We start from the raw sequence: 55486 nt of genomic DNA, 5'->3' as shown, positions 1-55486 counted from the left end.
GCGCCGCGCGGTGCTCGTCGCTGCGACGGACGGACGCCCGGTGCAGGACGCGGACCTGGCGGAGGCACTCGACGAGCTGCTGTCGGACGCCGAGCAGCTCACGCGCTCGCTCCTGGGCAGCGGCGGCCCCGGTACGCCCGACGAGGGGCCGTCGCCCGGCGCAGACCACTGACGCCTGCACGGGCGGGCGATGCCGGCCCGCCGCGTCGGCCGCTCAGATGTGCGCGTGCCACACGTGCGCGTGCCACATGTGCGCGTGTCACACGTGCGCGTGCCGCTCCGTGCCCGTCGTCGCCGGCGGCTCGAGCTGGAAGGTGCAGTGGTCGACGTCGAAGTGGCCGACGAGGCACCCGCGCAGGTCGGCGAGGACCTGCGCGGCCCGGCCGGAGCGGAACGTCTCGTCGGACACCTCCACGTGCGCCGACAGCACGGGTACGCCCGACGTGATGGTCCACGCGTGCAGGTCGTGCACGCCCGTCACCCCCGGCACGCCGGCCATGTGGCGTCGCACCTGCTCCAGGTCGACGCCCTGAGGCGTGCTCTCCAGCAGCACCGCGCCGACCTCCCGCAGCAGCACGACGGCCCGCGGCAGCACCAGCAGCCCGACGAGGACCGACGCGACGCCGTCGGCGCGCACGAACCCCGTGACGGCGACGACGAGCGCGGCGGCGACCACGGCCGCCGAGCCGACGAGGTCGCCCAGCACCTCCAGGTAGGCCCCACGGAGGTTGAGCGACTCGCGCTGCCCCCGGTGCAGCACGGCCAGCCCGATCGCGTTGGCGACGAGGCCGACCACCGCGAAGGCCAGCATGAGCCGCGCGTCCAGCGGCTGCGGCTCGACGAGGCGCCGCACGCCGCCGACCAGCACGAGCACCCCCACGACCGCGACGACGAGACCGTTGGCCAGCGCCGCGAGGATCTCCGCCCGCTGCCAGCCGAACGTGCGCGCGGCGCTGGCCGGCCGGGCGGCCAGCGCCGTCGCGAAGAGGGCCAGGGCGACGCCGGCCGAGTCCGTGAGCATGTGCCCCGCGTCCGCGAGCAGCGCGAAGGACCCCGACAGCACGCCGCCGACGACCTCCGCCACCATGACGACGAGCGTGAGGACGAGCACGCCGACGAGCCGCCCGCGGTGTGCCTGCGCCGCGGTCGCGCCGTGCGCGTGGCCGGATCCGTGGCCGGGTCCGTGCGCGTGGCAGTGACCGCGCCCGTGGGAGTGGCCGCGCCCCTGGGTGTGCGCGTGCGTCCCCGGCCCGTGCGCCTCGTCGGGCACCGGGTGCGGTCCGGGGTCCCCGCACCCGGGCGGCGGCGCGACGGTCGTCACGCGACCAGGGTAGCGACGGGCACCCGCACGCCCGCTGCGTCCCGCACGGCTGCCCTCAGGACCGGCGCGGGACCCGTCAGCCCCAGCCCAGGGCGTGCAGCCGCTCGTCGTCGATGCCGAAGTGGTGGGCGATCTCGTGCACCACGGTGATCGCCACCTCCTCGACGACCTCGTCGCGGTCCTCGCACATCCGCAGGGTCGGGCCGCGGAAGACGGTGATGCGGTCCGGCAGCGACCCGGCGGCCCACCAGCCGTCGCGCTCGGTGAGGGGCGTGCCCTCGTAGAGCCCGAGCAGGTCCGGGTCCTCGGCGTCCGCCGGCGGCTCGTCCTCCACGAGCACCACGACGTTGTCCATCAGCCGCGCGAGCTCCGCCGGCACCTGGTCGAGCCCGTCGCGGACGGCGTCGTCGAACTCCTCGTCGGACATCTCCACCACCGACCCATCCTCCCCCGTCGTCGCCATCCGCACGCCGGTCGTCGGGCCGTGGTCGGCCCCCGTCACCCTGCTGCCGGAGGCCGGTTTGGGGATCCGGCCCGGGCGTGCGTATGCTCATCCCCGGTTCCGACGCCTCGTCGTGCGGGGCGGTGATCCCGCCCTCATCGTCTAGCGGCCTAGGACCCCGCCCTTTCACGGCGGTAGCACGGGTTCGAATCCCGTTGGGGGTACGAGCAGCACCAGCAGTTCCGCAGGTCAGCACCACCAGTACCAGGTCTCACCACGAGGCCCCGTAGCGCAGTTGGTTAGCGCGCCGCCCTGTCACGGCGGAGGTCGCGGGTTCAAGTCCCGTCGGGGTCGCTCCACCACCCGGTCCCCTGGACCAGGTGACCACGGCTCTGTAGCTCAGTTGGTAGAGCGCACGACTGAAAATCGTGAGGTCACCGGATCGACACCGGTCGGAGCCACATCGAGACCCCCCGGGCCACGCCCGGGGGGTCTCCTGCATCACAGGGTGTGCAGCAGCACCGCGACGAGGCGGACCCGGTCCAGCAGCGACGTCACCCGCAGGTGCTCGGTCACCGCGTGCGCGCCGCCGCCGGCCGGGCCGAGGCCGTCCAGGGTCGGCAGCCCGAGGGCGCCCGTGCCGTTCGTGTCCGCGGCTCCCGGCGCCGGCCGCGCCTCCACCGCCACCCCGACCGCCGCGCCCGCCGCGCGCACCGCCGCGAGCAGCCCCGCCGACGCGGCCCCGGGCGCCCACGTCGGCCGATGGGACAGCACCTCGGCGGCGACCGTGGCCCCCTCGCGCACCGGCACGAGCGCCTCGAGGTACCCGAGCACCTCCCGCTCGACGTCCGCGTCCCCGAACCGCAGCCCCAGCAGCGCCTCGGCCCGGGCGGGCACCACATTGGCGCGCCCCCCGCCGGACACGCCACCGGCGTTCACCAGCAGGGTCCCGGGATGCTCCGTCGCGACGGCCGCGAGCCGCTGCCGGACGGCCAGGAGCTGGTCGACGAGCTCGTCGACCGCGTTCACGCCCTTCTCCGGGTCGACGGCCGCGTGCGCCTCCCGCCCGGTGACCACCAGGCGCACCCGCGTGCTGCCCAGGCGCGCGTCCTTGAGGGCGCCGTCGGCGTGCGGCGCCTCGAACCCCAGCACCGCGGCGCAGCCCTCCGCCGCCTCCGTGACGACGGCGGCGCCCGTCGACGACCCCACCTCCTCGTCGGCGACGACGACGAGCCGTGCCGGCCGCCGGTCGAGCCCCGCCTCGGCGAGCACCGCGAGCGCGGTGAGGGCCACGACGAGCCCGCTCTTCATGTCGAAGGCACCCGGCCCGGCGAGCACGTCCCCCTCCTCACGCCAGGGGACGTCGCCGTCCAGCGTCCCGACGGGCCACACGGTGTCGGCGTGGCCGACCAGCAGCACGGGCGGCAGCGCACCCGCGGCCCCGTGGCCGGGGACGTCGACGACGAGGTGCGGGCCGCCGGCGGACGGCACGGTCCGGCACCGGGCGCCGGGCAGCGTGGCGGCGGTCGCGGTCAGCAGGGCGACGACCTCGCCGACTGCGGTGGCGTCGCCCGTGGGGGACTCGAGGTGGACCAGCGCGCGCAGCAGCGCGACGGCCTCGTCCGCCCGCGCGAGGACCCCGGCGTCCACGGCGGCGACGGCGCCCCGGGCAGGCGGTCGCGGGCCGGGCAGGCCTCCTGGCGACCCACCACTCGCGCCGTGGGCCGGACCCCCGGCAGGGCCCTCGCCCGGACGGTCCCCCGGACGCTCGAGCGGACGGTCGGACGCGGTGCCGTCGTCGGTCATGCGGCGAGCATACGCGGCAGGTCCCGCTCGGAACGGGGACGCCAGACGGGCGTCCGCGTGCAGCACCGATCCCCGCCCACGATGGTGACACCGCAAGATACGTTCCCTATGATCGCGGCGTGACCCAGTCCCCGGTCGGCACCCCCGACGTCGTCGTCGACCACCTGCGCACCGCCGCGGAGCTCGACGAGGCCTCGCACCTGTACCGGGCGGTGTTCGGCTACGACGGGTCCGAGAGCGGCCTCAACCGCCGCCTGCTCCTGGCCCTCGCCGCCAACGGGGGCGCGGCGCTCGGCGCCCGGACGACGGACGGCCGCCTCGTCGCCTTCGGGTACGGGTTCCCCGGGTGGGACGGCTCCCGCGCCTGGTTCTACTCGCAGGCCGTCGTCGTCGCCGCGGACGCGCAGGGCCTCGGGCTGGGCCGCCGGCTGAAGCACGCGCAGCGGCTGGCGGCGCTCGAGCGGGGCTTCACGACGATGCGGTGGTCCTTCGACCCGCTCTACGCCCGCAACGCGCACCTCAACCTCGACGTGCTCGGCGCCGTCGGCCGCTGGCTGCACCGCGACCTGTACGCCGACGGCGACTCCGACCGCCTCGTCGTCGAGTGGGACCTGACGCGGGACCTGCAGCGGGACCCGGGGCAGGACCCCGCGGACCGCCCCGCGCCCCCCGCCCCCTGGGAGCCCAGCGGCCCCGCGGACTGGGGCCGCGTCCTGCGGCACCCGACGCTGCCGGGCGTGGCGGCGGTCCCGTTCCCGGCGACGCTCCAGGTGGGCTCCGGCGACCGGGCGGCCGCCCGCGCGACGGGCGCCCGCGTGGAGGACGCGCTGGCCGGGCTGCTCGACGAGGGCCTGGCCGCCGTCTCCTGCGTGCGGCTCGACGCGGGGACCGCCGTGTACGTCTGCGAGGCGGGACGGTGACGGGCGCGGCCGACGCGCACGCCGAGCACCGACGGCTCAGCAGCCCGTCCGCGCGCTTCGGGGCGCGCGCGCAGGGCCGCGCCTCGGCGGCCGTGCTCCAGGCCCGCCTCGTCGAGCAGGAGTCGCGCACGCTCGCGGCGACCCTCGCGCGGCACACCGCGTCGGGCGAGGTGCTGCGCGCGGCGGCCCTCGTCGTCGGCGCCCGGCGCCGGTTCGTCACGGGCGCCGGCAAGTCCTTCGCGTACGCGACGCTGCTGGCCGCGGACCTGTCGGCGGCGCTGTCGCAGGTGACGCTCGTCGACGACACCATCGTCGGCGCACTCGACGTGCTCACCGAGGTGCGGGACACCGACGTGCTCGTCGCCTTCTCGTTCCGGCGCTACCGGCGCACGACGCTCGGGATCGCGGAGCAGTTCGTCGCCGGCGGTGGCACGCTCGTCGCCGTGACGGACGACGAGAGGGCGCCGCTGGCACGGCACGCCGCCGTCACGGTGGTCGTCGGCACCGACTCCGCCTCCTGGGCCGACTCCCCCACCGCCGTCGCGGCCACCGTCCACCTGCTGGGGGCGCTCACCACCGCCAGCGCGAAGGGTGCCCGCCGTCGCCTGGCCGACCGCGACCGCATCAGCGGTGCCCTGGGCGTGTACGTCGCGGCCGACGAGCACACGGGGCGCACCCCGCAGCACGAGACGGACACCACCCGGAGGGGGACGCGATGAGGGTCGTCGAGGCGACGGCGACGGTGGTGCGCCTGCCCCTGGTGCACGCCTTCACGACGAGCTCGCACGCGAAGAGCTGGCTGCAGCACGTCCTCGTCGAGCTCGTCGCGGAGGACGGCACGGTCGGCTGGGGCGAGATCGCCTCCCCGTCGGGCCCGTTCTACTCCTCGGAGACGGTCGGCACGACGCTGCTCGTCGCGCGCGAGCACCTGCTGCCCGCGCTCCTGCGCGCGGAGTGGGAGCACCCGCGCGAGGCCACGGAGGCGTGGCGCAAGGTCCGCGGGCACGAGTTCGCCAAGGCCGGCGTCGACGCCGCGTGCTGGACGCTCTGGGCGCAGGCGCAGGGCGTCCCGCTCGCCACGGCGCTCGGCGGCACGCGCACGGAGGTGCCCGTGGGGGTCTCGCTGGGGATCGAGCCGACGGTCGACGCGCTGCTGGAGCAGGTGCAGCTCCAGGTCGACGCCGGCTACGGCCGCGTGAAGCTCAAGATCGCGCCGGGCTGGGACGCGGAGCCGGTGGCGGCCGTGCGCGCGGCCTTTCCCGACCACGACCTGCACGTCGACGCGAACGGCGCCTACCCGGCGACGGACGAGGCGTTCGCGGTGCTCGCGGGCCTCGACCGGTACGGGCTGACGATGGTCGAGCAGCCCTTCGGGCCGCGCGACTTCCTCTCGCACGCGGCCCTGGCCGAGCGGATGGACACGCCCGTCTGCCTCGACGAGTCCGTGGTGGCGCTCGACGACCTGCGCACCATGCTGGCGCTGCGGGCGGGGAGCATCCTCAACATCAAGGTCTCCCGGATGGGCGGGCTGACGCCGGCGCTGGCCGCTCACGACCTGGCGCGCGAGCACGACGTGCCCGTGTGGTGCGGCGGCATGCACGAGTTCGGCGTCGGACGTGCCGCGAACCTCGCGCTGTCGAGCCTGCCCGGGTTCTCGCTGCCGTCCGACGTCTCGGGCTCCGGCAAGTACTACGCACGGGACGTCGTCGTGCCGCCCGTCGTCTCCCGCGACGGGGTCACGGCGGTCCCCACCGGTCCCGGCCTCGGCTTCGACGTCGACCGCGACTGGGTCATCGCCAACGCCCAGTCCTCCACCACCTTCCGGCTCGACGGCGGCGACGTCGTCGAGGTCCCCTCCGGCACCCGCACCCAGGGAGCGTGACCGTGCCCGTCCTCCTCCTCGTCGACGCCCTGCCCCCGCTGGGCGGGGCGCCCGCCGGCACCCCGGCTCCCGGCGTCACGACTGCCACGACCGCGCCCGACGACGACGCCCGCATCCGCGCGGTCGACCCCGCGGCGCCGCACGTGACCGTGCTGGACCTCGGGGTCACCCGCGGCGACGGCATCTTCGAGTCCTTCGGCGTCGTCGAGGGCGCGGTGCAGGCGCTCGAGCCGCACCTGGTCCGGCTCGCCCGGTCCGCAACGCTGCTCGACCTGCCCGCACTCGACCTCGACGTGCTCCGCACCGCCGTCCTGCGCTCGGTCGAGCTGCACGAGCCCCTGCCGGAGCTGCTGTGCAAGCTCGTCGTCACCCGCGGGGTCGAGGGCGCCACGGACGCGCACGGCCGCCCGGCCGTCACGGCGTGGGTCTACACGGACCCGGGGGCGGACTTCCGGCGCGAGCGCACGGAGGGCGTCGACGTCGTCACGCTCGACCGCGGGTACCGGCACGACGTCGCGCAGACCTCGCCGTGGCTGCTGCAGGGTGCGAAGACGCTCAGCTACGCGGTCAACAAGGCGGTGTACCGCGAGGCGGCTCGGCGCGGCGCGCAGGACGTCGTGCTCGTGTCATCCGACGGGTTCGTCCTCGAGGGGCCGACGTCCACGCTCGTCGCCCGGTACGGCGACCGGGTCGTCACGCCGGCGACCGACCAGGGCATCCTCGCCGGGACGACGCAGGCGGCCGCCTTCGCGTGGTTCGCCGCGCAGGGGCTGACCACCGCGGAGGTGCAGCTCACCGTCGAGCGGCTGCGGGAGGCGGACGGCCTCTGGCTGCTGTCGAGCGGTCGGCAGTCCGTGCCGATCCGCTCGCTGGACGGCACGTCCGTGCCGGTCGACGACACGACGACCGCCGGCCTCCTGACCCACCTGCTGGGCCGGCGCTCCTGACGACCGCGGCCCGCGTCGCGTCCCCCGTCCCGGAGCCTCGCGCGTCCCCCGGCACCACGACACCGGTGTGACGTGCGCGGGACCAGCGGGTCCGGTCCGGGTTCGTCTCGCGTCGGGACCGGCGGACCGACAGACTGTGCCGATGCACCCCGTGGGGCCCCGCGCCCCACGGCCACTGCCGTCGACGAAGGGTCCTCCATGAGCACGAGCACGAGTGCGGGCACGAGCGCGGGCACGAGCGCCGGCACCACCGGGCGGTCGCTCGGCCAGCTGGTCAGCGACCTCAGCGAGCAGGGGGCGCGCCTCGTGCGCGCCGAGATCGACCTGGCCAAGGCCGAGCTCGTCGAGAAGACGAAGTCCCTGGGCCTCGGCGCCGGGCTGCTCATCGGCGCCGCGGTGGTGGCCGCCTACCTCGGCATCGCCGTGCTGGCGCTCGTGGTCATCGTGCTCGACCTGTTCCTGCCGCTGTGGCTTGCCGCGCTGATCGTCGTCGTCGTGCTCACCGTCGTCGTCGCCGTGCTCGCCCTGCTCGGCAAGAAGCGGCTGGACGCGGGGTCCCCGCCGAAGCCGACCCGTGCCACCGAGAACGTCCACGAGGACGTCACCGCCGTGAAGGAGGCCATCGGCTGATGAGCGACAAGAACGGGACCTTCGCCACGCCGCGCACGGTCGCGCTCGAGGCGGAGCTGGCCGCCACGCGTCGGCAGCTCGCCGAGACCGTCGACGAGCTGACGGACCGCCTCGACCCGAAGGCCAACGCCACGCGCGCGGTCGAGAGCGGCCGCAAGCTCGTCCAGGACGCCGTCGGCTCGGACGCGCCGCCGCAGGACCGCAACCGCGCCCGCATGGTGCTGGGGGGCGTCGTCGGCGCCCTCGCGCTCGTGGTGACGATCGCGGTCCGCCGCCGGCACTGACGGATGCGCTGACGGATGCGCTGACGGGTGCGCTGACACGACGACGCCGCCGTGGCCCGTGGGCTGCGGCGGCGTCCTCTACCTGCGCTCGGGTCGCTGCGGGCCGGATCAGCTCGTCTGGACCCGCGGCGAGGGCAGGCCGTCGAGCAGTCGACGGACCTCCGACTCGCGGTAGCGGCGGTGGCCGCCGAGCGTGCGGATCGAGGAGAGCTTGCCCGCCTTGGCCCAGCGCGTGACCGTCTTCGGGTCGACGCGGAACATGCTGGCCACCTCGGACGGTGTCAGCAGCGTCTCCGACTCTGACTGCAGTGCCATGACACACCTCCAGGCCCTCGTGCGGGACGACGACCTCCCCCTGCGGATGGCGTCCTCCGCCCCCTGACGGAGATCGTCCCAGTGCGGACAATCTACGCCGATGCCCCACGTCCGGCGATCGCCGGGGTCACGTGCTGGACGGGTCCGGATCAGGCGCACCACAGGTCCAGGTGAACGTCGGGTCATGCGACGACCACCCCTCGCCATGCCCGTCACCCGCCCGCGCCGGACGCCGGGGCGTGCGCGGTCGCGGCCCTCGACCAGCGACGACGTCGCAGGCGGCGGTCGTGACGTCACCGTCGGGCCGGCGGCAGGGGACGTGTCGCGGGCCACACCGCGGCGGGCGTCCCACTCCTCGTCCGCGGTGGTCGAGAGGGCGTCGCACCATGTAGCGTGTCGCTCCGACACAACGAACCGGCATCAGGGGCCGCCCGTGCACGACACGGAGCCGCCCCACACTCACGTAAGAGGGGGTCGATGCCATGGGGCGCGGCCGTCAGAAGGCGAAGCAGACCAAGGTCGCTCGCGAGCTCAAGTACTACAGCCCGGAGACGAACTACCGGGCGCTGGAGCAGGAGCTCGGGGCCGTCGGCCACCGTGACCCCGCTCCCGAGCGGAGCCGCGGGGCCGTGGACACCACGGATCGCCCCTCGGACTGGGACCGCTGGTCGGACGACGACGACGATCGCTGACCTCGTCGTCCGCCGTCGGCGCACCCGCTGACCGTCACCGGCCGGCCGCCCGCAGGGGTGGCCGGCCGGTGCGCGTCCGGGACCAGCGCGGCACGGGCTGCGCGCGGGGGACCAGCACGGACAGGGCGCCGGCGCCGGGGCGTCAGCAGCGGTAGGACCCGTGCAGCAGCACGGCCCCGCCGTCGACGCCCTTCGTCCCGGCGACGAGCCCGGGCCGGGTCGCGTCGTCGTCGGTCAGCGCCCGGACCGTGCCGAGCTCCCACGCCGTCAGGCCGAGCCGCCGCGCGTGCGCCGTGACGGCGTCGGCGGCCTCGGGCGCGACGACGGCGACCATGCCCACGCCGAGGTTGAGCGTCCGCTCGAGGTCCCTCCACGGCACGCCGCCGAGCTCCTGCACCAGCGAGAACACCGCCGGCACCGCCCAGCCGCCGCGGTCGACGTCCGCGACCAGCCCCGTCGGCAGCACGCGCGCGACGTTGGCCGCCAGGCCGCCGCCGGTCACGTGGCTGAAGGCGTGGACGGCGCCCGGGCCTGCCTCGGCGACGAGCGCGAGGCAGTCGGCGGCGTACACGCGCGTCGGCTCCAGCAGCTCCTCGCCCAGCGTCCGGCCCAGCTCGTCGACGTGCCGCTCGAGGCCCCAGCCGGATCGCGCGACGACCGCGCGCACGAGCGAGTACCCGTTGGCGTGCAGGCCGGACGACCCGAGGGCGACGAGGACGTCCCCCGCGCGGACCCGGTCCGGGCCCAGCAGCGCGTCGGCCTCCACCACCCCGGTGGCGGCGCCCGCGACGTCGTACTCGTCGGGCGCCATGAGGCCGGGGTGCTCCGCGGTCTCCCCGCCGACGAGGGCCGTGCCGGCCACCGCGCACGCGGCCGCGATGCCGCGCACGACGTCGGCGATGCGCTCGGGGACCACCCGTCCGCAGGCGATGTAGTCCGTCATGAACAGCGGCGCGGCGCCCACGACGACGATGTCGTCGACGACCATGCCGACGAGGTCGAAGCCGATGGTGTCGTGGCGGTCGAGCGCCTGCGCGATGGCCACCTTCGTCCCGACGCCGTCGGTGGAGGTCGCCAGCAGCGGGCGGCGGTACGCGGTGAGCGCGGAGGCGTCCCAGAGCCCTGCGAAACCGCCGACGCCGCCCAGCACCTGCGGCCCGTGCGTGGCGCGCACCGCCGCCTTCATCAGCTCGACGGCGGTGTCCCCCGCCTCGGTGTCGACGCCGGCGGCCGCGTAGGTCAGCCCGCCGCCCGTCGCCGCCGCGCCCGCGCTCACGGGTGCTCCAGCGCCGACGCGCCACCGGCGCCCGGCAGGATCGACAGCAGCCCGTCCTCGGGCGCACCGAGCGGCAGCGCGTCCTGCTCCAGCAGGTGCTTGCTGAGCCGGTCGGTGGGCGGCAGCTCGATGGGGTAGACCCCGGTGAAGCACGCGGCGCAGAGCTGGCTCGCAGGCTGCTCCGTCGCGGCCACCATGCCGTCGACGGAGATGTACCCCAGGGAGTCGGCGCCCAGCGAGGCACCGATCTCGGCCACGGCCAGCCCGTTGGCGATGAGCTCGGCGCGGGAGGCGAAGTCGATGCCGTAGAAGCACGGCCACTTCACGGGCGGCGACGAGATGCGCACGTGCACCTCCGCCGCCCCGGCCTCGCGCAGCATCCGGACCAGCGCGCGCTGCGTGTTGCCGCGGACGATGGAGTCGTCGACCACGACGAGCCGCTTGCCGCGGATGACGTCGCGCAGCGGGTTGAGCTTGAGGCGGATGCCGAGCTGACGCAGGGTCTGCGACGGCTGGATGAAGGTGCGGCCGACGTAGGAGTTCTTCGTCAGGCCCTGGCCGAAGGGGATGCCCGACTCCGTCGCGAAGCCGATGGCCGCCGGCGTGCCCGACTCCGGCACGGGGATGACGAGGTCCGCCTCGACGGGGTGCTCCTGCGCCAGGCGCCGGCCCATGGCGACGCGGGCGGCGTGCACGGACCGGCCCGCGATCGCCGTGTCGGGGCGGGCCAGGTACACGTACTCGAAGACGCACCCGGCACGGGCCGCGGGGGCGAACCGCGTCGACCGCAGCCCGTCGCCGTCGATCGCCAGGAACTCGCCCGGCTCCACCTCGCGGACGAAGGACGCGCCGACGATGTCGAGGGCCGGCGTCTCGGAGGCGACCACCCAGCCGCGCTCGAGCCGGCCCAGCACGAGCGGCCGCACCCCCTGCGGGTCCCGCGCCGCGTACAGCGTGTGCTCGTCCATGAACACGAGGCTGAACGCGCCGCGCAGCCGCGGCAGGACCTCGAGCGCCGTGGCCTCGAGCGTGTGGTCGGGGTCCCCGGCGAGCAGCGCGGTGATGAGCGCGGTGTCGGTGGTGTTGCCGCGCGCGAGCTCCCCGCGGCGCTGCTGGCCGTACCGCTCGGCGACGAGGTCGACGAGCTCGGCCGTGTTCGTGAGGTTGCCGTTGTGACCGAGGGCCACCGTGCCGCCGGCGGTCGCGCCGAGCGTGGGCTGCGCGTTCTCCCACGTGGAGCCGCCGGTCGTCGAGTACCGCGCGTGGCCGATCGCGATGTGGCCCTGCAGCGCGTTGAGTGCCGTCTCGTCGAAGACCTGCGAGACCAGGCCCATGTCCTTGTAGACCAGCAGGTGCTCGCCGTCGGAGGTGGCGATGCCCGCCGACTCCTGGCCGCGGTGCTGGATCGCGTAGATGCCGAAGTAGGCGAGCTTGGCGACCTCCTCCCCCGGCGCCCAGACCCCGAAGACGCCGCACGCGTCCTGGGGGCCCTTCTCACCGGGGAGCAGCTCGTGGTTCAGACGTCCGTCTGCGCGAAGGGCCACGACGCCATGGTGGCACAGGACCTCCGACCCTGGCCGCGCGGTCCGGCCCTGGTCGGGCCTGGTCTGGCCTGGTCGAACCAGGTCGTGCCCGGGTCCGGTCCCGCTGAGGCCTCAGCGCCGACGGCCGCCCCGCCGCGCCCCGGGACGTGACGGCCGGCTCGCCCGGCGGTCGGCGATCGTCGCGACGAGCATGCCGACGAGGAGCCCCAGCCCCGCCCCCGTGAGCACGAGGTAGGTCCGGGCGGCGTCGTCGCCCTCCAGCAGCGGGATGAAGCCGCTGCCCGCCGCGGCGCCGCCGCCGTCGCCGAACGCGGAGAGGACGAGCCCGAGCACCGCGCCGGCCAGGGTCCCGGCGACGAGGAACGCCGACAGCTTCGGGGCGCGTCGCACCCGGGCCGGCCGCGCGGTGCGCAGCAGCTCCTCCTCGCTCGGCACGCCGTCGGGATCGGCGGCCGCGGCGTCGGCGACCGTGGCGTCGGCGGCTGTGGCGTCGGCGGCCGTGGCGTCGGCAGCCGTGGCGTCGGCAGCCGTGACGTCGGCAGCCGTGACGTCGACGTCGTCGGGGCGGTCGGCGGGACGGTCGTCGGGGTCGGTCGGCACGCGGCGATCCTAGGAGGGGCGTCGACGCGTGGCCTGCAGGGGCAGCCAGGCGCTCAGGTCCGCCCGCTCCCCCGACGCCCGGACGCGGCCCGCACCGACGGCCTCGGCCCACGAGGTGATCCCCGTCGCGAGCTCGAGCCACGTGCGCGGGTCGGTCTCGACGACGTTGGGCGGCGTCCCGCGGGTGTGCCGCGGGCCCTCGACGGCCTGGACGGCGCCGTCCGGCGGCACGCGCACCTCGACGGCGTTCCCGGGAGCGACCTCGGCCAGCTCCTCCAGCGTGAAGCGGACCGCGGTGCGCCGGGCGGGGACGGGCACGTCGTCGGGGCCGGTGCGCCAGACGTCGAGCGCCGCGCGGCCGTCGACGGGAGCGGTCCGACGACGAGGGGGCACGGCACCCACTCTGCCCGAGCCCCGGACCGTCCGCGCACCGGGCGGTCCGCGCACCGGACGGCTCGCCGCGCTCAGGGCCGCTGCACGCCCCCGCCGCCGCGCACCGCCCGGTGGTACGCGACGGTCCTGGCCTTGAGCCGCGCCTTCTCCGCCGCGGCGGCGGCAGCGTCCGCGCGACGGGCCTGGTGCGCCGCCTCCCGCGCCAGACGTCGCCAGCTCTCGAGCCGGCGGGGGTCGAGCTCCCCGTCCGCCACGGCGGCCGCCACCGCGCACCCGGGCTCGCCCGCGTGCGCGCAGTCCCGGAAGCGGCACGCGCCGGCGAGGTCCGCCACGTCGGCGAAGGCCCGGTCGAGCGACGCCTCGTCGGCGACGAGGCCCACGCCCCGGATGCCGGGCGTGTCCACGAGGGCCGCGCCGCCCGGCAGCGGGACGAGCCGGCGGTGGGTCGTCGTGTGCCGGCCCCGCCCGTCGGCCCGGCGCTCGCCCGTCGTCATCACCTCGGCCCCCGCCAGCGCGTTGACCAGCGTCGACTTGCCCGCGCCCGACGGCCCGACGAGGACGACCGTCGTCCCCGGCCCCAGCAGCGCCCGCACGGGCCCGAGCCCCGTGCCGGTCGCGGCGCTCACCACGTGGAGGTCGACGCCGACGGCGACGCGCGCGACGTCCGCCGCCATGCCGTCGGGGTCGGGCACGAGGTCGGCCTTCGTCAGCACGACGACCGGCCTCGCCCCGGACCGCCAGGCGAGCGTCAGCAGCCGCTCCACGCGTCCGGGTGCCGGGTCGGGGTCGAGGTGCTCGACGACGAGGACGACGTCCACGCCGGCGGCGAGCACCTGCTCCCGCGAGGACCGGTCGGCGCCGTCGCGGACGAGCGCGGTCCGACGCGGCAGCAGGCCGCCGACCGCGAGGACGCCGCCCCGCTCGACGAGGACCACGCGGTCCCCGACCGCCGGCACGAGCCGCGCGGGCGCCTCGCTCCCGTCGGCCGCGTGCTCGGGCCCGTGGTCGGCCCCGTCGTCGGCCCCGTCGCCAGGTCCGCCGCCGACGAGCGCGGCCAGCCCGTCCCGGTCCAGCACCGCGCGCAGGGGCGGCGCGTCGAGCCTCTCGTCGGGCACGACGAGGAGCGCGCCGTGGTCGGCCCGCACGACGCGGTGGACACCGGGAGCGGCACCCGTGCCGGAGGAGGCGCCGGTGTCGGGGACCGCCGTCGCGGCGCCGGCGGGGAGGGGCGGGGTCATGACGGCGACGCTAGGAGCGCCGGCCGGTCCCGGGCCACGGGATTTTCCCCCGCCCCGGCGGGCCCGCGCCCGCCACGGCGGCGCCCGCTCCTGGCACACTGCGACCCACGGACGTCCGCCGGGAACGCAACCGACCGGGCCGTCGCGAGGGGAGGGCGGGGCGATGACGCCGACGCAGGGCGCGCAGCTGGTGCCGGACGAGGCGGCCCGGGTCCTGGCGCGCCACAACGTGCACGTGCACGGACCGGTGACCGCGCGCCCCATGGTGTTCGCGCACGGGTTCGGCTGCGACCAGAGCATGTGGCGGTTCGTGGCGCCGGCCTTCGAGGCCGACCACCGGGTCGTCCTGCTCGACCACGTCGGCGCCGGCGGGTCCGACCTGTCCGCCTACGACGAGGCGCGGTACGACAGCCTCGACGGCTACGCCGACGACCTCGTCGAGCTGTGCACGGCCCTCGACCTGCAGGACGCGGTGGTCGTGGCGCACTCCGTGTCGTCGATGATCGCCGTCATCGCCGCCGCGCGGACCACCCGGATCGGCGCCCTCGTGCTCGTCGGGCCGTCCCCGCGGTACGTCGACGACCCGTCCACCGGCTACACGGGCGGCTTCAGCCGCGCGGACATCGACGGCCTGCTCGAGACGATGTCCGGCAACTACCTCGGCTGGGCGGGGACGATGGGTCCGCTCGTCATGGGCAACCCCGACCGCCCGCAGCTCGCCCGCGAGCTGACCGAGAGCTTCTGCCGGACGGAGCCGACGATCGCCCGGCAGTTCGCCGAGGTGACCTTCCTGTCGGACAACCGCGACGACCTGGCGGCGGTGCGCGTGCCGACCCTCGTCGTGCAGGCGACGCGCGACGCCATCGCCCCGGTCGAGGTGGGCCGCTACGTGCACGAGCACGTCGTCGGCAGCCGGCTGGCGATGGTCGAGACGACGGGGCACTGCCCTCACCTCAGCGCGCCGGAGCAGACCGTCGCCGCCGTGCGGGGCTTCCTGGCCGAGCTGTGAGCGCACGCGCCGTGGGCGCCCCGTGACGGCCCGTGACGTCCCGGTCGAGGAGGACCTCGACGACCTGTACGAGCACGCGCCCTGCGCGTACGTCTCGACGGACCTGGCGGGCCGCGTCGTGCGCGTCAACGCGACGTTCCTCGCGTGGACGGGGCTGGACCGGGCGCAGGTGGTCGGGGAGCCGCTGGTCGACCTGCTGACGCCGGGCTCGCGCGCGTGGGCGGACACGCACCTCCTGCCGCTGGTGCAGGTGGGCGGCGCGGCGCCGGCTATGGCCCTCGACCTGCGCCGCGCGGACGGGGAGGCGCTGCCCGTCCTCGTCAGCACCCGGGTGGTCACCGACGGCGAGGGCGAGCCCGTCCTCGTCCGCAGCTCCATGTTCGACGCCTCCGAGCGCCGCTCCTACGAGCGCGACCTCGTGCGGGCGCGCTCCGCCGCCGAGGCCTCCGGGCGGCAGCTGCGCGTGCTCAACGCGGCCGTCAGCGCCTTCGCGGCGGCCGAGGACCACGACGCCGTCGCGGCCGCGCTGGTCGCGGCCGTGCGGGCCGTCGCGCCCGTCACGGCGGTGGCGGTGTGGCTGCACGACGAGGGCACCGGGAGGCTGCACCTGCGCAGGGTCGAGGGTCCCCACGTCCTGGCGCCCGCCGTGCTCACGCCCGACGACGACGTCCCCGCGGCCCTCGCGCTCGCCACGGCGAGCCCCGTCGTCCTCCTCGCCCCCGAGGACGTCGCCGACCGACCCGCCATGGCGGCGGCCCTCCGGCACGCGCGCCTCGCGTCGGCGGTCGCGCACCCCGTCCTCGTCGACGGGCGCGTGGCCGGGGTCTACCAGGCGGTGCACCGGCGCATGCGGTCCTTCCCCGAGCAGCAGGCGGAGACCCACCGCGGTCTCGTCGACCAGGCCGCGATCGCGCTGCACCGCGCCGAGCTCCGGGAGCGGCTGCGGCACGCCGCCCTGCACGACCCGCTGACCGGCGCCGGGAACCGCGCGCTCTTCGACGAGCGGCTGGCGTCCGGGCTCGACGACGCCCGCCGCACGGGCCGGCCCCTGGCGCTGCTCGTGCTGGACCTCGACGAGTTCAAGGCCGTCAACGACCGGCTCGGCCACCACGCCGGCGACGAGCTGCTCGTCCTCGTGGCGGGCCGGCTGCGGGCGCACGTCCGGCCGCAGGACGTGGTCGTCCGGCTCGGCGGCGACGAGTTCGCCGTCCTGTGCCCGGACGCCGACGAGGACCTGGCGTCCCGGCTGGCCCAGGGCCTCGTCGACCTCGTCGGCGCGCCCGCGATCCTCACGGGCGGCACGGTGCAGACCAGCTGCACGGTCGGCGCGGCGGTGTGCCGGCCCGACGCCACCACGGCACCGGACGCCCTGCAGCACGCGGCCGACGTCGCGCTCTACCGCGCGAAGGCCACCGGCCGGAACCGCCACCGGCTGCACGACGCCGCCCTGCAGGCCGAGCTCGCCGCGCGCGAGCACCGGGAGCGCCAGCTCCGCCGGGCGCTGGCCACGGGCGCCGTCGTGCCGTGGTTCCAGCCCGTCTACGACCTCGCGACCGGGCGGATGGTCGGCACGGAGGCCCTGTGCCGCCTGCACGACGACGACGGCACCGTCCTGCTGCCGGGCCAGTTCCTCGACGTGGCCGCCGAGCGCGGCCTCATGGTGCCGCTGGGCCAGCAGATGCTGCAGCGCGCGTGCGAGGAGGCGGTGGGCTGGGACGCGCTGGGGTTCGGGCACCTCACGGTGGCGGTGAACGTCGCTGCCGAGCAGACGACCCGGCCCGTCTTCGCCGAGCGCGTCCTGCGGGTGCTCGCGACGACGGGCCTGGCGCCCGCCCGCCTGCACCTCGAGCTGACCGAGTCCGCGCTGCTCGAGGCCTCCGGGACCACCCTCGACAACCTCCGGGCGCTGCGCGAGGCCGGGGTCGGGATCGCGCTCGACGACTTCGGCACGCAGTACGCGTCCCTGCGCTACGTGCAGCAGTTCCCGGTGACGGCCCTCAAGATCGACCGCAGCTTCGTCGCCGGGATCCCGGACAACGTCACCGAGACGGCGATCGTGCGCGCCGTGGTCACCCTGTCCCGGGAGCTCGGCGTCGGCTGCGTGGCCGAGGGCATCGAGACCGCCGGCCAGCAGGACGTGCTGCGGGACCTCGGGGTGCTCGGGCAGGGCTTCCGCCTCGCGCGGCCGCAGCCCGCCGCGGCGCTGCGCGAGCTGCTCCGCACGGCCCCGGACGTCGACCCGGCGGGCGGGCCGGCCGTCAGCGGCTGACGTCCCGGGGTCGCACCGCGAACCGCAGCGTGAACGGGTCCAGCGAGCCCGGCAGCGGCCCGTCCGGCGCCAGGCGCGGCCGCCCGAGCAGCTCGACGTCGTGCCCCTGGACGAGGCGCCCGAGGAACGTGCTCGTCGTCTCCAGCACGAGGTTGCGCCCGGGGCATGCGGCGGGCCCGGCGCTGAACGGGACGAGGGGCCACTCCCCGGCGACCGCGCCGCCGGCGCGCTCGTCCCACAGGCGGGGGTCGAAGGCGTCGGCCTGCGGCAGGTGCTCCGCGTCGCGGTGGAAGAACGGCGCGTAGGTGAGGATGCTCGTCGCCTCCGGCATGGGGCCGCCCTCCCACCGCGTCCGCTCGACCGACTCCCGCAGCACCGCGGGCGTCGTCGGCCACAGCCGCAGCGACTCCAGCAGCGTGGCGCGCAGCAGCGGCAGGTCCTGGGGCACGGCGAGGTCGCGGCCGGCCACCTCCCCCTGCACGCGGGCGGCGTGGGCGGGGTGCGTCGCGACCAGCGCCAGCGCGCGGATCCCCGACCACGCCGCGGCGTCGAACGCGAAGAGCCACTGGACGACCTGCTGCACCACGTCCGTGCCGGGCTCCACCGGCACGCGCGCCGCGTGGGCCGCGAGGCTCCCGGGCTCCGCGCGCTCGAGGTGCTCCCCCAGGCGCGACCAGAACCGGCGCTGCAGCGCCCGGCGGCGCGGCCGCAGGAACGCCCAGTTGCCGGCCGCGCGCAGGCGGCGCAGGTCGTCGGTCAGGTCGGTGTCGTCGGCCGCGCCCTCGCCCAGCACGAGCCGACGCACCGCGCGGTACCAGTGCGCGACGTAGGCGTCCCAGTCGAGCTCCCCCCGGGCGGCGGCGTCGGCCAGGAGCCCGTCCGCCTCGTCGACGACCGCGCGGACCAGCGGACCGGCCGCGTGGTGCACCGGGCTGGCGCTGTCGAGGACGGCGTCGTGGAACGGCCGGCGCCGGGCGCGCTCCTCGGCGGAGGAGATCAGCACGTTGTGCGGCTCGAGGTGCCCGAGCGCCGCGCGCTTCTCCTTCGTCGCCGCCGTGAACGGCACCGGGGTGCCGTCGAGCACGCGGTGCACGTGCTGGGGCGCGAGGAGCACGACCATCCGCCGCCCGGGCAGCCGCAGCCGGAGCGGGCCCTCGCCGTGCCGGTGCCGCAGCCGCTGCAGCAGCCGCACCGCGCGGGCGTCGGCGTCGAACCGCTCCGCGAGCGCCTCGGCCGCCGGCCGTCGGACGATCACGCCCCGTGCCAGCAGCGGCACCACGAGCCCGCCCAGCACCTGCAGGGTCTCGACCGGCGTGGCGCGGGGCAGCACCGGCGGTCGGCGATCACCGGACGTCGCGGTGGACGTCGCGGTGGTCGTCGGGGTCGCGGTCGGGTGCGCGGTGTCGGTCATGGTCCTCCTCGGCCGGGGCGGCATCACCACCCTGCGGCCCGGCGCCGCCGCGCGCGCGCCGGGACGGCGTTGACACCCCGGACACAACGCCGAGACCGGCCCGACACGCGCGACCCCTACCGTCGCCGTCGTCCTGCCGCCACCCGTCCCGCGTCGCCCCGTGCGCCGCCGGGGTGGCCGCCGCCCCCGTGCGCGATGCGCGCGCACGTCCGAGACGGAGTGCCGATGCCCCTCCCCCGCCCGACCCGCCGCCGTCACCGCCTCGCCGCTGCCGCCGCCGTCCTCGCGCTCGCCCTCACCGCCTGCTCGTCGTCCGACGAGGGGGACGGCGCGGCGCCGGCCGCCGACGGGTCGTCGGGGCCGGCCGACCTCGGGCCGCTGACCGTGCAGCTGTCGTGGATCAAGAACGCCGAGTTCGCCGGCGAGTTCTTCGCGGACAGCAAGGGCTACTACACCGACGCCGGGTTCAGCGAGGTGACCCTCAACGCCGGGCCGGGCGCGACCGAGTCGATCGTCCTGTCGGGCGGGGCGGACTTCGGGCTGTCCAACGCGGTCTCCGTCGGGCAGGTCGTCGCCGAGGAGGAGGCGCCGCTCAAGATCGTCGGCACCACCTTCCAGAAGAACCCCTTCACCATCCTGTCGCTGGCCGACGCGGGCGACATCGCGACGCCGGAGGACCTCGTCGGCAAGCGCATCGGCGTGCAGGCCGGCCCCAACGAGGCGCTGTTCGACGCGCTGCTGGCGGTCAACGACATCGACCCCGCGGACGTGACGAAGGTGCCGGTCGAGTACGACCCGTCGCCGCTGGTCAACGGCGAGGTCGACGGGTTCCTCGCCTACGTGACCAACGAGGCGATCACCGTGGAGTCCGAGGGGCACACGGTGACGAACCTGCTGTTCGCCGACAACGGCCTGCCGTTCGTCGCGGAGTCCGTCGTCACGACGGACCAGATGATTGCGGAGAGTCCCGAGAAGGTGAAGGCGTTCCTCGAGGCGGAGATCCGTGGCTGGAAGGACGCGGTCGCCGACCCGGAGGAGGGCGCGCGCCTGGCGGTCGAGGAGTACGGCACGGACCTGGACCTGGACCTCGCCAAGGAGGTCCAGCAGGCGACGATCCAGGCCGAGACGCTCATCGTCACGGAGGAAACGGACGCCAACGGGCTGTTCACCATCTCCGACGACCTGATCGAGCAGAACCTGGCGACGCTCGCGGCCGCGGGGATCGACGTCGAGGCGGACGACCTGTTCGACCTGAGCCTGCTGACCGAGCTGCTCGAGGAGCAGCCCGAGCTGGCGCAGTGACGGGGCCGGTCTCGGGGCCGGTCTCGGGGCCGGTCTCGGGGCCGGTCTCGGGGCCGGTCTCGGGGCCGGTCTCGGGCCCGGGCCTGACCCGGCCCTCCGAGGGCGAGGCCGGGGCCGGCTCCGGGCCGGCGGCCGGGGCCGGCGCGAGGGCCGGCGTCTCCCTGGGCACCGGCGTGCGGCTCGACGGCCTGGGCAAGACGTTCGGCACCGGCCGGCGACAGGTGACGGCGCTGGCGGACACGACGCTGTTCACCGACAAGGGCAGCTTCCTGTCGCTGCTCGGCCCCTCGGGCTGCGGCAAGTCGACGATCCTGCGCATCCTCGCCGGGCTCGAGACCCCGACCACCGGCACGGCGCTCGTCGAGGGTCGCACGCCGCTGGAGCTGCGGGGCGAGCACGCGCTGGGCATCGCGTTCCAGGACGCCGCGCTGCTGCCGTGGCGGAGCGTGGTGGCGAACATCCGGCTGCCCTTCGAGGTCGCGGGGACCCGTCCCGACGACGCCCTCGTCGCCGACCTCGTGCGGCTCGTCGGGCTGGAGGGTTTCGAGGCGGCCAAGCCTGCGCAGCTCTCCGGCGGGATGCGGCAGCGCGTGTCGATCGCGCGGGCGCTCGTCGTGCAGCCGTCGGTGCTCCTGCTCGACGAGCCGTTCGGCGCGCTGGACGACATGACCCGCCAGCGGCTGAACCTCGAGCTCCTGCGCATCTGGACCGAGAAGCCGGCGACGACGTTGATGGTCACGCACGGCATCTCCGAGGCGATCTTCCTCTCCGACCAGGTCGCGGTCATGAGCCCGCGGCCCGGCCGGGTGAAGGAGGTCATCGAGGTCGACCTGCCCCGTCCCCGCACGCCGGGGATGATGCGGACGCCGGAGTTCCACGCGCTGCACGACCACGCCTCGGAGCTGCTCTTCGGCGGCGGCGCGTGACCGCGGGTGCGCGGGCGGCGGCCGTCGCCCGGCGGTGGGCACCCGGCGCCGGCGGGGTCCTGGGGCTCGTCGCGGTGTGGTGGCTCGCGGCCGTGACCGTGCTGGCCGGCACGACGATGCCGACGCCGGCGGGCGTGCTCGCCGGGTTCGTCGACGACGGCCTCGGGTTCTACGTCGCGAACCTGTCCGTGACCGTGCAGGAGGCGGTGCGCGGCTTCCTCGTCGGGAACGGGGTCGCCCTGGCCCTCGCCTCCCTCGTGCTGCTGGTCCCCGCGCTCGAGCGGCTCGTCCTGCAGCTCGCGGTGCTGTCCTACTGCCTCCCGCTCGTGGCCATCACGCCCATCCTCTACATCGTCATCGGCCCCCCGCCCAGCGGCCAGCCGTCCGGGACGGCCGTGGTGCTCGCGGCGCTGTCGGTCTTCTTCACCACCGTGGTCGGCGCCGTGCTCGGCCTTCGCTCCGCCGACCCGGCCGCGCTCGACGTGGTCACCGTCCTCGGGGGCGGCCGGTGGCAGCAGCTCGTCCGCGTCCGGCTCGTCGCCGCCCTGCCGCACGTCCTCGGGGCGCTGCAGATCGCGGCGCCGGCGGCCCTGCTCGGGGCCATCCTGGGCGAGTACATCGGCGGCGTGGACCGCGGGGCCGGGCCGGCGCTGGTCAACGCCGGGCAGTCGCTGGACGCGGAGCGGGCGTGGGGCATCGCGCTGGCGTGCGCGCTGCTCGCCGGCGCCGGGTACGCGCTGTTCGCCGTGCTGGCGCGGTTCGCGACGCCGTGGTCCTCGGGCACCTCGGGCGGCTCCGTCGCCGCTGCCGCCACGACCGCCGCGTCGCCGGGGGGTGCCTCGTGACGGCGTCGCCCAGCTCGCCGCTGCACGCGTCGACCGCTGCGCCCCCCGCCCCGTCCACCACCACGTCCACGGCCGAGCCGGCGCCCCGTCGCCTCGCGCACCCCGCCCTGCGCCGGACGTCCCGCGTGGTCGTGGACGCGCTGGTCACGGCAGCGGTGGTGCTGCTGGCCTGGACCGGGCTGCTGGCCGCGTTCGACGTGTCGCCGTACGTCGGCAAGGGCCCGGCGCAGGTGTGGGAGTACCTCGCCACGGACGCCGACGCGGTGGCGAACCGCACCGAGGTGCTCGACCTGCTGGGGCGGACGCTCCTCGACGCCTCCATCGGCTTCGTCGTCGGGATGGGCGCGGCGCTGCTGCTCGCGGCGGCCATGGTGCTCTCCCGCGGGGCGGAGGGCGCGATCCTGCCCGTGGCGATGCTCTTCCGGTCGGTGCCGCTCATCGCGATGGCACCGGTGATCATCCTGCTCGTGGGCCGGGGCGTCGCGTCCGTGGCGGTCATGGGCGGCATCGTCGTGCTCTTCCCCGCGCTGGTGACGATCGTGCTGGGACTGCGCTCGTCGCCGGCGGGCGTCCAGGACGTCGTCACCGTGCTGGGCGGAGGGCCGCGGACCGTGCTGCGCCTGGTGCAGCTGCCGGCCGCGCTGCCGTCGGTGTTCGCCGCGGTGCGCATCTCCGTGCCGGGTGCCATCACCGGCGCCCTCATCGCCGAGTGGCTCGCCACGGGCGGCGGCATCGGCTACGGCGTCGTGTCCGCGGTCGGGCGGGCGCAGAACACGAAGGTCTGGGCGCTCGTCGTCGTCGTGACGCTGGCCTCGCTCGTCCTCTACACGCTCGCCCAGCTCGTCGAGCAGTGGGTGCTGTCGCGGTTCGGCCCGGCCGCCGGCCGGTCCTGACGGCGCCCGCCCGCGCCCCGGCCGGCGCGTCCTACAGCCCCTGCCAGGCCGGCTTGCCGGCCCACGTGGCGCGGTAGTGCTCGACGAGCTCGAGCCGCGAGGCGGCCGCGTCGTCGAGGAGGACCGTCGCGTGCGGGTGCAGCTGCAGGACGGTCCCGGGCCACCGCGCGCTCACGGGGCCCTCGACGACCTGCGCCACGGCGGCCGCCTTCGCCTCCCCCGTCGCGAGCAGGACCGCGTGCCGTGCGCGCAGGATCGTCCCGAGGCCCTGCGTGAGCACGTGGTGCGGCACGTCCTCGGCGTCCCCGCCGAAGAACCGGGCGTTGTCGGACCGGGTGCGGGCGGTCAGCGTCTTCAGGCGCGTGCGCGAGGCCAGCGACGACCCCGGCTCGTTGAACCCGACGTGGCCGTCCGTCCCGACGCCGAGCACCTGCAGGTCGATGCCGCCCGCCGCGTCGATCGCCGCCTCGTACGCCGCGCACGCCGTCGGCAGGTCCTCGGCGTCGCCGTCGGGGCCGAGAACCGCGTCGGGCGGCAGGTCCGTGCGCGCCACCAGCTCGCGGCCGACGACCGCGCGGTAGCGCTCCGGGTGGCCCGGCGGAAGGCCGACGTACTCGTCGAGCAGGAAGCCGCGGGCGTGCGCGAAGGACAGGCCCTTCTCCGCGTGCCGGCGGGCCAGCTCGTCGTAGAGCGCGAGCGGCGACGAGCCCGTCGCCAGTCCCAGCACCGGCGCGGGTCGGGTCCGCAGCACCTCCTCGACGGCGCCGGCGGCGATCCTGGCCAGCTCCGCGGCGGGGGCCACGACGACCTCCATCAGCGCCCCACCTCCACGACGGCCTCCTCGGGCGCCCGGTCCGGCGGGACCGCCGCAGCCAGGGCGGCCCCGATCGGTGCGACGAGCAGCTCGGGCCGCGCCACCTGGACGCGGTCCGCCAGCGCCAGGCTCGCCAGGAACGGCGACCCCGCGGTGCGGGCCGCCAGGGACCGGCGCACCGCCACCAGCAGGGGGAACCCGAGCTGCGCGACCCCGCCGCCGATGACGACGTGCTCCACGTCGCAGGTCTGCACGAGGACCTGCACGGCGGTGGCCACGGCGTCGGTGAAGACCGTGCGGACGGCCACGGCGTCGACGTCACCGGCGGCGGCGGCGTCGAACAGCGCGGCCGCCGGCGGGACGCCGGCCGGTCCCCGCCAGGCGCCGGCGATCGCCGCGCCCGAGGCGTACAGCTCGAGGCAGCCGCGCTGCCCGCAGGGACAGACGTCCCCGTCGAGGTCGTACGGCAGGTGCCCGATCTCCCCGGCGGCACCGCTGTGCCCCCGCCGCAGCCGGCCGTCGAGCAGCAGCCCGGCGGCCACGCCCGTGCCCAGCGACAGGAATGCGAGGTCGCCGTGCAGCCCCAGGACCGTGGCGGCCCCGAGGGCGGCGGCGTTGAGGTCGTTCTCGAGGGCCACGGGCACGCCCAGCCGGTCCGTCAGGGGACGCGCCACGGGGACCGCCCCGGCGAGCCCGAGGTTCACGGCGTGCGACACCTCCCCCGTCACGACGTCGACCATCCCCGGCAGCCCGACGCCGACGCCCCGCAGCGCGGTGACCTCGACCCCCTGCTCCCGGCAGAGCTGCCGCACCGCGTCCTCGGCCGTCCCGACGACCCCGTCGACGCCCGGCACGGACGGCAGCCGGACCGTGCGCCGCAGCAGCCCGTCCTCGAGGAGCACCCCCAGCACCTTGCTGCCCCCGACGTCCAGGCCGGCGGTCCACGTGCTCACCCCTTCACCGCCCCGGCGACGAGGCCGGAGGTCAACCGGTGCTGCACGAGCAGGAAGAACCCGATGACGGGCAGCGCGATGACGGCCGACCCGGCCATGACGAGCCTCCAGTCCGTCGCGCGGTTGGCCTCGACGAGTCCCTGCAGCCACAGCGGCAGCGTGCGCCGGGCGGGGTCCGTCATGACGACGAGCCCGAGCGTGTACTCGTTCCACGCCTGCAGGAACCCGTACACCCCCGACGCCACGAGGCCCGGGGCCAGCAGCGGGAACGTGATGCGGAAGAACGCGCCCGTGCGGGAGAGCCCGTCGACCATGGCGGCCTCCTCGAGCTCGACGGGGACGCCGGCGACGAACCCGCGCAGCATCCAGATCGTGAAGGGCAGGATCGCGGCGACGTAGACGAGCGCGAGCCCGGTCACCTGGTTCACCAGGCCCCACTCGTCGAGGGTGCGGTACTGCGAGATGAACAGCGCCTCCGCCGGGATCATCTGCACGACGAGCACCGTCAGGACGAAGGAGCGCCGCCCGCGGAACCGGTAGCGGCTGATGGCCAGCGCCGCGAGGAACGCGAACAGCAGCGCGGCGACGAGCGTCAGCGCCGTGACCGCCAGCGACACGCGGAACGAGGCGAGGAACGTCGGGTCGGCCAGCACGCGCCGCACGTTGGACAGCGTCCCGTCGACGGGGAAGAACGTCGGGTCGGGGCGGCGCAGGGCGTTCGTCGGGAGGAAGGCGCTGCTCACCATCCAGTAGATGGGGAACGCCCACAGCAGCCCGACGACGACGGCGACCGCGCCCCAGAGGCGACCGGCGAGCACGCCGCGGCGGGGGGTCACAGCTCCTCCTCGCGCAGCACGGAGCGCAGGTAGACGGCGGTGAGGGCGAGGGTGAGGACGAGCATGATCGTGGCCATCGCGCCGGCCATGGAGAACTCCCCTCCCAGGGACCAGATGTACGTGCCGAGCAGGTTCGTGTCCCGGGTGGGGGCGCCGGCCCGCTGCAGCACGTGGACCTGGGTGAACACGCGCAGGTCCCAGATGACCTGCAGGAGCGTGACGATCTGGAGCACGGGCCGGATCATGGGCAGGACCACGCGCCGCAGCCGCTGCACCGCGCCCGCGCCGTCGAGCTGCGCGGCCTCGAGCGTCTCCGTCGGCACCTGGAGCAGCGCCGCGTAGAGGCTGAAGGTCACGAACGGCACGGACATCCACACGACGATGACGGTCGCCACGAGGTAGAAGGACAGCGGCTCGATGAGCCAGGAGTGCCCGCGCATCCCCTCGAGCCCGAGGCCCTCCGCGAGCACCCAGTTCACGACCCCGTACCGGGAGTCGAACAGCCACTGCCAGACCGTCGTCGTCGCCAGCACGGGGGTGCCCCACGCCAGCAGGAGCGAGATCTGCAGGACGAGCCGCGCGGGCCGGGCGACCCGGTGCAGCAGGAGCGCGAGCGCGCCGCCCAGCACCATCGTCACCGCAGCGTTGACCGCGCAGAACGCCACGGAGCGGCCGATGACGGTCCAGACGTAGGGGTCGGAGAGCAGCGTGCGGTAGTTCTGCAGGCCCACCCACTCGGCCGGTCGGCCGAACTGCTGCGCCAGGCCGTACTCCTGGAACGACAGGACGAGCTGCCGCACGAGCGGGTAGCCCAGCCCCACCGCGATGGCGACGAGGGCCGGCACGAGCAGGAGGCGCGGGCCGAGCGTCGGCAGGCGGCGGCGACGACGGGCCGGCCGGGTGGCGGCCGGCACGGGCAGCGGGGGCCCGGTGGGCGGCACCGCGGGTGCGGGCACCGCGGCGTCGGGACGGGTGAGCGACACGGGGTCCTCCGGGCGGGGACGGGCGGGTGCGGGGCGACGGCGGGGCGTGCGCGCGTGGTCGGGCCGGGCGGCCGGGGGTGGTCCGTCGGTGCGGCGGACCGGGCGGTGCGGGCGGCTCCCCCGGCGTGTCGCGAATGGCACGCCGGGGGCGCCGGGGTCCGCCGCACCGGCGCCCCCCTGAGCGCGCCGGTGCGGTGGCGGTGCTGTGGCGGTGCGGCGGCGGTGCGGCGGCGGATCAGCCCAGCGCGGCCGTGATGAGGTCGTCGGCCTGCGCCGCCGCGGTCGCCGGGTCGGCACCGCTCGCCAGCTGCTGGAAGAAGTCCTCGAGGATCCGGTCACCCTCGACGTCGGCCCACTTCTCGGCCGCCGGCGTGAGCTTGGCCCCGAGCGCGGCGTCGACGGCCGCCGTGGCGTAGGGGTCGTCGCCCATGGCCGAGGCGTAGTCGCTGTTGGCGGGGATGAGGCCGTTCTCCGCGAGCATCGTCTGGTACTCCTCGCCGAACATGATGCGCAGCAGGCTCTTCGCGAGCTCCTGGTGCTGGCTCATCGCCGGGATCGCGATGTTGGAGCCACCCGCGAAGACCGTGGCCGGCGTGCCGGGCTCGAGGCCGGGCAGCGGGAAGACGCCCGTCTTCTCCTCGTTGCAGGCCTGCTGCTCCGCGAGGAGCGCCGTGGCCTCCTCCGACTCGTCGTCGGGCGCCACGCCCTTGTTGCACTCGGGCAGGTCGATGCTCCAGCGCGCCCACGTCGGCGCGGAGAACATGGCGGCCTCGCCGTTGTTGAACGGCACCCACGGCTCGGCGGAGTCCGCATCCTTCGGCGCCTTCGTGCCCTCGGCGAAGATGCGCTGCACCTCGGCCAGGCCCTCCTGGGCCTCGGGCTCGGACAGGGCGCCGACCCACGTGTCGCCGTCCTGGACCGCCAGGTCGCCGCCGTGCGTGAAGACCCAGGCGATGCCGTTGTACCAGTCCTGACCGGGCAGCCAGAGGCCGGAGTAGCTCTCGACGCCGGCGGGGTTGGCCGCCTGGAGCGCCACCGCGGCGTCGCCGAGCTCCGCGAGCGTCGTCGGGACCTCCACGCCGGCCGCCGCGAAGTGGTCCTTGCGGTAGAACACGGCGCGCGCGCCGGAGTAGTACGGCAGCGCGTACACCGAACCGTCGACGGACCCGGCCTCGACGAAGCCCGGCAGCAGCTTGTCCCCGCCGACCTCCTCGTACAGGTCCGTGAGGTCCGTGAACGCCCCGGCGTACGTGAAGGTCGGCGCCTGCGTGTTGCCGATCTCGACCACGTCCGGGGTCTGCTCCGCCGAGGTCAGCGCGGTCTGCAGCCGGGGCACGAGCCCGCTCCAGTCCTGCTCCTCGATGACCAGGGTGGAGCCGGGGTTCTCGGCCGCGAACGTGTCGGTCAGGTAGTCGCGCAGGGCCTGGGGCGTGTCGGTCCCGTTGAGCCAGAGCGTGATCTCGGCGGCGTCGCTGCCGCCGGTGGAGCGGCCCGTGGACCCGTCGCCGCCCTCGGCGGCCGCGTCGCCGCTGCAGGCGGTCAGGGCGAGGAGCGCGAGCACGCCCGCGCCCGCGAGGACGCGGCGGCCCGGGGTTCGTAGCATCGTCATGTCGGTGACCCTCCTGGTGGGCACCGGTGCGCGGTGCGGGGTGTGCCAGCACCCCGCTGCACCGGTGGTCGTGGTGGTGATCGGACGGAGACGGCCGGCTCGGGGTCAGGAGACCCCGAGCTGGCCGGACAGCACGAGCACGGCGGCCCCGGACAGGGCGCCGTCCTCGCCGAGCGAGGTCATCCGCAGGCGGAGCCCGCCGCCGATGACCGGCATGGTGCGGTCCTGCACGGCCGCGAGGGCGGCGTCGAGCAGCGGTCCCGCCAGCAGGTCGGCCGGACCCGCGAGCACGACCTCCTGCAGGTCGAGCGCGCTGAGCACGGGTGCCAGCACGACGCCGAGTCGCCGGCCGACGGCGGCCAGCGCCTCCGCACGGGCCGTGCCGTCGAGACCGGCGACGCGCGCGCGCAGCGCCGGCACCGACAGGACCGTCTCGAGGCAGCCCGTGCGGCCGCAGGCGCACGGCCGCGGCGCGCCGATGGGGCTGGTCGCCGTGTCCCGCTCGTCGAGGGCCGTGACGTGGCCCAGCTCCCCCGCGGCGTGCCGGTCCCCCTGCACCAGCACGCCGCCCAGGACCGTGCCGGCCCCCACGCCGAGGCCGACCGTGACGACGAGCAGCCCGTCGCCCGCCGCGCCGCCGTAGGTGAGCTCGCCGAGGGCCGCGGCGTTGGCGTCGTTCGCGACGTGCACCGGCACGCCCAGCGCCGCCTGCAGGTCCCCCGCCAGGGGCACGTCCACCCACCCCCGGTTGGGCGCCTGCAGCACCCGGCCCTCGTCGTCGACCACGCCCGGGGACGCGACGCCCACGCCGAGCACGGGGCGGGACGCCGCGTCGACGAGCTCGGCGGCGAGCGCGAGCACCGCCTCCTGCGCGGCGGGGCCGGTCAGATCCCGGGCGTCGCGGCTGCCCCGCGCGACGACCCGCCCGGCCAGGTCGAGGACGCCGCCGCGCAGGACGGCGTCGTCCGTGAGGTCGAGCGCGACGATCTGGAACGCCTCGGTCCGCAGGCCCAGCAAGGTGGCCGGCTTGCCGACCCGGCCGCCGGCGCTGGGCCCGAGCTCGGCGACGAGACCCTCCGTGAGCAGCGAGCCGACGAGGTCGGAGACCGTCACGCGGGTGAGCCCCGTGGCGCGGGCGAGGTCGGCCCGCGACGCCGGCCCGCCGTGGAACAGCCGCTGGAGCACCATCGACCGGTGCTGGACGCGGGCGTGCTCCGGCAGCAGCTTGTTGCGGGGCCGGAGCGTCGCAGTCGTCACGTTTGTTAGTAGACCTGCCTTACTATTGTGCCGTCAAGACCCCTCCTCGAGGAGCGCCATGGAACCCGTCCCCGTCGGTGTGGTGCCCGCGCCGCTCGCCCTGCGGCGTCCGGACGGCTCGGCGGGCGAGCAGTCGGACGACCAGTCGGACGATGGCGGGTTCGTCGTCGTCTCGTCGGCGTCGCCGGTCGAGGTCGGACCGGGGGCGCAGGGCGGCGCGGCCGTGCTGCGGCGCCTGCTGCGGGCGCAGCGGCCCGGCGACGACGCGAACGCCGACCTCACCCCTCCCCCGGGCCCTGCGCCGGCGCCCGTCCGCCTCGCCCTGACGGCCGACCTCCCCGCGCCGGTCCCGCAGCCCGCGCCGCCGGGCGCCTACCACCTGCGGGTCACCGCCGGCGGCGTCGACCTCCGAGCGGTCGACGAGGCCGGCCTGCGGCACGGGCTCGTGACGCTGCGGCAGCTCGCCGGGCACGGGACAGGGCACCGGTACGGGCACGGCGACGGGGACACCTGGGTGGTCCGGCCCGTCGAGGTGCTCGACGCGCCCCGGTTCGGGTGGCGCGGCCTGTCGCTCGACGTCGCGCGGCACTTCCTGCCGGTGGCCGGGGTCGTCGCCGTCCTCGACGCGCTCGAGGACCTCAAGCTGGACGTCCTGCACCTGCACCTGACGGACGACCAGGGCTGGCGGCTGGAGGTGCCGTCCCGCCCGGCGCTCGTCGAGCGGTCCGGGCCCACCGCCGTCGACGGGGACCCCGGCGGCTGGTACTCCGTCGAGGAGTGGCGGGGGCTCGTCGCCCAGGCCGCCGAGCGTGGCGTCCGCCTCGTGCCGGAGATCGACCTGCCCGGGCACGTGAACGCCGCGCTGCATGCGCTGGGCGAGCTGACGCCGTCGGGCGAGCCGGCCACGGCCTACACGGGCATCGGCGTCGGCTTCAGCCGCCTGCACGCCGACCTGCCGGCCACGGGCGCGTTCCTCCGGGACGTCCTCACGGACGTCGCCGCGCTCACGGAGGGGCCGCACGTGCACCTCGGGGGCGACGAGGTGCTGACCATGGACGCCTCCGAGTACGAGCTTCTCGTCCGGACGGCGGCCGACGTGCTCCGCGCCGCGGGCCGCACCCCGGTCGCCTGGCAGGAGGCGGCGTCGGCCGGGCTCGGTCCGGACGCCGTGCTGCAGGTGTGGGACCTGCGCCAGGACATGGGTCCGGTGCGGGCCGCCGCCGCGTCCGGTGCCGGGGTCGTCCTGTCCCCCGCCTCGCGGGTCTACCTCGACATGAAGTACGACGCCGCGACCCGGCTCGGCCTGGAGTGGGCCGGGCACGTCCCGCTGGCGCAGGCGTACGACTGGGAGCCCCTCGCCGTCGTCCCCGGCCTCGACCCCGCACGCGTCCTCGGGGTCGAGGCCGCGCTGTGGAGCGAGACGACCCGGTCCCTCGACGACGTCACCGAGCTGCTCCTGCCCCGGCTCGCCGCGGTCGCGGAGGTCGCCTGGTCGGCGCCGGACCGGCGCGACCCCGACGACTTCCTGCGCCGGGTGGTCGGGCTGGCCCCGGGGTGGGACCGGGCGGGGCTGCGGTGGCACCGGGCGGCGGGCGCCCAGTGGGACGGGTCGCAGGAGTAACCCCGGCGCCGCAATGCATTGACAGAAGCACTATCGATAGTCAGGCTATCGGCATGCGCATCTCCGAGCTCTCGACCCGCACCGGCGTGAGCGCGCCGCTGGTCAAGTTCTACGTCCGGGAGGGCCTGCTGCCCCCGGCGGAGCGGACGGGTCACAACCGCACGGAGTACGGCGAGGACCACGTCGCCCGTCTCGTGCTGATCCGCTCGCTGGTCGACGTCGGCGGGCTCTCCCTGGCCGCGGCCCGTCGGGTGCTCGACGCCATCGACGACACGGCGCTGCCGCTCGCCGAGGTGCTCGGGGTCGCGCAGGGCGCCCTGCCGCGGCCCGCGGCCCCGGCGTCCGCCGCCGCCCGGGACCGCGTGCGTGCGGTGACGACCGCGCGCGGGTGGCGGGTGCACGACGACAACCCGGGGCTCGAGGCGGCCGCGGCGGTCCTCGACGGGTGGGCGCGGGTCGGCCGCGGCGACCTCGCCGCCGGCCTCGAGCGCTACGCGCGGGCGGCCGCGGTCGTGGCCGAGGCCGACCTCGACGCGGTCGAGGCCGTCGTGCAGGCCGACGGCGACCGCTCCCGTGCCGCCGAGACCGTCGTGGTCGGGACCGTGCTGGGCGACACGCTGCTGGCGGGGCTGCGGCGGATGGCCCAGGAGGACGCGTCGGTCCGCCGGTACGGCGGCGATCCACCGCCCGGGTCGGGGATCGTCACGGGGAGCGCGGGCGGGGGGCAGGGCCGGGGCGCGGACGGCAGCACCGACGACAGGACGGGCGACAGGACGGGCGACAGGACGGGCGACAAGACGGGCGACAGGACGGGCCACAGGACGGGCCACAGGACGGGCGACGAGGGCGCCGGCCGCCCGTCCGACCGCGGCGTGGAGCTGCGCACGGCCGGAGCCGGTCGATGAGCGGCGGGACCGCCACGGCCGTGCTGCCGGCGCCGGACCTGCGGCTGCGTCCCGCGGCCTGGCACCGTCCGTCCGTGGCGCTCGCCGTCGGCATGGCCGCCCTCGGCGCGGTCACGGCGGTGCTCGTCGTCGTCGACCCTCGCGAGATCACCGGTCTCGCCGCATGGGCCAAGCCGACGAAGTTCGCGCTGTCGATCGCGCTCTACGCCGCCACGCTCGCGTGGCTCGTCGGGCAGCTGCCGCCCGGGTCGGGGGGCCGGCGGTGGGCCGACCGCGCGGCGACGACCGCGGTCCTCGGCCTCGTCGTCGAGATGGTGATCATCGTCGGGGCCGCGGCCGCCGGGACGACGAGCCACTTCAACGTCTCCACCCCGCTGACCGCGGCGCTGTGGTCGGTCATGGGGGCGTCGATCGCGGTCGTCTGGCTGATGACGGCCGTCGTCGGCGTCGCCCTGCTGCGGACGCCGGGCACCGACCGCGCCCGCCGGGTCGCCCTGCTGTCGGCCGTCGCGCTGGGGCTGGTCGGCATGGCGGTCGCGGTGCTCATGACGATGCCGACGCCCGAGCAGCAGGCCTCCTTCACGGGCGTCGTCGGGGCCCACGCGGTCGGCGCACCCGACGACGGGCCGGGCCTGCCCTTTCTGGGCTGGAGCACCGTCGCCGGAGACCTGCGGGTGCCGCACTTCGTCGGGATGCACGCGCTGCAGGGCCTGCCGCTCGGCCTGCTGGCGCTCGAGCTGCTCGCCCGCCGGGTCCCCGCGCTGCGCGACCTCCGGGTGCGGACGCGGCTCGTCGTCGTGGGTGCGCTGACCTGGGGAGCCCTGACGGGCGTGCTGACCTTGCAGGCGCTGTCGGGTCAGAGCGTCGTGCGACCCGCCGGGGCCGTGGCGGTCGTAGGCGTCGCCGTGCTCGTGGCGGCGGTCGCCACGGCGGCATGCACGGTCCTCGCCGGATCCCGTCGGCCGCGCGGCGCCACGGCTGCGGACGCGGTCGGCGACCTCAGCGAGCCGAGCGCAGGTCCAGCGTGAGGGGGCACTGGAACGGGTCGCGCGCGGCCAGGCCGACCTTGTTCAGGTGCCGCACGACGATTCCCCAGGACTGGAGGAGGGTCGTCTCGGTGTAGGTGACACCCCGCTCGGCGCAGAACGCCTTCACCATCGGCTGGACGCGGCGCAGGTGCGGACGGGCCATCGACGGGAAGAGGTGGTGCTCCACCTGGTAGTTGAGGCCGCCCATCGCGAGGTCCATGACCCGACCCCCGCGCACGTTCCGGCTCATGAGGACCTGCCGGCGCAGGAAGTCGATCCGGGCGTCACGCGGCACCAGCGGCATGCCCTTGTGGTTGGGCGCGAAGACGGCGCCCATGTAGACGCCGAACAGCCCGAGCTGCACGCCGAGGAACGCCAGCGCCAGCCCGACCGGCATGACCGCGAAGACGAGGCCGAGGTACGCGCCGAGGCGGACCGTCACGAAGGCGATCTCGACCCCGCGGCGCTTGACGGCCCCGCGGCCGAAGATCGTCCTGATCCCCGAGGCGTGCAGGCTGATGCCCTCGAGGAGCAGGAGCGGGAAGAACAGCCACCCCTGCCGGGCCCGCAGCCAGGCGCCCAGGCGGGTGCGGGGCTCGCCGCCGCTCTCGTGGTGGAAGCGGATCGCCTTGATCTCCACGTCCGGGTCGGCGCCGATCTGGTTGGGCTTGGCGTGGTGGCGGCTGTGCTTGTGCTGCCACCAGCCGTAGCTCATCCCGGCGTAGAGGTTGGCGATGACGAGGCTGGCCCAGTCGTTCCACCGCCCCGACGCGAAGATCTGCCGGTGCGCGGCGTCGTGCCCGAGGAACATGACCTGACCGAGCACCAGGGCCAGCGCGGCGGCGACCGCGAGCTGCCACCAGGAGTGCCCGATGAGCACGACGGCGGCGACGAGGCCGGCCAGCAGCCCCGTCAGCACGACGAACCGCGTCCAGTAGTAGCCGTACCGGCGGCGCATGAGCCCGGCGGACTGCACCCGCTCGGCCAGCTCGGTGAAGTCGCTCACCTGGCGGCGGGCGGCGTCCCGGACCCGGGTGTTCGTGGCGTCCATCGTGGCGTCCATGGCAGGGCGTCCCCTCAGGTCTCGTCGCGGTCGTCGCCCGTCACCACGGTCGTGGTCACGAGCCTGGGGAGCGTAGCCGACCGGCCTGCGCGGGCGTCCCGGCGGCCGTCAGGCGCACGCGGCGCGCCCTCAGGTCGGCCTCGGCCAGCACCAGGTCGAGCGTCGCTCCCAGGTCGAGCGCGTCACCGTCCCCGTCCGCGACGACCGGTGCGCGGACGGCCGGGGCGGGGAGGACGGCCTGCCCGCGCCGGCCGTCGTCGTCCACGTCCACCACCACGCCGCGGAAGGTGCGCCCGACCTGCGGTGCCAGCACGGCCGCCTCGACGAGGTCCAGCACGCCCCGGTCGTACGCCGACGCGCGACGACCGGCGGCGGTCATGAGCGCCGGCAGGCCCGGCAGCGCCGCACGCACCCAGTCCGGCGGCCGCGCGCCCGCGCACGCCGCGAGGCAGGCCTCGGTGCCGTACCGGTCGACGAGCCGGCGCAGCGGCGCCGTGACGTGGGCGTACGGCGCGGCGATGGCCGCGTGCCGGGCGTCGTCCCCCGTCGGCGCGGCCGCGCCGTCGTCGCCGCCGAAGGCCGCGTAGGCCGCGCCGCGGAACAGCGACGTCGCCGCGTGCAGGAACGCGAGGTGCGCGGGCTGCGCCGCGTCCACCGCCCGCAGCGCCTCGCCGTAGGGCGCGCGCGCCGGCCACGGCACGCCGAGCGCCGCCGCGGTCCGGCGCAGCCGCGCGACGTCGCGGCCGTCGGCCGGCGGCAGGGTGCGCAGCACGCCCACGCCCGCGTCGAGCATGAGGTCGGCCGCCGCGGTGCCGGTCAGCAGGGAGATCTGGGCGTTCCAGCCCTCGACCGGGAGCGGGGCGCGGAAGCGGAGGTGCCAGGCCCCGTCGTCGCCGACGACGACCTCCTGCTCCGGCACGTCGAGGGAGACGCCACCGCGGGCGCGCTCCTGCTCCTGCCGCAGCATCCCCACGCGGCGCAGCGCGAGCAGCAGGTCGTCCGCGGTGCCCGCGTCGAGGGCGGCCTGCGCCTCGTCGTACGAGAGGCGCGCGCGGCTGCGCACGAGCACGGGCTCGACGAGCGCCTCCGTCAGCCCACCGTCGACGTCGAGATCGATGCTCCAGAGCACGGCCGGCCGGTCCTCGCCGGGCAGGAGGCTCGCGGCGCCCTCCGACAGCACCCGGGGGTGCAGCGGGACCCGGCCGTCGGGGCCGTAGGCGGTCAGCCCACGGGCGCGCGTCTCCTCGTCGAGCGCGGAGCCCGGGCGCACGAACGCCGGCAGGTCCGCGATGGCGTAGTGGACGCGCCAGCCGTGCGCGCGCGGCTCCACGTGGACGGCCTGGTCCAGGTCGCGGGAGCCGACCGGGTCGATCGTCACCAGGGGCAGGTCCGTGCGGTCCCGCCGCCGCGCGCGCCGCCCGGGCACCGGCCGCAGGCGGTCCCGTGCCGCGCCCTCGGCCTGCGCGAGCGCCTCGGCGCTGAATCCCGCGGTGCCGGTCGGCTCGGGCAGGCCCACCTCGGCGCGGAGCGCGCCCAACGCCGCCAGGAGCTCGTGACCGGCCGCCGTGGCCAGCCGGACGCGGGACGTCGGCACCCGACCGAGACTAGGGGTGGGCGCGCCCGTCGGCCCGGCGACGAACGCTCATGTCCACGACCGGCCAGTCGCATCCACGACCGGCCGATTGCGTCCACGGCCGGCCAGGACCGGTTCCGCCGCCCCGACGGCTCAGGCGAAGGCTGCCCGCAGCGGCGCCTCCCACACGGCACGGGCCTCGGCCAGCGGCACCGTGAACAGCCCCTGCACCTCGACCGCCGGCACGTGCTCGTGGTCCCCGTCGCCCGCGCCCACCGGCGTGCCCGCACCCGCCGAGCACGTCTCGGCCGTCTCGCCGAGCCGCAGGGCCGGCACGCCGCGCGAACCGCACAGGTCGGTGAAGCGCACCTCCTCGGTGCGCGGGACGGCGACGAGGACCCGGGCCGTCGACTCGGAGAACAGCGCGACGAACGGGTCGACCCCGTCGCGCGCGCACAGCCCCGCGAGGTCGACCTGCACGCCCACGCCGTACCGCAGCGAGGACTCGACGAGCGCCTGCGCGAGCCCGCCCTGCGACAGGTCGTGCGCCGCGTCCACGAGGCCGTCGCGCGCCGCGTGGGCCAGCACCTGCGCGAGCCGCCGCTCCGCGGGCAGGTCCACGCGCGGCGGCACCCCACCGAGCTGCCCGTGCACGACGTCGGCCCACGCGGAGCCGTCGAGCTCGTCGCGCGTGGTGCCCAGCAGGTAGACGGCCTGCCCGGGGGCCGTCCAGCCCGAGCGCACGGCCTCGGCGACGTCGTCGATCACCCCGAGGACGCCGACGACGGGCGTCGGGTGGATCGCGGAGTCGATGCGACCCGGCTCGCCGGTCCCGTTGTAGAGGGAGACGTTGCCGCCCGTGACCGGCACCTCGAGCTCGGCGCAGGCGTCGGCCAGGCCGCGGATGGCCTCGACGAGCTGCCACATCGTGTCGGGGTGCTCGGGACTGCCGAAGTTGAGGCAGTCCGTGACCGCGAGGGGTCGCGCGCCGGAGGTCGCGACGTTGCGGTAGGCCTCCGCGAGCGCGAGCTGGGCGCCCGTGTACGGGTCGAGCTTGGCGTAGCGCCCGTTGGCGTCGGTGGCCAGCGCGACGCCGAGCCCCGTCGTCTCGTCGACGCGGACCACGCCGGCGTCGTCGGGCATCGCCAGCGCGGTGTTGCCCTGGACGAAGCGGTCGTACTGGTCGGTGACCCAGGCCGGCGAGGCGAGGTTGGGCGACCCGAGCAGGCGCAGGACCGTGGCCCGCAGCTCGTCGGGCGACGAGGGACGGGCGTAGCGGGCGGCGCCCTCCGGGCCGGAGACCGTGTCCGCGACGAGGGCGTCCTGCCAGGCGGGTCGCGCGTAGGGGCGGTCGTAGACCGGACCCTCGTGCGCGACCGAGCGCGGGTCGACGTCGACGATCCGCTGGCCGTGGTGGTCGATGGTGAGGCGGCCCGTGCCGGTGACCTCGCCGATGACGGCCGTCTCCACGTCCCACTTCCGGGTGATCGCCAGGAACGCGTCGAGCTGGTCCGGCCGGACCACGGCCATCATGCGCTCCTGCGACTCCGACATGAGGATCTCGCCGGCCGTCAGCGTGGGGTCGCGCAGCAGGACCTTCTCGAGGTCGACGTGCATGCCGCCGTCGCCGTTGCTCGCGAGCTCGCTCGTCGCGCAGGAGATGCCGGCCGCACCGAGGTCCTGGATGCCCTCGACGACCCCGGCCGCGAACAGCTCGAGGCAGCACTCGATGAGGACCTTCTCCATGAAGGGGTCGCCGACCTGCACCGACGGGCGCTTGGAGGGCTTGGTGTCGTCGAAGGTCTCGGAGGCGAGGATCGAGGCGCCGCCGATGCCGTCGCCGCCCGTGCGCGCGCCGAAGAGGACGACCTGGTTGCCCGCGCCGGAGGCGTTGGCCAGGTGGATGTCCTCGTGCCGCAGCACGCCCAGGCACAGCGCGTTGACCAGCGGATTGCCCTGGTAGCAGGGGTCGAAGACGAGCTCGCCGCCGATGTTGGGCAGGCCGAGGGAGTTGCCGTAGCCGCCCACTCCCGAGACGACGCCGTGCACGACGCGGGCCGTGTCGGGGTGGTCGACGGCCCCGAACCGGAGCTGGTCCATGACGGCGACGGGCCGCGCGCCCATGGAGATGATGTCGCGGACGATCCCGCCGACGCCCGTGGCCGCGCCCTGGTACGGCTCGACGTACGAGGGGTGGTTGTGGCTCTCGACCTTGAACGTCACCGCCCAGCCGTCGCCGATGTCGACGACGCCGGCGTTCTCCCCGATGCCGACGAGCAGGTGCTCGCGCATGGCGTCCGTCGTCTTCTCGCCGAACTGCCGCAGGTGGTTCTTCGAGGACTTGTAGGAGCAGTGCTCGGACCACATGACGGAGTACATCGCCAGCTCGGCGGCCGTCGGGCGGCGGCCCAGCAGGTCGCGGATGCGCGCGTACTCGTCGTCCTTGAGGCCGAGCTCGGCGTACGGCTGCGCGAGGTCCGGCGTGGCGGCGGCCGCCTCGACCGTGTCGGCGGGGTGGACGGGGCGGGCGGGGACGGGTCCGGGCACGGGGGCAGCCTACCGACGGGCGGGTGACGGCCCCGCGGCGCGTCCGTCCCTGTGGACGACGACGACGTCGCCCGCGCACGTGTCGGACCCCTCCGCCACACTCGTGCCCGCCGGAGCTGTCGTCGATGGAGAGGCCCGTCATGCGCGTGCGACCCCTGCTCGTCACCCTCGTCCTGGCCCTGGTGGCCACGGTCCCGACCGGCGCGGCCGCCGCGCCGCCGGAGACGTTCCCCCAGCGCGTCGCCCTGCCGCTCGGCTTCCAGCCGGAGGGCATCGACGCCGGCCCCGGCACGACCTTCTACGTCGGCTCCCTCGCGGACGGGTCGCTCTACCGCGGCGACCTGCGCACGGGTGAGGGCGCGGTGCTCGTCGAGGGCGCGGGGGCTCCCGCGGTGGGCGTGCTGTACGAGGCAGGCCGCGACCGGCTGTGGATGGCGGGCGGCGCCAGCGGCGAGGTCCGTGCGTACGACGCCTCGTCGGGCGAGCTCCTGGCCCTCTACTCCTTCCCGGGAGCGGGCTTCCTCAACGACGTCGCCATCACCGACGGCACGGTCTACGTCACGGACTCGGTGGTCCCGCAGCTCGCGGTCGTGCCGCTGGGCGCGGGCGGAGCCCTGCCCGACGAGGGAGCCGCCACGACGCTGCCCCTGACCGGGGACCTCGTCTACGTCGACGGCTTCAACGCCAACGGCATCGTGGCCACGCCGGAGGGCCGGCTGGTCGTCGTGCAGTCCGCCACGGGCCTGCTGTTCTCGGTCGACCCGACCACCGGCGCCGCCACGACCGTGGACCTCGGCGGCGCGACGGTCGTCAACGGCGACGGCCTGGAGCTGCGCGGGCGCACGCTGTACGTCGTGCAGAACCAGCTCGACCAGGTCGCGCCGGTGCGGCTGTCGGCCGACCTGCGCACCGGGACAGTCGGTCCGGTGCTCACCGACCCCGACTTCCGCGTGCCCACGACCATCGCCTTCGCCGCCGGACGGCTGTGGGCGGTCAACGCCCGTTTCGGCACGCCGCCCGGGCCGGACGTCGACTACGACGTCGTCCAGGTGGCGCTGCGCTGACGTGCGGGGCTGACGTGTGGGACCTCGTCGTCGTCGGGGCGGGCCCGGCGGGGGCCGCCGCCGCGCTGGGCGCTCTGCGTGCCCGCCCCGGCGCGCGCGTGCTGCTGCTCGACCGTGCGGACTTCCCGCGCGACAAGGCGTGCGGCGACGGCATCGCCCCGCACGCGCTGGACGTCCTCGCCGACCTCGGGGTCACCGGCCTGCTCGACGACCGGCACACCGTGACACACCTGCGGCTGGAGGCGGGCGACGCGGTCGTCGACCGCGAGATGGCCCGCCCGGCGTGGGTGGTGCCGCGGCGCGTGCTCGACACCCGTCTCGTCGCCGCGGCCGTCGACGCCGGGGCGGTCCTGCGCCGCCACCGCGTGCGCGCCGTCCGCACGACCCCGGGGAGCGTGGTGCTCGACGAGACCGTCCGCGCGCGGGTCGTCGTCGGGGCGGACGGGGTGCACTCGGCGATCCGGTCAGCGCTGGCGCCGCCGGGGCACCATCGGCGCGCGCTCGCCGTCCGCGCCTACGCCCCGACGCCGCCGGGCCAGGAGGGCCGCCAAATCATCCGGTTCGTCCCGGGCCGTTCGCTGTCCTACGCCTGGGCCTTCGACCGTGGCGACGGCCTGAGCAACGTCGGCTACGGCGAGCTGCTGGCCTCCGGCCGGCGCGGCGCACCCGTGCCGGCCCCGGGGCGCGCGCAGCTCGTCGCCCGCGCCGCCGACCTCCTCCCGGGCAGGACCGACGACGCCTGCGACTGGCGGGGCGCCCACCTCCCCCTCATGCCGGCACGGCTGCGCCACCCGTCGTCGGGCCGCGTGCTGCTGGCCGGCGACGCCGCCGCCCTCGTCAACCCCGTCAGCGGTGAGGGCATCGCCTACGCGCTGATGAGCGGCGCCGCCGCGGGCCGCGCCGCCGCGACGTCCCCGCACGCCCCGGCGCGCCCGTACCGCCGCGAGCTCCGTCGCCTCCTGGCCGCGCACGCCCGTGACACCGCCGCAGCCGCGCGTCTCGTCGCCGCCCCACCGCTCCTGCGCGCCGCTGTCCGCGCCGCCGCCCGCGACCAGCACGTCTTCGACGACCTCGTCGAGCTGGCCCTGGCAGAAGGCCGCCTGACGCGACGCACCCTCACGGCGATCGTGCGCGCCGTCCTGCCAGGACCGGCGGGATGAGACGTCGGCGGTGGCCGCGCGCCGCCGGACCGCTCCTCGGAGTCGTCGCGCTCCTGACGGCCTTCGACCTGCTCCGTGGGGAGCCGCTGACGGCAGCCCTCCTCAGCGCGGTGGCCGTCGCCCTGGTCATGGTCGTCTACGCCACGGTGATGCGACGGCTGGGGCGCCGGGAGGCGGTCCACCACCGCGACGTCGACGGGTACGTCGCCGCCTGGGTCAGGACGCCCGACGGCAGCCACTCGCGCCTCACGACGACCTGGCAGAGCGCGGAGCTCCGCCGGCAGCGGGGCTCGGTCCGCATCTCCCCGCTGGGCGGGCCGTCGGCGCTGCCCTTCACCGTGAGCGCCCGGTCGATCACACCCGACACGTCCCCCGTGCCGCTGTCGATCCGTCTCGTCACGACCCGGCCGCGGGCCCTGCTCCTCGCCGACGACGACGGGCTCGTGGCGGTCGGCCTCGAGGCCGAGCACGTGCCGTGGCTGCAGGACGGGCTCGCCGACATGCCGCACGACGAGGACGGCCGCTGACCTGGCACCAAGGCCGCTCCCGACGACACCATGGGTGGCGCCGGACACCGTCGCGAGGAGCACCGCCGATGACGAAGTACCTGATCTCGTTCCCGAGCGGAGAGATGGACATCCCCGACGGCGAGTTCCAAGCGGTCGTCGACGCCTCGCACGCGGTGGTCCGCGAGGCGAAGGAGGCCGGCGTCTGGGTCTTCGGCGGTGGCATCGACGAGAGCATCCCGCCCGTGATGGTCGCTGCCGACGGCACCGTCACGCCGGGGACCTACCCGCAGACGCAGCGCCTCGAGGGCGGCTACACCGTCCTCGAGCTGCCGTCCTACGACGCGGCGCTGAAGTGGGCCGCGAAGATCGCCGCCTCCTGCCGCTGCGCGCAGGAGGTCCGCGCCTTCCAGCACGACCCGGAGAGTTAGCTCGCGACGCCCGGCACCTCGTCGACCTGCGCGCCGTTCGTCCCATCCGTCCCGGTCGGTGCTCCGAACCAGGGCCGGCAGCACCTGCTGCGCACCCCCGCCGGCCGACGACGGCCGGCACGACCCGGAGGTTCGCCATGCGCCCGACCGTCCCCGCCCTGTCCCTCGCCGGTGCCCTGCTCGTCGGGGTCCTGGCTGCCGGCCCCGCCCAGGCCGCGCACGAGGGGATCGAGGTGACCGGCCTGACACAGAACGGCCGGCTCGTCACGTTCCTGGCCGGATCGCCCGAGCACGTCACGAGCACGGTCAAGGTGACCGGCCTGAAGGGCGAGCTGCTCGGCATCGACTACCGCCCCGCCACGGGCGGGCTCGTCGGGGTCGTGCGCGGCGACGACGGTGCCGGCCGCCTCGTCGTCATCGACGACAGCACGGGTGCGGTCCCCTCGTCCACCCCGCTGCTCGGCCTGGACGGCACGCAGGTCCTGCTGGCCGGCGGGGCCTTCGGGGTCGACCTCAACCCGGCCGCTGACGCGCTGCGCGTCGTGAGCGATGCCGACCAGAACCTGCGCATCCTGCTGTCCGACCGCGCCGCGGGTGCCACCGGGACCACGTTCGTCGACGGTGCCCTCACCCCGGGCGGGCGCCAGGTCGTCGGGGCGGCCTACACGAACAGCGACACCGACGCGGCCACCGGCACCAGGCTCTACGACATCTCGGCCGCCGACGACGCCCTGCTGCTGCAGGACCCGCCGAACGCGGGCGGCCTCGTGCCGGTCGGCGACGGGCTCGGGCTCCCCGTGGGCGCGGAGGTCGGCTTCGACATCGCCACGCGCGGCACGTCGAACACCGCGCTGGTCTCCGTCGTCGACCGCGGCCGCGCGACCCTGTCCGTCGTGGACCTGACGACCGGCGCGGTGGTCCCGGGCTCCACGGGCACGATCGGGACGCGCCCGGCCGTCGTCGACATCGCGGTGCCCACGACGCGCTGACACCGCAGGACACGTGAGGACGGGGAGCCGACGACGACCGGCCCCCGTCCCCGCGTCGGCGAGGACGACGCACTGCCAGGAGCGGTGTGCACGAGCGGCACACCGCTCCGCACAGGGGGACCACCGCCCGTCGGCGGCCGTTCCTGGGTCCGCCGGCATGGGACTCACTGCGCAGGAACATGACGACATCGACCGCGCCAACGCCTCCGGGCGGCCGTGCATCGTGCTGGTGCGCGGGCTGTGGCTGCTCTCGAGCAGCTGGGACCGGTGGCGCGCCGTCTACGAGGCCGCCGGGTACGCGACCATCGCGCCCGGGTGGCCCGACGACCCGGCCACCGTCGAGGAGGCGCGCGCCCACCCCGAGGTCTTCACGGACAAGATGGTCGGCGAGGTCACCGACCACTACGTCGAGGCGGTCGCGGCCCTGTCGGGACGCCCCGCGCTGGTCGGGCACTCCTTCGGCGGTCTCGTCGTGCAGAAGCTCGCGGCGCAGGGCGTCAGCGCTGCCACGGTGGCGATAGTCCCGGCCCCGTTCCGCGGGGTGCTCCCGGTGCCGGTCTCCTCGCTGCGCTCCAGCGCCGCGGTCGTAGGCAACCCGGCGAACCTGCACCGGGCGGTCACCCTCACCTTCGAGCAGTACCGGTACGGCTGGGCCAACGCCCTGGAGGAGGACGAGGCCCGCGCGCTCTACGACGAGTTCCACGTCGCCGCCGCCGGCGTCCCGATCTTCCAGGCCGTGGCGGCGAACCTGAACCCCTTCAGCGAGACGAAGCTGGACGTCGCGGCGCCCGACCGGGGCCCGCTGCTGATCGTGTCCGGGGAGAAGGACCACACCATCCCGCACGCGGTCGCCCACGCCGCGTTCGTCCGGCAGCGTCGCAACCCGTCGCCGACGGAGTTCGTCGAGCTCGCCGGGCGGGGGCACTCGCTGACGATCGACCACGGCTGGCGGGAGGTCGCCGACACCGCCCTGCAGTTCGTCCGGACCCACCTGGTCGCTGGCGCCGGCGTCGCCGCGGAGGCCTGAGCCGTGGCCGGCACCGCCGTCCGGGGTCCTGCACCCGACTGGACCGCCGCCCGCTCGGCGACGCTGCACTGCCTGCTCGGCTGCACGATCGGCGAGGTGACCGGCATGGCGATCGGGCAGGGCGCCGGCTGGTCGCCGGTCGCGACGATCGCCCTGTCCGTGGCGCTGGCGTTCGTGGCCGGCATCGCGCTGGCCACAGTGCGGATCGCACGCCTGGGACTGCCCTGGCGACGAGCCGTCCGCGTGGCCGCGGCGGCGGAGGTGGTCTCGATCAGCGTGATGGAGCTCGTCGACAACCTGGTCCTCGCGGTCCTCCCGGGCGGCCTCACGGCGGGACCGACCACGGCCCTGTTCTGGGGTGCCATGGCCGTGGCCCTGGCCGTCGCGTTCGTCGTCACCCTGCCCGTCAACGCCCTGCTCATCGCGCGGGGTCGCGGCCACGCGCTGGTGCCGCACGCCGGGGGGCACCACACCTGACCCCGACGGGACAGGGCAGCAGGGCCGCAGCCGGCGCCGCTGCGGCCCTGCTCGGCGCCTCACCGCCGGGCTCGGAGCTCCCGCCACTGCCGCGGCGACATGCCGTACTCCTGGCGGAAGACCCGGCTGAAGTGGGAGGCGTCGACGAACCCCCACCGACGGGCCACCGCGGCGATGGTCGTCCGGCCCTCCGCTCCCGCCGTCGCGGCGAGGTCCCGCCGGCACGCCTCGAGGCGGGCCGACCGGATCCACTTCCCGAGGCTGACGTCGGCGGCCGCCAGCACCCCGTACAGGTGCCGCACCGAGATGTGGTGTTCGGCCGCGATGCCGGCCGGGCCGAGGTCCGGGTCGCCCAGGTGCCGCCGCACGTGCTCCAGGATCCGCGCCGCCAGGGTCGGCTCCAGCGCGTCCCTGGTCCGCCGGTCCTCCCCGGCGCCGGCCAGCAGGGCCGCGCGCACCAGCTCGACCGTCGGCTGGGCCAGCGAGTCCGCGACCGCCAGGTCGCGCAGCTCGGGGCTGACCGCCACCCGTGGCAGGTACGAGGCGACCAGCCCGGCCAGGGGCTCCGAGGCGTCGAACGTGCGCGCCGACACCTTCCGGACGACCGCGTCCGGGAGCGCGAGGTCCCGCAGCGGGAACCGGAAGAAGTGCGCCTGCACGCCCTGTCGAACAGCAGCGAGTAGGGCGAGGTCGTCGTGTACACCGCGAACTGCCCCGGCTCCAGGACCGCGTGGCGGCCGTGCTGGACCATCAGCGAGCCCCGCCCGCCCTGCAGCGTCAGGAAGAGCGCGGGCTCCTCGTCCTCGCGTGCCGCGCGCGCCGTCCGTGTCACCGTCGTCGGCATCGCGGCGACCGAGCACAGCTGGACCCGCCCCAGGTCCGTCAGCGAGAGCTCGGCGCGGACCTGCTCGGGGCGCTGCGGGAGGTCCAGCTCCACGCGCACGACCGCCCGGCGGACCGTCTCGCGCAGCGCCTCCGCGCGCACGTCGGCCTCCACGTGCGACGCGCTCCAGTTGACCGTCATGTCGACACCTCCACGGGCAGCCAACGCCTCATGGTCCCGACGGTGGGTGCGCTCCCACGAGGGCGCCGACGTCGACCCGTGCACGACGAGCACACCGGTTCGCACACCGAGCACATCCGCCCCCCGGGGACTCCCCGTAGACTCCTCGGACGGGCAGCAGCCGCACGCAGCCGTCGTGCTCAGCGACATCGCGGCGCTGCCCTGGCTCCGGGACGTGTCCGCCTTCCACTGGGCCTACGGCTCGGAGCCGCTGCGGCACGGCTTCACGGGCACGTCGCCCCAGCTCCTGCTGTACGGCCTCGCCCTCGTGGCCTACGTCCTAGGTGCCCTCGGCTTCGACCGGCGCGACATCGGCACCTGACGCCGGCCCGATGCGGCGGCGGTCCTCTTGGCTCGGTCTGGCTCGCCTGTCCGGCACGTCGGCGGCCGCTGGCGAGGGGTAGCTCACGCAGTGCGCTGCGACGCCCGTCACGGTAGGAAGACGACGACCAGCACGGTGTCGTGCCGGCTCGTCGAGGGAAGGGCACGAACGATGTCCGGTACGGCCGGGGGCAGCCTGTCCCCCACGGTGGGACTCATCGGTGTGATGGTCGTCGTGGTGATCGCCGCCGTGCTGTACGCCCGGAGGAACCGGCGATGACCGGTCTGGTGATCGCGACCGTGCTCATCGGCGCGGTGCTGGCGGTGATGGCGGTCGGCATGTGGCGGTTCCGCGCCGAGGTGGAGCAGGACGACCGCCGCGCGGCGGCGAAGGACCCCACCTCCTACCAGAACCACGCACGCTGGAAGGACATGCCGGCGAGCTCGCGTCTGGCGTTGGTGCTCACCGTCGTGCTCGCCCTGCCCGGCTTCGCGGTGCGCGCCGTCGACGACCCGCCCTGGTGGCTCTTCGCCCTGATCGGGGCCGCGGTGGTGTCCATGGTCTCGTTCGTCCTGCTGGAGCGCCGGCGCGCCCGGCGTCAGGGACTCAGCTGGCCGCGGTGATCGGCGCACGCCTCCGCCCGAGGACGGGGCGTCGGCGGGTCGAGGTCATCACCTTCGTCGTGTCCGTCGCACTGCTGAGCGGCATGGGGACGGGCCTGCGATCCCTGTTCGGCGAGCCGCCGCTCGACGCCTTCCTCAGCTCGGCGATCGGCGCGCTCGGCATCCTCGGCGGCCTGGCGCTCGGCGGTCTCGCCCGGCGACGGCTGCAGCGCCGCCGCGTCCGTCGTGGTCACGCCGAGGTCGTGGTCCGCGACCGCGGCCGCGCGCACCGGGGCCTGCATCCGCGGTGGCAGACGCTCACCGCTCGACCCGGACCCGGTCGGCTGGGGCTGACGGAGGCCGGGTTCGGGGTGCTCGCCGGCGGGCCCCTCGACCTGCCCGTCCTCGCAGCCCGGAGGACCGGCCGGTGGACCGGCCCGCGGGACTGGACGGTCTGGCCGAATCTGGCGGTGCTCGAGCTCACCACACCTACGGGGGCGGTCGAGCTCGGCATCCACGATGAGCACGTCGCCTGGTTGCTCGCGCAGCTCGGGCTCGCGGAGGACGTGTCGGACGGCGGTGCCAGGGTGCGTCCATGACGACGCGCGCCCGCTCCCCCTTCCCGCCCGACCGCGTGCCGAACCCCGGTTCGGCCGACATCGTGGAGAAGGCGCAGCGGCTGCTCAACGCCCTGCCGGTGCCGCCGGGCGTGCACCACGACGTGCTGCAGCCCGTGCCGGTGCTGGCGCGGCTGCGGTGGGAGCGGGACCCGGAGGAGACCGTGCGGACGGTCGCGGTGGAGTGGACGACGAGCCGGGTGCGCGTCCGGCTGGCCGACGCCCGTCGGCACACGGGGGCGGCCTGGCTCCCGGCCACCGACGTCCGCCGGGCGCCGGTGGCGGCGCGATGAGTCGCGGTTGGGGCGTCAGACCGCGCGGAGAGCCAGGAGGAACTGACCGCCGCCGGGCGTGACCTCGGCGGTGACCGGCAGGTCCGGGGCCAGGCGTGAGACGCGGTCGACCAGCCAGGCGGCGGCCTCGTCGGCGTCCGAGCGCGACGGGCAGCGGGCGACGACCTCGCGGCCGCCCGTGCGGCCCAGCCGCTCGACGATCTCGACGATGGGCGCCGGATCGACGACGAACAGGTCCGCGCCCCACGGCACGACCGGGCGGACCGCGCCCTTGCGGGTGTTGCAGGCGCGGTGGGCCAGCCGCTCGACGGCCGGGGCCGCCTTCTTCCCCTTCTTGGCCTTGCCCCCGCCGGCGGCCGGCAGCCCGCCGCTGTCGACGCTCGGGCCGAGGTCGGCGTTGACGGAGGCGTCGGGGTCCACCGGCTCGTCGCAGAGCCAGCAGCGCCAGCCGTCGCGCGCTCCGACCTCGTCGAGGGTGCTCACGCCGGGCCGTCTGCGGTGATGCCCTCGGCGCCGTGCTCCGGCACGAGGTGCTCGACGCGCACCGCGCTCACCAGCGTGCGCACCTCGTCGAGGAACGCGGCGACCTCCGCGCGGGCCTCGTGGGCGGCGTGCGCCGCCCGGTCGCGGTAGACCTCGTAGAACAGGCGCGAGAGCGGCGCGTCGTCGACCCGGTGGGTCGTGTAGACCAGCGTGCCGGGCTCCTGCGCGTGGATGTCGGGGACGATCTCGGCGACGAGGGCGTCGAAGCGCGCGGCGGCGGCCTCGTCGGGCAGGTCGAAGCGGACGACGATGGCGAACATGCGTCGCACCTTACGGGGCCACGGGCGCCGGCCGGTCGGCGTCCGCGGCGCGCATGCCGAGGGCGACGCCCGCGGCGACGACGAGCACGCCCGCCCACACCGGCGGTGCCGGGACCGGACCGCCCAGCGCGATGCCGGTGGCGGCCGCCGCGACCGGGGCGACGCCGGTCAGGAGGCCGGCCCGCGCCGACCCGAGGGCACGCACGCAGGAGTACCAGAGCACGAACGCGACGGCGGTGACGGCCACCGCCAGGAACGCCACCGCGAGCAGGTCGTCGACCGCCAGCCGCGTCACCGCGCCGGGACCCTCCCCGCGGCCGCCGAGCCCCAGGACCGCGGCCAGCGCGAAGCCCGCGGTCGCCATCCAGGTCGTGTGCACCGAGACGCCCCACGGCCCGTGCCGCCGCAGCACGGGGACGGCCAGCAGGGTGAACCCGACCTCGCACAGCAGCACGACGACCGCCCACAGCAGACCCGTCAGGTCGCTGCGCCCGAACCCCTGCACCAGCGCCGCGCCCGCGGTGACCAGCAGCGCCGCGACCACCACGGCCCGCCGCGGCCGGCGCCCCTCCTGCAGCGGCCCCGCGATCGCCAGGACCAGCGGCACCCCCGCCACCGCCACCCCGAACACCGCCGGCTCGGCGTGCTCGGCCCCGCGCACGAGCGCCACGTTGAACAGCAGCAGCCCTGCGCCGGCGACCCCGGCCAGCCACGCCCACTCCGCCCCGCGCGGCCGGTGCAGCGCGTGCCCGCCGGCCCGCGCGACGAGGACCAGCAGCACGCACGCCACGAGGTAGCGCAGCGCCTGCGCCGTCGCGAGCGGCGCGTCCGTCAGCACCCCGGAGACCGCCGCGCTGCCGCCCACGAACACCATCGCCGTCGCCCCCACCGCCACCGCTCGTCGCACGTCTCGTGATCCTGCCCCGACCGTTCCCGACGAGGGTGACGCGTCCAGATCGGACGCGGGCACGGCTCAGGACCCGTCGGCCTCCAGCGGCAGCGACGGCGCGAGCCGCCGCAGGGACGTGAACGTCGGCACCAGCGCGTCGTACAGCCCGGTGAACACCGGCAGCAGTGACCGGTACACGGCGGCGGCCGCCGGACGCGGCCGCACGGTCGTCGTCACCTCCACCATGTCCGCCACGACGTCGATGCTCTCCACGAGCCCGATCGCCTCCATGCCCAGCAGCGCGGCCCCGAAGCCGGAGCCCTCCTGCCCCTCGGCGAGCTGCACGTCCATGCCGAACGCGTCGGCCAGGGTCTGCCGCCACAGGCCGCTGCGCATGACCCCGCCGGTGGCGCGCACCTCCGACACCTCGAAGCCGGCGGCCCGCATGGCGTCCAGCACGGTCGCGAGCTGCAGGCACACGCCCTCGACGGCCGCGCGGACCAGGTGCTCGCGCCCGTGGGACCGCGTCAGCCCGACGAAGACACCCTTGGGCAGCGAGCTCCAGTGCGGCGCCCGCTCGCTCAGCAGGTACGGCAGCATGAGCAGACCGCCGGCCCCGACCGGGACCCCCTCGGCCAGCGCGAGCAGCTCCGTCTCGTCGTCGGCGTCGGGCGCGAGGGTGTCCCGGGCCCAGCCCATGACGACGCCGCCGTTGTTGATCGCCCCGCCGACGACCCAGCGCGTCGGCGTGAGCGCGTAGCAGAACACCCCGCCCAGCGGGTCGACGGCCGGGCGGTCGACGACGACCCGCAGCGCCCCGCTCGTCCCCAGCGAGCACGCCGCGACCCCGGGACGCACGGCCCCGACGCCGAGGTTCGCCAGCGGCCCGTCGGCCGCCCCGACGACGACGCGCGTGTCCGCCGGCAGCCCCGTCGCCGCCGCCCCCGCCTCCGTCAGCCCCGTCAGCACGTGCGTCGTCGGGACGATCTCCGGGAGCTGCTCCGCGGTGATCCCCGCGAGCGCCAGCGCCTCGGCGTCCCATGCGAGCGTCGCCATCTCCATGAGACCGGTCGCGCTGGCGATGGAGTGGTCGACGACGAGCGCCCCGCACAGCCGCAGCAGCACGTACTCCTTGATGCCCACCCAGAAGCCGACGCGCTCGCACAGCTTCGGCTCCTGCTCGTGGAACCAGACGATCTTCGGCAGCGGGGACATCGGGTGCAGAGGGGTCCCCGTCCGGCGGTGCAGGGCGAGCCCGCCCGGCGCCGACCGCAGCCGCTCGGCCTGGGCCGCGGCGCGGGTGTCGCCCCAGGTGACCACCTCGGTGAGGGGCTCGAGCGTCGGGGACAGCCCCAGCACGCTGTGCATCGCGGAGCTGAAGGACAGCGCGGCCACCCGCTCGGCACCGACCTCCATGACCACGTCCCGCAGCGCCGCGTGCACGGCCGCGAGGATGAGGTCGGGGTCCTGCACCGCGTGGCCGGGGTGCGGCTCCTCCAACGGGTAGCCGTGGGACGCGCTCGCGACGAGGGTGCCGGCGGTGTCGAACGCGACGACCTTCGTGCTCGTCGTGCCGAGGTCGACGCCGAGGACGAGGTCCGCGGCGCCCGCCCCACCGCTCACGCGGCCGCCCCCGCGGCCGGGTCCCCGCCCCACAGGTCGACGAGCACCTTGCCGCTGACCGTGGAGTCGGCGGCGGTGCGGAACGCGACCACGGCGTCGTCGGCGGGCAGCACGTGCGTCACGACGGACCCGATGCCGGGCTCGGCGGCCAGGAGGCGCACGGCCTCGTCGACCTCGTCGAGGAAGCGGAAGGAGCCGCGGACCGTCGCCTCCTTGGAGATGAACGGCGCGAGGTTCACCGGCCGGGGCTCGTTCGGCACCATGCCGACCTGCACGACGGTCCCGCGCCGGCGCACCGCCGCGAGCGCGGTGCTGACCGCCGCCGGCACGCCGGAGCACTCGAGCACGAGGTCGAACGCGCCCGCCGGCACCTCGTCGACGCCCACCTGCAGCGTCGACGCCGCGCCCACCGCCCGTGCCCGCTCCAGGGGCCCGGTCAGCACGTCGGTGGCGACGACCTCCGCCGCGCCCCGCGCCAGCGCCGCCGCGACGGCCAGCAGCCCGATCGGCCCGGAGCCGGAGACGAGCACCCGCGCCCCCTCGACGACCGGTGTCCCGTCGAGCGCGAGGCCCGCCATCGCCACGCCGTGCAGCGCGACCGCGAGGGGCTCGGCCAGCGCCGCGCGCCGCAGCGGCAGGTCCGCCGGCAGCACCCGCACCTGGTCCCGCCGCACGACGAGGAGCTCGCTCATGCCGCCCTGCGTGTGCGGGGTCGTCGACGCGCTGCCGAGGTACGCACCGCCCGGCCACAGGTGCGGCGCGTCCTCGACCCCCGGCTGCGACGTGCCGAACGTGGCCGGGTGCAGCGTCACGGGCGTGCCCGGTGCCAGCTCCCCCGCCGGGTCGGTCTCGACCACCCCGACGACCTCGTGCCCGGGCACCAGCGGCTCCCGCACGACGAACTCGCCGTTGGCGCCGTGCGCCCAGTAGTGCAGGTCCGAGCCGCAGATGCCGCCGTACGCCATCCGGAGCCGGACCTGGCCCTCGCCCGCCTCGGGCGTGGGCACCTCCTCGACCCGCAGGTCGTCCTTGCCGTGGATCACCAGGGCGCGCACGGCGCCACCTCCTCGTCGAGCGGTACCGGGAGAGCGGGGCCGGGCCGGGGGCACCGGCCCGGCGGGTCACACGACCGCGGACATCCCGCCGTCGACCGACAGGTTCTGCCCCGAGACGAAGCTCGAGGCGTCGGAGCTCAGGAACAGCAGCGCGCCGACGAGCTCCTCGACGCGCCCCCACCGCTGCGCCGGCGTGCGCTGCTTCACCCAGCCGTCGAAGGTCGGGTCCTGCCACAGCGCCGCGTTCATGTCCGTGGCGAAGTAGCCGGGCGAGATCGCGTTGACCTGGATCCCGAACCGCGCGAGGTCGGCCGCCATGCCCTGCGTCAGCGAGGCGAGCCCGCCCTTGCTGGCCGAGTAGGGCGCGATGGTCTGCCGCGCGAGCCGCGACTGCACCGACGCGATGTTGACGATCTTGCCCGAGCCGCGCGCGACCATCCCCGGCGCGACCTGCCGTGAGACGTAGAACGCGCTCGACAGGTTCGAGGAGATGACGGTGTCCCAGTCCTCGACGGCGAACTCCTGGATCGGCGCCCGCCGCTGCACGCCCGCGTTGTTGACCAGCACGTCGGGCACGCCGTGCTGCTCGACGAGGGCCCCCACGGCGTCGGCCACCGCGGCGGCGTGGGTCACGTCGAAGGTGACCGACGCCGGCCGGGTGCCGGTGCGCGCCTCGAGGTCGTCGGCGACGGCCTCCAGCGCCGCGGTGTCGCGGCCGTGCAGGACCACGCGCGCCCCGGCCTCCGCCAGTCCGGTGGCCATCGTCCGGCCGAGGCCGCGCGACGACCCGGTGACGAGCGCGAGCCGCCCGGTGACGTCGAACAGGCCGCCCACGGCCGTGCTGCCCGCGGCCATCAGACCGCGCTCGCCCCGACGAAGATCACCGAGATGATCGCGAAGGCCAGCACGGACTCGATGGTCTGCTGCACGGTCCACGTCTTCAGGGTGGTCTTGACGTCCATGCCCATGAGGCGCCCCACGAGCCAGAAGCCCGAGTCGTTGACGTGGCTGGCGAAGACCGAGCCGGCCGCCGTGGCGAGCGTGATGCAGGCGACCTGGAGCGCGTTGTAGTCCCCGGCGGTGACGGCCGGGGCCATGAGGCCGGCCGCCGTGACCAGGGCGACCGTGGCCGAGCCCTGCGCGAGCCGCAGGATGACGGAGATGACGTAGGCCGCGACGATGACGGGCAGGCCGATGGAGGCCAGCGAGTCGGACAGCGCGTCGCCGATGCCCGACGTGCGCAGGACGCCGCCGAACATGCCGCCGGCGCCGGTGATGAGGATGACCGAGCAGACCGGGCCGAGCGAGGAGTCGAGGACCTTCTCCAGCGCGGTGCCCTCGACGCCGCGCCGCGAGCCGAGGACGACCATCGCGACGAGCACGGAGATGAGCAGCGCGATGGAGGACGTGCCGAGCAGCGTCAGGACGCGGACCCAGCCGGCCTCCTCGTCGACGGCGCCCGCCGCGGCGGCCGCGTCGAGCCCGGTGTTCATGAAGATGAGGACGAGCGGCAGGGCCATGACGGCGATGACCGTGCCGAACCGCGGCGGGTTCGTCGGCTGGTCGTCGTCGACGGCGCCGAAGAAGCCCGGGACCGGCAGGACGTACTTGGTGCCGACCCGCTTGCCCCAGATGTAGCCGGAGACGTACCATACGGGGAACGCCAGGATGATCCCGACGATGAGCACGACACCCAGGTTGGCGCCGTAGAGCTCGGTCGCTGCGACGGGACCGGGGTGCGGCGGCAGGAACACGTGCATGACCGAGAAGGCGGCCGCGGCGGGGATGCCGTAGGCGAGCACGTTGTTGCCGCCCAGGCGCCGCGCCACCGCGAAGATGATCGGCAGCATGACGACGAGCCCGGCGTCGAAGAAGATCGGGAAGCCCATGATGAGCGAGGCGAGGCCGAGCGCGAACGACGCCCGCTTCTCCCCGAACCGGGCCACGAGCGCCTCGGCCAACACCCGGGCGCCGCCGGAGTGCTCGACGAGCTTGCCGAGCATCGCGCCCAGCCCGATGAGCAGCGCGACCGTCCCCAGCGTGGAGCCGAAGCCCCCGACGAGGGTGTTCACGATCTCGCCGATCGGGATGCCGGTGGCCAGCGCCGTCAGCAGCGAGACCACGATGAGCGTGAGGAACGCGTGCAGCTTGAAGCGGATGACGAGCACGAGGATCAGCGCGATCGCCGCGGCGGCGATGCCGAGCAGCGGTCCCGCGCCCAGTGTCTGGGTCCAGTCGTCCATGGGGATCTCCGTCGATCGAGGGGGTCGTGTCCTGCGCCGGGGATCCGGCCTGCGTGCCGGGCGGCGTCGCCCGGCGCGCCACCGTCGCAGAAAAGTACGACTATTAGCAACCCTGCTGGTGGACTCCTGCGTTGGAGACCCCGTCCCGACCCTGGCCCTCCCGCCTAGACTCCGCCACCGGCCGGTGCCGCCCACGACCGGCGGCAGCCGCACCAGACCGAGGGGGACGCATGCGCGGAGGCCTGCACCTCGGCGTCCTGGACCGCTTCGGCCAGGAGATCGCGGGCGGCCGACGGCCCGCCGGCACGGTCCTCACCCTGGCCGGCCTCGAGGCCGAGCTCGGGGTGTCCCGCACGGTGGTGCGGGAGGTGGTCCGCGTCCTCGAGGCGGTCGGGATGGTCGAGGCGCGGCAGCGCGTCGGCGTCCGCGTCCTGCCCGAGGACCGCTGGAACGCGCTGGACCCGCAGGTCATCCAGTGGCGGCTGGCCGGACCGGGCCGGCACCGGCAGCTCGTCGCCCTGACGGAGCTGCGCATGGCCGTGGAGCCGACGGCCGCCCGCCTCGCCGCCCGGCACGCGAGCACCGCCGACCGCGCCCGGCTGGCCGAGCTGGCGGCCGGGCTGCGCCTCATGGGCGAGGAGGGCGAGGGCCGCAGCGAGGCGTACCTCGCCGCCGACGTGGCCTTCCACGTCCTGCTCCTGCAGGCCGGCGGCAACGAGATGCTCGCGGCGCTCACCGGCCCGGTCGCGGAGGTGCTGGCGGGCCGCGCGACGCTCGGCCTCATGCCCGCGCTGCCCGTCGCGGACGCGCTCGACCACCACGAGGCCACGGCGGCCGCCGTCCTGGCCGGCGACGAGGACGCCGCCGAGCGGCACGCCCGCGCGGTGGTGCAGGAGGTCTGGGACGCGGTCGTCGCGGCCGGCGGCGGGCAGCGCCCCCCGCGCCCCTGAGCCCATCCGCCACTGCCGACGCCACTGCCGACGCCACCGCCGGCGCCCGGGCGGGGCCGCGGTCGCCTACCGTTCACGGGTGATCCCCATCGCGGACGACAACTCCCGCCGCCGCACGACGCCGTGGGTCACCTACCTCCTGCTCGTCACCAACGTCGCCGTCTTCGTCTCCACGGCCCTGTCGACGCCCTTCGAGCAGGCCCTGACGTTCGCGCGGTACGCCGCCGTGCCGGCCCTCGTCACGAGCGACCCGACGACGTGGCCGACGCTGCTGACCTGCACCTTCCTGCACGCCTCGTGGCTGCACCTCGGCGGCAACATGCTGTACCTGTGGGTGTTCGGCGACAACGTCGAGGACGCCCTGGGCCACGTCCGGTACCTGAGCTTCTACCTGCTGGCCGGCGTCGCCGGCAGCGTCGCGCAGGTGCTCGTCGACCCCTCGGGCACGGTGCCGCTCGTCGGTGCCAGCGGGGCCATCGCCGGTGTCCTGGCCGCCTACGTCGTGCTGTTCCCGCGCGGGATGGTGCGCACGATCGTCGTCATCGTGCCGCCGCTGTTCGTGTGGCCCGTGCTGCCGGCGTGGCTGCTCATCGGCGTGTGGTTCCTCCTGCAGTTCTGGTCCGGGCTCACGTCGCTCACCGGCCTCGCCGGGGGCGGCGTCGCCTACTTCGCCCACGTCGGCGGGTTCGTCGCGGGGCTGGTGCTGGCGCGGGCGCTGGCCCGTCCGGAGCGCGTGCGGCGCGGCGTCGACCGCCGGGTCCGGCTCGTGGACCCCTACGAGGCGCGGCGGCTCGAGCGCCGGCGCGGAACCCGGTGGTGACGCCCTCGCGGGCGCCGGTCGCGCTGGTGGCGGCCGCGCTGCTCCTCGTCGGGGGCGCCGCCGCGTGCACGGCGGGGACGGACGGCCCGACGAGCACCGGGACGACGAGCACCGGCACGGGCCCGGCGGCCTCCGCCGGCCCGACGAACGGCACGACCGGCGGCCCGAGCGGTGACCTGAGCGGTGGCCCGAGCGCGCACGCGGCCCCGGCCGACGCCGCCGACGTGCGCGCCCGGGGCACCGCCCTCACCGCGGGCGACGTGACGCTGGCGGTCCTGCCCGCGCCCGGCACGACGCTCGTCGTCGAGGCGGGCCCGGACGGCTCGGCGCTGGCCCGGCTCACCCCCGGGGCGACGGCGGCCCGGTCCCCCGTCGCCTGGCTGGCCGCTCCGCCGGACCGCTCGCTCGTCGCGGAGGA

At 76.0% G+C, this 55486-nt stretch carries 58 protein-coding genes, 3 tRNA genes and 1 pseudogene (2 of these 62 running past the window's edge); 34 read left to right on the top strand and 28 right to left on the bottom strand.

From position 1 onward, the window contains the following. On the top strand, nt 1-172 hold the final stretch of the coding sequence (locus BM048_RS11445) for an AAA family ATPase (protein ID WP_090033192.1). It extends 1343 nt beyond the left edge of the window; the window shows 172 of its 1515 coding nt (coding positions 1344-1515); its start codon lies beyond the left edge, outside the window; it ends in the stop codon at nt 170-172. Between the two features lie 87 nt (nt 173-259). Here the strand turns inward: BM048_RS11445 and BM048_RS11440 are convergent, their stop codons facing one another. Both BM048_RS11440 and BM048_RS11435 read right to left on the bottom strand, forming a co-directional pair. Then, nucleotides 260-1321, bottom strand: a complete 1062-nt coding sequence (locus BM048_RS11440; RefSeq protein ID WP_373308396.1) for a cation diffusion facilitator family transporter — start codon at nt 1319-1321, stop codon at nt 260-262. A 76-nt stretch (nt 1322-1397) separates the two neighbouring features. Beyond that, entirely contained in the window at nt 1398-1748 is a 351-nt protein-coding gene (locus BM048_RS11435) for a metallopeptidase family protein (RefSeq protein ID WP_175499515.1), read from the bottom strand. Nucleotides 1749-1914: 166 nt separating this feature from the next. Between BM048_RS11435 and BM048_RS11430 the strand changes: the two genes are divergently transcribed. The 3 genes from BM048_RS11430 to BM048_RS11420 all read left to right on the top strand — a co-directional run bounded on the left by BM048_RS11430 (nt 1915) and on the right by BM048_RS11420 (nt 2224). Continuing rightward, nucleotides 1915-1987, top strand: a tRNA-Glu gene (locus BM048_RS11430). A 56-nt stretch (nt 1988-2043) separates the two neighbouring features. After that, nucleotides 2044-2117: transfer RNA gene (locus tag BM048_RS11425), tRNA-Asp, on the top strand. A gap of 34 nt (nt 2118-2151) precedes the next feature. Continuing rightward, a tRNA-Phe gene (locus tag BM048_RS11420) sits at nt 2152-2224 on the top strand. Nucleotides 2225-2264: 40 nt separating this feature from the next. On the opposite strand, the gene BM048_RS11415 is transcribed toward BM048_RS11420, so the two are convergent. Then, nucleotides 2265-3413 (bottom strand): M20/M25/M40 family metallo-hydrolase, encoded by a 1149-nt coding sequence (locus BM048_RS11415; RefSeq protein ID WP_203708740.1) that lies wholly within the window; start codon nt 3411-3413, stop codon nt 2265-2267. A 275-nt stretch (nt 3414-3688) separates the two neighbouring features. On the opposite strand from BM048_RS11415, the gene BM048_RS11410 reads away from it, so the two are divergent. The 6 genes from BM048_RS11410 (at nt 3689) to BM048_RS11385 (ending at nt 8232) form a co-directional block, all read left to right on the top strand. Then, entirely contained in the window at nt 3689-4489 is an 801-nt protein-coding gene (locus tag BM048_RS11410) for a GNAT family N-acetyltransferase (protein WP_090033188.1), read from the top strand. Next, nucleotides 4486-5208, top strand: a complete 723-nt coding sequence (locus BM048_RS11405) for a MurR/RpiR family transcriptional regulator (protein WP_090033186.1) — start codon at nt 4486-4488, stop codon at nt 5206-5208. Before BM048_RS11410 ends, BM048_RS11405 begins: the two co-directional genes overlap by 4 nt. Beyond that, nucleotides 5205-6371: an o-succinylbenzoate synthase gene (gene menC / locus BM048_RS11400; protein WP_090033185.1), complete on the top strand. Its 1167-nt coding sequence runs from the start codon at nt 5205-5207 to the stop codon at nt 6369-6371. Before BM048_RS11405 ends, menC begins: the two co-directional genes overlap by 4 nt. After that, nucleotides 6368-7318: an aminotransferase class IV gene (locus BM048_RS11395; protein WP_239078680.1), complete on the top strand. Its 951-nt coding sequence runs from the start codon at nt 6368-6370 to the stop codon at nt 7316-7318. The genes menC and BM048_RS11395 overlap by 4 nt, the downstream gene beginning before the upstream one ends. Nucleotides 7319-7516: 198 nt before the next feature. Then, complete coding sequence (locus BM048_RS11390) at nt 7517-7948, top strand: phage holin family protein (RefSeq protein WP_090033183.1); 432 nt, start codon at nt 7517-7519, stop codon at nt 7946-7948. Next, nucleotides 7948-8232, top strand: a complete 285-nt coding sequence (locus tag BM048_RS11385; protein WP_090033181.1) for a DUF3618 domain-containing protein — start codon at nt 7948-7950, stop codon at nt 8230-8232. Before BM048_RS11390 ends, BM048_RS11385 begins: the two co-directional genes overlap by 1 nt. Nucleotides 8233-8340: 108 nt before the next feature. Here the strand turns inward: BM048_RS11385 and BM048_RS11380 are convergent, their stop codons facing one another. Next, nucleotides 8341-8547: a BldC family transcriptional regulator gene (locus BM048_RS11380; RefSeq protein WP_090033180.1), complete on the bottom strand. Its 207-nt coding sequence runs from the start codon at nt 8545-8547 to the stop codon at nt 8341-8343. 482 nt (nt 8548-9029) lie between these two features. Between BM048_RS11380 and BM048_RS11375 the strand changes: the two genes are divergently transcribed. Continuing rightward, complete coding sequence (locus tag BM048_RS11375; protein ID WP_090033179.1) at nt 9030-9239, top strand: DUF3073 domain-containing protein; 210 nt, start codon at nt 9030-9032, stop codon at nt 9237-9239. A gap of 142 nt (nt 9240-9381) precedes the next feature. On the opposite strand, the gene purM is transcribed toward BM048_RS11375, so the two are convergent. The 5 genes from purM to rsgA form a co-directional block, all read right to left on the bottom strand. Then, complete coding sequence (gene purM, locus BM048_RS11370; protein WP_090033178.1) at nt 9382-10515, bottom strand: phosphoribosylformylglycinamidine cyclo-ligase; 1134 nt, start codon at nt 10513-10515, stop codon at nt 9382-9384. Then, the gene (gene purF / locus BM048_RS11365) at nt 10512-12059 is read right to left on the bottom strand and encodes an amidophosphoribosyltransferase (RefSeq protein WP_090033176.1); all 1548 of its coding nucleotides are present in this window, start codon (nt 12057-12059) and stop codon (nt 10512-10514) included. Before purF ends, purM begins: the two co-directional genes overlap by 4 nt. A 111-nt stretch (nt 12060-12170) precedes the next feature. Beyond that, on the bottom strand, nt 12171-12659 hold the full coding sequence (locus BM048_RS11360) for a histidine kinase (RefSeq protein WP_239078679.1): 489 nt from the start codon (nt 12657-12659) through the stop codon (nt 12171-12173). Nucleotides 12660-12668: 9 nt separating this feature from the next. Continuing rightward, on the bottom strand, nt 12669-13052 hold the full coding sequence (locus BM048_RS11355) for a sterol carrier family protein (protein WP_090033259.1): 384 nt from the start codon (nt 13050-13052) through the stop codon (nt 12669-12671). Between the two features lie 71 nt (nt 13053-13123). Next, nucleotides 13124-14290, bottom strand: a complete 1167-nt coding sequence (rsgA, locus tag BM048_RS11350) for a ribosome small subunit-dependent GTPase A (protein ID WP_090033175.1) — start codon at nt 14288-14290, stop codon at nt 13124-13126. A gap of 163 nt (nt 14291-14453) precedes the next feature. On the opposite strand from rsgA, the gene BM048_RS11345 reads away from it, so the two are divergent. Beyond that, nucleotides 14454-15299 carry an alpha/beta fold hydrolase gene (locus tag BM048_RS11345; RefSeq protein WP_239078678.1) on the top strand — a complete coding sequence of 282 codons (846 nt, stop codon included), beginning with the start codon at nt 14454-14456 and terminating at the stop codon, nt 15297-15299. Between the two features lie 22 nt (nt 15300-15321). After that, on the top strand, nt 15322-17568 hold the full coding sequence (locus BM048_RS11340; protein WP_090033174.1) for an EAL domain-containing protein: 2247 nt from the start codon (nt 15322-15324) through the stop codon (nt 17566-17568). On the opposite strand, the gene BM048_RS11335 is transcribed toward BM048_RS11340, so the two are convergent. Further along, complete coding sequence (locus BM048_RS11335; RefSeq protein WP_090033172.1) at nt 17558-18979, bottom strand: cytochrome P450; 1422 nt, start codon at nt 18977-18979, stop codon at nt 17558-17560. The two genes, BM048_RS11340 and BM048_RS11335, sit on opposite strands and share 11 nt — an antisense overlap. A gap of 225 nt (nt 18980-19204) precedes the next feature. Between BM048_RS11335 and BM048_RS11330 the strand changes: the two genes are divergently transcribed. The 4 genes from BM048_RS11330 (at nt 19205) to BM048_RS11310 (ending at nt 22945) form a co-directional block, all read left to right on the top strand. After that, on the top strand, nt 19205-20281 hold the full coding sequence (locus tag BM048_RS11330; protein WP_090033256.1) for an ABC transporter substrate-binding protein: 1077 nt from the start codon (nt 19205-19207) through the stop codon (nt 20279-20281). Nucleotides 20282-20442: 161 nt separating this feature from the next. After that, nucleotides 20443-21207: an ABC transporter ATP-binding protein gene (locus BM048_RS11320; RefSeq protein ID WP_090033254.1), complete on the top strand. Its 765-nt coding sequence runs from the start codon at nt 20443-20445 to the stop codon at nt 21205-21207. Then, nucleotides 21204-22052: an ABC transporter permease gene (locus BM048_RS11315; RefSeq protein WP_090033170.1), complete on the top strand. Its 849-nt coding sequence runs from the start codon at nt 21204-21206 to the stop codon at nt 22050-22052. Before BM048_RS11320 ends, BM048_RS11315 begins: the two co-directional genes overlap by 4 nt. After that, nucleotides 22049-22945: an ABC transporter permease gene (locus BM048_RS11310; protein WP_239078677.1), complete on the top strand. Its 897-nt coding sequence runs from the start codon at nt 22049-22051 to the stop codon at nt 22943-22945. The genes BM048_RS11315 and BM048_RS11310 overlap by 4 nt, the downstream gene beginning before the upstream one ends. A gap of 31 nt (nt 22946-22976) precedes the next feature. On the opposite strand, the gene nagB is transcribed toward BM048_RS11310, so the two are convergent. The 6 genes from nagB to BM048_RS11280 all read right to left on the bottom strand — a co-directional run bounded on the left by nagB (nt 22977) and on the right by BM048_RS11280 (nt 29397). Next, the gene (nagB, locus tag BM048_RS11305) at nt 22977-23759 is read right to left on the bottom strand and encodes a glucosamine-6-phosphate deaminase (protein WP_090033169.1); all 783 of its coding nucleotides are present in this window, start codon (nt 23757-23759) and stop codon (nt 22977-22979) included. Further along, the gene (locus tag BM048_RS11300; RefSeq protein WP_090033167.1) at nt 23759-24712 is read right to left on the bottom strand and encodes an ROK family protein; all 954 of its coding nucleotides are present in this window, start codon (nt 24710-24712) and stop codon (nt 23759-23761) included. Before BM048_RS11300 ends, nagB begins: the two co-directional genes overlap by 1 nt. After that, nucleotides 24709-25548 carry a carbohydrate ABC transporter permease gene (locus tag BM048_RS11295; protein WP_239078676.1) on the bottom strand — a complete coding sequence of 280 codons (840 nt, stop codon included), beginning with the start codon at nt 25546-25548 and terminating at the stop codon, nt 24709-24711. The genes BM048_RS11300 and BM048_RS11295 overlap by 4 nt, the downstream gene beginning before the upstream one ends. Next, entirely contained in the window at nt 25545-26531 is a 987-nt protein-coding gene (locus BM048_RS11290; protein ID WP_239078675.1) for a carbohydrate ABC transporter permease, read from the bottom strand. The genes BM048_RS11295 and BM048_RS11290 overlap by 4 nt, the downstream gene beginning before the upstream one ends. A gap of 235 nt (nt 26532-26766) precedes the next feature. After that, nucleotides 26767-28140: an extracellular solute-binding protein gene (locus tag BM048_RS11285; RefSeq protein WP_239078674.1), complete on the bottom strand. Its 1374-nt coding sequence runs from the start codon at nt 28138-28140 to the stop codon at nt 26767-26769. A gap of 105 nt (nt 28141-28245) precedes the next feature. Continuing rightward, nucleotides 28246-29397, bottom strand: coding sequence for an ROK family transcriptional regulator (locus tag BM048_RS11280; RefSeq protein ID WP_239078673.1), 1152 nt, complete (start codon nt 29395-29397; stop codon nt 28246-28248). A gap of 58 nt (nt 29398-29455) precedes the next feature. Between BM048_RS11280 and BM048_RS11275 the strand changes: the two genes are divergently transcribed. From BM048_RS11275 to BM048_RS11265, 3 genes are read left to right on the top strand one after another with little or no spacing between them, the layout of a single operon-like run. Beyond that, nucleotides 29456-31018, top strand: a complete 1563-nt coding sequence (locus BM048_RS11275; RefSeq protein WP_090033166.1) for a family 20 glycosylhydrolase — start codon at nt 29456-29458, stop codon at nt 31016-31018. Nucleotides 31019-31071: 53 nt separating this feature from the next. Further along, nucleotides 31072-31923 (top strand): MerR family transcriptional regulator, encoded by an 852-nt coding sequence (locus BM048_RS11270; protein ID WP_090033164.1) that lies wholly within the window; start codon nt 31072-31074, stop codon nt 31921-31923. Beyond that, nucleotides 31920-32951, top strand: coding sequence for a hypothetical protein (locus BM048_RS11265; RefSeq protein WP_175499513.1), 1032 nt, complete (start codon nt 31920-31922; stop codon nt 32949-32951). The genes BM048_RS11270 and BM048_RS11265 overlap by 4 nt, the downstream gene beginning before the upstream one ends. On the opposite strand, the gene BM048_RS11260 is transcribed toward BM048_RS11265, so the two are convergent. From BM048_RS11260 to purL, 3 genes are all read right to left on the bottom strand, one after another. Next, complete coding sequence (locus BM048_RS11260; RefSeq protein WP_090033163.1) at nt 32923-34014, bottom strand: fatty acid desaturase family protein; 1092 nt, start codon at nt 34012-34014, stop codon at nt 32923-32925. The two genes, BM048_RS11265 and BM048_RS11260, sit on opposite strands and share 29 nt — an antisense overlap. A 55-nt stretch (nt 34015-34069) precedes the next feature. Next, a complete protein-coding gene (locus tag BM048_RS11255) occupies nt 34070-35608 on the bottom strand; it encodes a ribonuclease catalytic domain-containing protein (RefSeq protein WP_090033161.1) in 1539 nt (512 codons plus the stop codon). 132 nt (nt 35609-35740) lie between these two features. Beyond that, on the bottom strand, nt 35741-38134 hold the full coding sequence (gene purL / locus BM048_RS11250; protein ID WP_090033160.1) for a phosphoribosylformylglycinamidine synthase subunit PurL: 2394 nt from the start codon (nt 38132-38134) through the stop codon (nt 35741-35743). 140 nt (nt 38135-38274) lie between these two features. Between purL and BM048_RS11245 the strand changes: the two genes are divergently transcribed. The 7 genes from BM048_RS11245 to BM048_RS11215 all read left to right on the top strand — a co-directional run bounded on the left by BM048_RS11245 (nt 38275) and on the right by BM048_RS11215 (nt 43788). Further along, on the top strand, nt 38275-39198 hold the full coding sequence (locus BM048_RS11245; RefSeq protein ID WP_090033247.1) for an NHL repeat-containing protein: 924 nt from the start codon (nt 38275-38277) through the stop codon (nt 39196-39198). A 14-nt stretch (nt 39199-39212) separates the two neighbouring features. After that, a complete protein-coding gene (locus BM048_RS11240) occupies nt 39213-40358 on the top strand; it encodes a geranylgeranyl reductase family protein (RefSeq protein WP_090033158.1) in 1146 nt (381 codons plus the stop codon). Beyond that, the gene (locus BM048_RS11235; protein ID WP_090033155.1) at nt 40355-40885 is read left to right on the top strand and encodes a hypothetical protein; all 531 of its coding nucleotides are present in this window, start codon (nt 40355-40357) and stop codon (nt 40883-40885) included. The genes BM048_RS11240 and BM048_RS11235 overlap by 4 nt, the downstream gene beginning before the upstream one ends. Nucleotides 40886-40953: 68 nt before the next feature. Then, on the top strand, nt 40954-41295 hold the full coding sequence (locus BM048_RS11230; protein WP_090033154.1) for a YciI family protein: 342 nt from the start codon (nt 40954-40956) through the stop codon (nt 41293-41295). Nucleotides 41296-41432: 137 nt separating this feature from the next. Further along, nucleotides 41433-42284 carry a DUF4394 domain-containing protein gene (locus BM048_RS11225; RefSeq protein WP_090033152.1) on the top strand — a complete coding sequence of 284 codons (852 nt, stop codon included), beginning with the start codon at nt 41433-41435 and terminating at the stop codon, nt 42282-42284. A gap of 157 nt (nt 42285-42441) precedes the next feature. Then, nucleotides 42442-43311 carry an alpha/beta hydrolase gene (locus BM048_RS11220; protein ID WP_090033151.1) on the top strand — a complete coding sequence of 290 codons (870 nt, stop codon included), beginning with the start codon at nt 42442-42444 and terminating at the stop codon, nt 43309-43311. 3 nt (nt 43312-43314) lie between these two features. After that, nucleotides 43315-43788 carry a DUF4396 domain-containing protein gene (locus BM048_RS11215; protein ID WP_090033149.1) on the top strand — a complete coding sequence of 158 codons (474 nt, stop codon included), beginning with the start codon at nt 43315-43317 and terminating at the stop codon, nt 43786-43788. A 59-nt stretch (nt 43789-43847) separates the two neighbouring features. On the opposite strand, the gene BM048_RS11210 is transcribed toward BM048_RS11215, so the two are convergent. Continuing rightward, nucleotides 43848-44447, bottom strand: coding sequence for a helix-turn-helix domain-containing protein (locus tag BM048_RS11210; protein ID WP_090033147.1), 600 nt, complete (start codon nt 44445-44447; stop codon nt 43848-43850). 50 nt (nt 44448-44497) lie between these two features. Further along, a pseudogene (locus BM048_RS19180) lies at nt 44498-44812 on the bottom strand (hypothetical protein); the annotation flags it as partial. Between the two features lie 175 nt (nt 44813-44987). On the opposite strand from BM048_RS19180, the gene BM048_RS11200 reads away from it, so the two are divergent. The 4 genes from BM048_RS11200 (at nt 44988) to BM048_RS11185 (ending at nt 46685) form a co-directional block, all read left to right on the top strand. Further along, on the top strand, nt 44988-45173 hold the full coding sequence (locus tag BM048_RS11200; protein ID WP_090033146.1) for a hypothetical protein: 186 nt from the start codon (nt 44988-44990) through the stop codon (nt 45171-45173). A 275-nt stretch (nt 45174-45448) separates the two neighbouring features. Further along, nucleotides 45449-45796, top strand: a complete 348-nt coding sequence (locus BM048_RS11195) for a hypothetical protein (RefSeq protein ID WP_090033145.1) — start codon at nt 45449-45451, stop codon at nt 45794-45796. Then, the gene (locus BM048_RS11190) at nt 45793-46374 is read left to right on the top strand and encodes a hypothetical protein (protein WP_090033143.1); all 582 of its coding nucleotides are present in this window, start codon (nt 45793-45795) and stop codon (nt 46372-46374) included. The genes BM048_RS11195 and BM048_RS11190 overlap by 4 nt, the downstream gene beginning before the upstream one ends. After that, nucleotides 46371-46685 carry a hypothetical protein gene (locus BM048_RS11185; RefSeq protein ID WP_090033142.1) on the top strand — a complete coding sequence of 105 codons (315 nt, stop codon included), beginning with the start codon at nt 46371-46373 and terminating at the stop codon, nt 46683-46685. The genes BM048_RS11190 and BM048_RS11185 overlap by 4 nt, the downstream gene beginning before the upstream one ends. A 15-nt stretch (nt 46686-46700) precedes the next feature. Here the strand turns inward: BM048_RS11185 and BM048_RS11180 are convergent, their stop codons facing one another. The 7 genes from BM048_RS11180 to BM048_RS11150 form a co-directional block, all read right to left on the bottom strand. Then, entirely contained in the window at nt 46701-47168 is a 468-nt protein-coding gene (locus BM048_RS11180) for a hypothetical protein (RefSeq protein WP_090033140.1), read from the bottom strand. Then, on the bottom strand, nt 47165-47488 hold the full coding sequence (locus tag BM048_RS11175) for a putative quinol monooxygenase (protein ID WP_090033138.1): 324 nt from the start codon (nt 47486-47488) through the stop codon (nt 47165-47167). Before BM048_RS11175 ends, BM048_RS11180 begins: the two co-directional genes overlap by 4 nt. A 10-nt stretch (nt 47489-47498) precedes the next feature. After that, nucleotides 47499-48395: a DMT family transporter gene (locus tag BM048_RS11170; RefSeq protein ID WP_203708736.1), complete on the bottom strand. Its 897-nt coding sequence runs from the start codon at nt 48393-48395 to the stop codon at nt 47499-47501. A 66-nt stretch (nt 48396-48461) separates the two neighbouring features. Further along, entirely contained in the window at nt 48462-50000 is a 1539-nt protein-coding gene (locus tag BM048_RS11165) for a gluconokinase (RefSeq protein ID WP_090033244.1), read from the bottom strand. Continuing rightward, nucleotides 49997-51055, bottom strand: a complete 1059-nt coding sequence (locus tag BM048_RS11160) for an L-idonate 5-dehydrogenase (RefSeq protein ID WP_090033137.1) — start codon at nt 51053-51055, stop codon at nt 49997-49999. Before BM048_RS11160 ends, BM048_RS11165 begins: the two co-directional genes overlap by 4 nt. A 66-nt stretch (nt 51056-51121) precedes the next feature. Next, a complete protein-coding gene (locus BM048_RS11155; protein WP_373308395.1) occupies nt 51122-51910 on the bottom strand; it encodes an SDR family oxidoreductase in 789 nt (262 codons plus the stop codon). Beyond that, on the bottom strand, nt 51910-53298 hold the full coding sequence (locus BM048_RS11150) for a GntP family permease (protein WP_090033135.1): 1389 nt from the start codon (nt 53296-53298) through the stop codon (nt 51910-51912). The genes BM048_RS11155 and BM048_RS11150 overlap by 1 nt, the downstream gene beginning before the upstream one ends. A 230-nt stretch (nt 53299-53528) precedes the next feature. Here BM048_RS11150 and BM048_RS11145 point away from each other — a divergent pair, with 230 nt between their 5' ends. From BM048_RS11145 to BM048_RS11135, 3 genes are all read left to right on the top strand, one after another. Continuing rightward, nucleotides 53529-54248, top strand: a complete 720-nt coding sequence (locus tag BM048_RS11145) for a FadR/GntR family transcriptional regulator (protein ID WP_090033134.1) — start codon at nt 53529-53531, stop codon at nt 54246-54248. Nucleotides 54249-54327: 79 nt separating this feature from the next. Then, the gene (locus BM048_RS11140) at nt 54328-55068 is read left to right on the top strand and encodes a rhomboid family intramembrane serine protease (RefSeq protein WP_090033133.1); all 741 of its coding nucleotides are present in this window, start codon (nt 54328-54330) and stop codon (nt 55066-55068) included. Continuing rightward, nucleotides 55065-55486 carry the 5' portion of a DUF2599 domain-containing protein gene (locus BM048_RS11135; RefSeq protein WP_139224429.1) on the top strand. The gene runs 511 nt beyond the window's last position, so only the first 422 of its 933 coding nucleotides appear in the window; its start codon is at nt 55065-55067; the stop codon falls past the right edge of the window. The genes BM048_RS11140 and BM048_RS11135 overlap by 4 nt, the downstream gene beginning before the upstream one ends.

The organism is Cellulomonas marina, assembly GCF_900111925.1.
In the GTDB taxonomy this organism is placed as follows: Bacteria; Actinomycetota; Actinomycetes; order Actinomycetales; family Cellulomonadaceae; genus Cellulomonas; species Cellulomonas marina.
Note: the sequence above shows the minus strand (reverse complement) of the source record. Positions and strands in the feature narration are given on the sequence as shown.

Coding starts and splice junctions, on each gene's coding strand:
- BM048_RS11155 (WP_373308395.1), bottom strand. CDS start 51,910: ATGGCCGCGGGCAGCACGGCCGTGGGCGGCCTGTTCGACGTCACCGGG.
- BM048_RS11145 (WP_090033134.1), top strand. CDS start 53,529: ATGCGCGGAGGCCTGCACCTCGGCGTCCTGGACCGCTTCGGCCAGGAG.
- menC (WP_090033185.1), top strand. CDS start 5,205: ATGAGGGTCGTCGAGGCGACGGCGACGGTGGTGCGCCTGCCCCTGGTG.
- BM048_RS11270 (WP_090033164.1), top strand. CDS start 31,072: ATGCGCATCTCCGAGCTCTCGACCCGCACCGGCGTGAGCGCGCCGCTG.
- BM048_RS11245 (WP_090033247.1), top strand. CDS start 38,275: ATGCGCGTGCGACCCCTGCTCGTCACCCTCGTCCTGGCCCTGGTGGCC.
- BM048_RS11380 (WP_090033180.1), bottom strand. CDS start 8,547: ATGGCACTGCAGTCAGAGTCGGAGACGCTGCTGACACCGTCCGAGGTG.
- BM048_RS11220 (WP_090033151.1), top strand. CDS start 42,442: ATGGGACTCACTGCGCAGGAACATGACGACATCGACCGCGCCAACGCC.
- BM048_RS11185 (WP_090033142.1), top strand. CDS start 46,371: ATGACGACGCGCGCCCGCTCCCCCTTCCCGCCCGACCGCGTGCCGAAC.
- BM048_RS11385 (WP_090033181.1), top strand. CDS start 7,948: ATGAGCGACAAGAACGGGACCTTCGCCACGCCGCGCACGGTCGCGCTC.
- rsgA (WP_090033175.1), bottom strand. CDS start 14,290: ATGACCCCGCCCCTCCCCGCCGGCGCCGCGACGGCGGTCCCCGACACC.
- BM048_RS11175 (WP_090033138.1), bottom strand. CDS start 47,488: ATGTTCGCCATCGTCGTCCGCTTCGACCTGCCCGACGAGGCCGCCGCC.
- BM048_RS11285 (WP_239078674.1), bottom strand. CDS start 28,140: ATGACGATGCTACGAACCCCGGGCCGCCGCGTCCTCGCGGGCGCGGGC.
- BM048_RS11345 (WP_239078678.1), top strand. CDS start 14,454: ATGACGCCGACGCAGGGCGCGCAGCTGGTGCCGGACGAGGCGGCCCGG.
- BM048_RS11330 (WP_090033256.1), top strand. CDS start 19,205: ATGCCCCTCCCCCGCCCGACCCGCCGCCGTCACCGCCTCGCCGCTGCC.
- BM048_RS11195 (WP_090033145.1), top strand. CDS start 45,449: ATGACCGGTCTGGTGATCGCGACCGTGCTCATCGGCGCGGTGCTGGCG.
- BM048_RS11335 (WP_090033172.1), bottom strand. CDS start 18,979: ATGACCGACACCGCGCACCCGACCGCGACCCCGACGACCACCGCGACG.
- BM048_RS11260 (WP_090033163.1), bottom strand. CDS start 34,014: ATGGACGCCACGATGGACGCCACGAACACCCGGGTCCGGGACGCCGCC.
- BM048_RS11265 (WP_175499513.1), top strand. CDS start 31,920: ATGAGCGGCGGGACCGCCACGGCCGTGCTGCCGGCGCCGGACCTGCGG.
- BM048_RS11230 (WP_090033154.1), top strand. CDS start 40,954: ATGACGAAGTACCTGATCTCGTTCCCGAGCGGAGAGATGGACATCCCC.
- BM048_RS11150 (WP_090033135.1), bottom strand. CDS start 53,298: ATGGACGACTGGACCCAGACACTGGGCGCGGGACCGCTGCTCGGCATC.
- BM048_RS11235 (WP_090033155.1), top strand. CDS start 40,355: ATGAGACGTCGGCGGTGGCCGCGCGCCGCCGGACCGCTCCTCGGAGTC.
- nagB (WP_090033169.1), bottom strand. CDS start 23,759: ATGGAGGTCGTCGTGGCCCCCGCCGCGGAGCTGGCCAGGATCGCCGCC.
- BM048_RS11275 (WP_090033166.1), top strand. CDS start 29,456: ATGGAACCCGTCCCCGTCGGTGTGGTGCCCGCGCCGCTCGCCCTGCGG.
- BM048_RS11435 (WP_175499515.1), bottom strand. CDS start 1,748: ATGTCCGACGAGGAGTTCGACGACGCCGTCCGCGACGGGCTCGACCAG.
- BM048_RS11390 (WP_090033183.1), top strand. CDS start 7,517: ATGAGCACGAGCACGAGTGCGGGCACGAGCGCGGGCACGAGCGCCGGC.
- BM048_RS11375 (WP_090033179.1), top strand. CDS start 9,030: ATGGGGCGCGGCCGTCAGAAGGCGAAGCAGACCAAGGTCGCTCGCGAG.
- BM048_RS11225 (WP_090033152.1), top strand. CDS start 41,433: ATGCGCCCGACCGTCCCCGCCCTGTCCCTCGCCGGTGCCCTGCTCGTC.